This window comes from Chelatococcus albus (assembly GCF_030067675.1).
GTDB classification, from domain to species: domain Bacteria; phylum Pseudomonadota; class Alphaproteobacteria; order Rhizobiales; family Beijerinckiaceae; genus Chelatococcus_A; species Chelatococcus_A albus.
The window spans coordinates 56940-111482 of the sequence record NZ_JASJEV010000007.1; the positions used below are offsets into that span (position 1 = coordinate 56940).

Consider the following 54543-nt stretch of genomic DNA (forward strand, 5'->3'; position numbering starts at 1 on the left):
GATACATCTTATAGGCAGCAGAGGGAAAAGCAATATCCCCAGTGCATCTTTTCGAGCCGAGCGATGCGCCTCACCGTCCAGTCCGACTATGCCCTGCGCGTGCTGATGTATGCGGCCTCCTGCCCGGACCGGCTCGTCACCATCGACGAGATCGCCCGCGGCTACGGCATTTCCGAGAACCACCTGATGAAGGTGGTGCAGAAGCTCGCCCATGCCGGCTTCCTCGTGACCGTCCGCGGCCGCGGCGGCGGCCTGCGCCTCGCCCGACCGGCGGCGGAGATCACGGTGGGCGCGGTCATCCGCGCGACCGAGGAGGATTTCGCCCTCGTCGAGTGCTTCGGCTCGGGCAACCGCTGCCGGCTGACGCCGATCTGTCGGCTGAAGCCGGTGCTCGGCGAGGCGATCGCCGCCTATCTCTCCGTGCTCGACCGCTCCCGCCTGTCGGATCTCGTGGCCCTGCCGCGGCGCCTCGACGCCTTCCTGGCGCCGGTGGCGGAATAGGCCGTTCAGACGGCCGCGGCCTCGGGCAGCACGTCACCGAGGAAGAGGTCGACGGCGCCGGTCAGCTCCGCGATCACCATGGCGACGGCGCGGGAGGCCTCGTCCACCTCGAAGGCGGCGCCCGCCGTCTGCTCGGCGGCCTTCAGCACCTCGCCGATGGCGCCGACCACGATCTCGCTGCGCTCGGCGAGCACGGAGGAATTGCGGCCGATGTCGGCGGTCGACACCTCCTGCTCGGCAATCGAGGAGGCGATGACGGAGGCCGAGCGGTCCACCTCGCCATTGATCTGCTCGATGGTGTCCATGGCGGCGACGGCCTCCTGGGCCGCGGCGCGAATGGCCGCGACGAGCCCGGAAATGGCGCCCGTCGCCTGGCTCGTCTGGGCGGAGAGGGCCTTCACCTCGCTCGCCACGACGGCGAAGCCGCGTCCGGCCTCACCCGCCTTCGCGGCCTCGATGGTGGCGTTGAGCGCCAGGAGATTCGTCTGGCGGGCCACCGTCTCGATGAGCTTGACCACGTTCTCGATCTGCTGGGCGCTCTCGGCGAGGCGCAGGACGCGCGTGTTGGTCTCGCGCGCCGTTTCCGCCGCCCGGCGGGTGATGATGGTGGTCTCGTGCATCTTGCCGCTGATCTGGGCCACCGAATGCGTCAGGGCCTCGGCGGCACGCTCCATCTCGCGCACGCTCGTCGCGGTCTTGCCAGCCGCCTCCTCCGCCGCGCCCACCTCCTGCACGGTGCCGTCCGCCACGCCCGAGAGCTGCGCGGCCGTGTGCTGCATGCGCTCGACCTGGTGGCCAACGTCGGCGGCGAGCGTGGCGAGGCCCGCACGCAGCTCCCCGGCCCGCTGCTCGAAGCGCTCGCGCCAGCGCTTGTCGACCGCGCCGCGCGCCTCGGCTGAGTGTCGCAGGCGGTCGGCCTCCTCATGGGCGATGCGCGCGGCGTCGAGCGCCTCCTCCGTGGCGCGCATGGCGGCGCGGACACGGTCCATGACCCAGACGAGGACGACCACCTCGACGGTGAGGATGAGGCCGTGCAGGAGCACGCGCTCGATGCCGCCGCCGTCCGGGAAGACCCCTAGCGGCAGGACATAGGCGAGCACGAGATGATGCAGCGTCGTGAAACCGGCGAAGGCGATGACGGCGCGGCGGTCGAGCCAGCCGACACAGGCCGCCATGCACGCGAAGAAATACATGTGCATGTCGATCTGCAGCGCCGGGCCGCGCCCTGTCGGCATGAAGATGCCGACGAGGAGCGCCACCAGCGCCGCAAGGCCGAGGCTGCCGATGACGGCGGCGCCCTTGGCGCCGCGCAATGCCCAGACGAGGGTCGGCACGCCGGCGAAGACCACGCCCGCCCCGAGCACGAGACCGACGGGCAGTGTCTCCCGCCACCAGGCGGCAAGGACGCCGAGCAGCACGTTGAGCCAGAGGAAGCCTACGAAGGCGCGACCGAAGCCCTGCTGGATCTCGCTGATGCGATCCTCGCTGCGACTCATGAGATGTCACCGTCCGTCGAGCCGAAGAGCCTGCCGCAGCCCTCGACCGCCTGCACTCTGACCACGAGCCAGGCGCCCGCGGCGTAGAGCCGGCGGGCGAAGCCGGGATCGTCGGAGCGCGCCAGCACCGTCCCCGGCCGCCCCCCGCCGCGGATGATCGCGCCATCCGCCTCGGCCACGAGCCTCACGGCATCCTTGCCTCCGGCGAACGGCGACGCGACGACGAGGACGGGCTCGCGGGACGCCGGCGCCAGCGCGAGCGCGAGCGGCGTCAGCAGCGCGACGGTGCCGAAGCCGAGGGCGAGGAAGCGGGACATGCGGGGGCGGCGATCTCGAACGACCCGACCGTGATTAGGGCGCCGCCGCTTAGCATTGCGTTAAATCGGCCGGAGCGACGCCAGGCCGCGGCCGGCATCGGCATTCCGGTACCGGAATCAGCCGTTTTCCGCGAGAAACGCCTCAACCTCGGCGCGCGTCGGCGCCCCCTGCCGCCCCCCGAATCGCGTCGCCTTGATCGCCGCGGCGGCGCTCGCGAAGCGCACCGCCTCGCGTCCGCGCCGGCCCTCGCCCAGCGCGAGCGCGAGTGCCCCGTGCCAGACGTCGCCGGCGCCGAGCGTGTCGACCGCCTTCACGGCGAAGGCCGGCTCGTGACGGACGGTCCCGTCCTCGAGGAAATAGACCCCCTCCACCCCGACCGTCACGGCGAGCCAGTTTGCGGCGCCCGCGGCGAGGCTCTCGAGGCCCCGGCGCGGATCGTCGAGGCCGGTCAGCTCGCGCAGGCCCTGGGCGCTGAAGGCGACATGGCTCGCGAGCGCGAGCATCTGGTGGTGGCGCGGGGCGCGGTCGGCGTCGAAGACGGCGGGGATGCCGGCATGGCGCGCGAGGGCGAAGACATGCGCCGCCCCCTCCTCCCAGCGCGTGTCGCCGAGGACAGCCTCGGTGCCTGCGGGCAGTTCCCGCGGCAACCAGTCGGTGTCCGCGGGATAGGAGCGGTCGGCGTAGCTGACGACGAGACGTTCGCCCCTGGCGTCGACGAGGATCGCAGACACGGGCGAGCGCCGGCCGGGCAGGCGCCGGCAGAGGCGGCAGTCCACCCCCTCCGCCTCGAGCTCGGCCACGATCTCCTGCGCGGTGAAGTCGTCGCCGAGCCGGGTCGCGAGCATCGCCTGCCCGCCGAGCCGCGAGACGGCGACGGCGGCATTGGCGGCGATGCCGCCGCCGACGACGACAAGGTCGCTCGCCCGGTGCTTCTCCGGCCGGGTGGGGATCTCATCCATGCGGTAGACGTAGTCGAGCGTGGCGATGCCGACGCAGAAGACGCGGGTCATGGCGGGCCGCCGGTCACATGCCGAGGAAGCGGTATTCGGTGACCTGCCGGTAGACCTCGCCGGGCCGCAGCAGCGTCGTCGGAAAATGCGCCCGGTTGGGACTGTCGGGAAAATGCTGCGCCTCAAGGCAGATGCCGGCATTGGCGCCGTACCGTGCGCCGCCGAGCCCCGGCACGGGGATGGCGACCTTGCCGCCGTCGTAGACCTGCAGGCCCGGCTCGGTCGTCCAGGTCTCCATGGCAAGGTTGCTGCGGGTGGAGGCGAGCGTGGCGGCATGGGCGAGCGCCGGCCCGCCGCCGGCCGCAGGCTCGGTGCGGTCACGCCGCAGGACGAAGTTCACGTCGTAGCGCACCGGCGCGCCGGTCTCGGCGTCGGGGAAGCGGACGGTGCGGTTGGCGCGGAAATCATAGGGAGTGCCCTCCACCGCGCGGATCTCGCCGGTGGGGATGAGGTCGGCGTCCGTCGGCGTGTAGAAGTCCGCCGCCACCGTCAGCCGGTGATCGAGGATCGAGGGCGTGCCGTCGAGGTTGAAATAGGAGTGATGGCAGAGATTGACCGGCGTCGGTGCGTCGGTCACGGCCGCGAGCTCGATGCGCAGCGTCGCCGGCTCGCAGAGGCGGTACAGGCAGGTGACGGTCAGGGTGCCGGGAAAGCCGGCGTCGCCGTCCGGCGAGACGAGGGTGAGCGCCACGCTCGCCCCGTCGTGATGGGACACCTGCCAGGGGCGCTTGCCGAAGCCGCGGCCGCCGCCGTGCAGGGCGTGCCGCCCGTCCTGGTTGCGCGGAACGTCGTAGCCGCGCCCGTCCACCGTGAAACGGCCGCCGGCGATGCGGTTGGCGACGCGGCCGGCGATGGCGCCCATGTGCGGCGAGTGGGCGACATAGTCCTCCAGGCGCTCGAGGCCGAGGACGACGCGCTGCGGCTCGCCTGTCGCAAGCGGCACGACCAGGTCGCGCAGCACGGCGCCCCAACCGATGACCCGCGCCTCCGCTCCGGCCGCGGAGCGGATCGTCACTTCCTCGACGGTGCGCCCGTCGACCTCGCCGAACGGCCTGATCGCCATGAATTCCCCTTCCCCTTCGGCGCCGGCCGCAGCCGGCGCGTTAACGCCCTCGTCACCATAACCTCAGATCGCGCCCCGCACGCCCTTGTCCCGACGCAGGTGCGGCGCACCTTGCCGCAGGGACGATTCGGGGAACGTCGCGGACGCAAACCGCCGCGACGTCGAGGAAGGGGCCATGCGCATCATCGTTGTTGCGATCGCCGCCGTGCTGGCGCTGAGCGCCTGCTCGTCGCGCCCGGACCGCATGCGGACGGGCAGCATCCGCAGCCATGCCAAGCCGCATCCGGACATCGGCAAGCCGCCGGTGGAATATGCCGCCCCGCGGACCGAGCCTCTCATCGAGCCGGACCACGACCCCTTCGCCGCCGACTAGACCGGCCGGCGGCCGCTCACCACGTGCCCGTGTTCGGCATGGAGGCCCAGGGCTCCTGCGGCGGCTTCGCCTCGCCCTTCTGCAGGAGCTCGATGGAGATGCCGTCCGGCGAGCGGACGAAGGCCATGTAGCCGTCGCGCGGCGGGCGGTTGATGGTGATGCCGGCGCGCATGAGCCTGTCGCAGAGGGCGTAGATGTCGTCGACCCGATAGGCGAGATGGCCGAAGTTGCGCCCGCCGGTGTAGACCTCGGGATCCCAGTTGTAGGTGAGCTCGACGAGCGGTGCCTTCGTCTCCCTCGCCTTCTCCACGTCGCCGGGGGCGGCCAGGAAGACGAGCGTGTAGCGGCCCTTCTCGTTGTCCATGCGGCGCACTTCGACGAGGCCGAGCTTGTCGCAGTAGAAGTCCAGCGACCGGGCGAGGTCGCTCACGCGCACCATCGTGTGCAGATATTCCACGGGCATCCCCTTCTTCCCGATGCGGCGGGAGCGCACTATCCGGCGCCCCGGCCCGCGACGCAACGCGCAAGATGCGATATGCCGGACATGGAAGGAATGCACCGGACGCAGCCACGAGGCACGCCCGAAGAGGCGCCGCGCCCTGCGAAGATCGCCACATGCGATCCTTCACGGGTTCGAATTGTTTCAACAACAATCTGGCCGGCGCAATCCCGCGCCCGGCGCTAGACAGGCGCCGGGAGGGCAAAGACGAACGCCAATCATTTGCAAATACTACAATCTTCTTGCCGGCGGCCGGCGCGATGGCTATGTGCCCTCTCGCCCTGCCCGCGGCGGGCCGGGCGTCGCGCCAGATCCCGCGGAGAGGGCTGCCGGAGAGCCGGAACCGATGACGTCACCCGCCACCACCGCAGCCGAGACGCGCAGGGATGCCGAGCGGCGCAAGGAGCGCGTGGCGCTCGTGTCCATCTTCGTCAGCGTGGCGCTGACCGCCGCCAAGGGGGTGGCCGGCGTCGCCACCGGGTCGCTCGCCCTCCTCACGGACGCGGCCAACAGCCTGCTCGACGTCGCCGCCACGACCATGACATGGCTCGCCGTGCGCACGGCGCACAAGCCGGCGGACGAGGAGCACCAGTACGGCCACGGCAAATTCGAGTCGCTGTCGGCGCTGGTCGAGACCGCATTCCTCTTCCTGCTCTCGGGCGTGGTCGCGGTCGAGGGCCTCCGCCGGCTGGCGACCGGGCGGACGGAGATCGAACCGAGCTGGTTCGCGGTCGGCGTGCTCGTCGCCGCCATCCTCCTCGACGGCTGGCGCTGGTGGACCCTGCGGCGGGTGGCGAAGGAGACGAACAGCGAGGCGCTGGCGGCGGATGCGCTGCATTTCTCCTCCGACCTCGTCAATTCCGTCTTCGTCCTCGCGGCCTTCGGCGCGGCCGCCCTCGGCTATCCGCAGGCGGATGCCCTCATCGCCATCGGCGTGTCGTTCTTCATCGCCTTTGCCGGCTTCCGGCTGGCACGACGCACCATCGATGCCCTGCTCGACCGTGCGCCGCGGGGCCTCGCCGAGCGGGTGACGGCGATTGCCGAGGGCGTCGCCGGCGTCGTCGGGGTCGACCGCGTGCGCGTGCGCCCGGTGGGCGCACGCGTGCTCGGCGAGATCAACCTCAAGGTGTCGCGCACGCTGCCGCTCGACCGCGTCGCCGCCATCAAGGAGCGGGCGGGCGGGGCGCTCGCCGCGGCCCTGCCGGAGGCCGAGTTCACCATCACGACGACGCCGGTGCAGCTCGACGACGAGACCATCCTCGAGCGTGTCATGCTCATCGCCGCGCGCCAGCGCGTGCCGGTGCATCATGTCACGGTGCAGAACCTGGAGCGGCGCCTGTCGGTGAGCTTCGACGTGGAGGTCGACTCGCGCCTGTCGCTCGGGACAGCCCACGAGGTGGCGAGCCGCATCGAGGCGGCCATCCAGGAGGAGCTCGGGCCGCAGGTGGAAGTGGAGAGCCACATCGAGCCGCTCGTCGTGCCCCATCTCGAAGGGCGCGAGGCCGACGCGGCGCTCGTGTCCCGGATCGCCGGCACCCTCGCCGAGGCGACGCGCGACGATCGCGGCCTTTCCGGCGTGCACAGCGTGCGCGTGCGCAAGACGCCGGCCGGCCTCGTCGTCAACTACCATTGCCGCGCCGACCCGGCGCTCGACGTGGCCAGCGTGCACGACATGGTCGACGCGCTCGACCGGCGCGTGCGCGCCCTGCATCCCGAAATCGCCCGCATCGTCGGCCACGCCGAACCGCAGCGGTGAAGGGGCGACAGGTCCGCGCGAAGCTTTCCTGATCGCCCCCTGACGCGTCTTGGGGAGCCCCCCTCAGCCCCGCCGCCCCTTGCCGCGCGCGGGCCGGGCCGGGTTGTCGGTGGGCATGAGGCGGGCGCAGGCTTCGCGCACCTTGGCGCGCGTGTCGTCGAGGTGGCGGGCCAGCACCTTGCCGTCGGGCAGGCCGATGGCGCCGGCGATGCGGCGCAGGACGGCGGGGGCGACGGCCGCCGGGTCGAAGCGGCCCTCGACGGTGAGCCGCTGCCAGTGGAACACGTCGGAGATCTGCTGGTAGGCCTGACGCAGCGTCTCTCCGTCCCCCGGTGCGATGAGGCCGAGCTCGACGGCGCGGGCGAGCACGCGGCCGGTGCCGGTGACGGCGATCTCAGGGTGTTTCGCCGCATGCGCCAGCACCAGGAACTGGGCCAGGAACTCGAGATCGACGAGGCCGCCCGCGACCAGCTTCAGGTCCCAGGGGTCGCTGTCGCCCTTCTCCGCGGCGATGAGGGCGCGCATGTCGCGGATGTCCCTGGCGAGCCGGCCCGGATCGCGCTCCCGCCCGACGACGGCGGCGATCGCCGCCCGCGCCTCCTCGGCGAAGGCGGCGTCGCCCGCCACCACCCGGGCGCGGGTGAGCGCCATGTGCTCCCAGGTCTCCGCCTCCTCGCTCTGATAGGCGAGGAAGCCGCGGAACTGCGTGGCGACCGGCCCCTTGCGGCCCGATGGCCTGAGCCGCATGTCCACCTCGTAGAGACGCCCGCGGCGCGTCGGCACGGTGAGGGCGCTGACGAGGCGCTGGGTGAGCCGCGTGTAGTAGACCACGGCGTCGAGCGGGCGCGGCCCGTCGCTCTCGCTCCGCTCGGGGTCGAAATCGTAGAGCACCACGAGGTCGAGGTCTGAAGCCGCTGTCATCTCGCGCGCGCCGAGGCGGCCGAGGCCGAGCACGACCGCCCGTGCGCCGGGCACCCGCCCGTGCTCGGCCGCGAAGGCCTGCAACACGGCATCGAAGGAGGCACGGATGACGGCCTCCGCCACCGCCGCATAGGCTTCGCCCGCCTGCCCGGGCGTGAGCACGCCCGAGAGGAGCCGTGCGCCGGTCAGGAAGGTCTCCTGGCGCGCCGCCTCGCGGATGCGGTCGAGAAAGTCCTCGAAGGAGGCGGGCTCGCCCACGAGGCCGCGCACGCGCGCCTCGATCTCGGCCGGCTGCGTCGTCGGGTCGAGGAAGGTCGGGTCGATGACCGCATCGAGCACGTGCGGGCTCGAGGCGACGATCTCGGCAAGGCGCGGGGCGCCGCCGAGGAGATCGGCGAAGAGGCGCAGGAGCTCGTCGTTGGAACGCAGGATGGAGAGGAGCTCCACCGCCGCCGGCATGCGGCCGAAGGCCTCGTCGAGCGCCGAAAGCGCCCCGTCGGGGTCGGCCGTGCGGCCGAGCGCGGCGAGCAGGCCGGGGGTCAGCTCCGTCAGCACCTCGCGGGCGCGGGCGCTCGTCACCGCCGGACGACGTCCGAAATGCCAGCCGCGCACGGTCTCGGTGGTGCGCTCGGGACGGGTGAACCCCATGCGCCTGAGCGTCTCCACGGTTTCCGGATCGTCCGCCGTGCCGGTGAAGACGAGATTGCCGGCCTCCGCCGCCAGCTCCGGCCCCTCCTCGAAGAGGAGCGCGTAGTGGCGCTGCACGGCGCGGGCGTGTTTCGTCAGCGCCGTGCCGAAGGCCCTGGCGGTGCGGAAACCGCAGAAGCGGGCGAAGCGTTCGAGCGCCTCCTCCTCGGCCGGCAGGCGCTGCGTCTGCTCGTCCGCGACCATCTGCAGGCGGTGCTCGACCGTGCGCAGGAAGCGATAGGCGGCCGCGAGCTCGTCGCGCGCCTTGTCGGTGATCCAGCCTTCGACGCAAAGCCGCTCCAGCATGTCGAGGGTGCGCCGGCCGCGCAGGTCCGGCCGGCGGCCACCGAAGACGAGCTGCTGCGTCTGCACGAAGAACTCGATCTCGCGGATGCCGCCGCGCCCGAGCTTGATGTCGTGGCCGGCCACCGCGATCGCCTCGTGGCCGCGCACGGCATGGATCTGGCGCTTCATGGCGTGGATGTCGGCGATCGCCGCGAAGTCGAAATATTTGCGCCAGATGAAGGGCCTGAGATCCGCGAGGAAGCGCTCGGCGAGCGGGATGTCGCCGGCGATGGGCCGCGCCTTGATCAGCGCCGCGCGCTCCCAGTTCTGGCCTACCGTCTCGTAATAGGTGAAGGCGGCCGGCAGCGAGACGGCGACCGAGGTGGAGCCCGGATCGGGCCGGAGCCTCAGGTCGGTGCGGAAGACGTAGCCGTCGGCGTTGCGCTCCTGCAGGATCTTCGCCATGCCCTGGGTCAGGCGCACGAAGAAGGTCGAGGCCTCGAGATGCTCGGCCACCGGCGCAGCGGGGTCGTAGAAGACGACGAGGTCGATGTCGCTCGAATAGTTGAGCTCGCCCGCCCCGTGCTTGCCGAGGGCGAGGACGACGAGGCCCGAGCCCTGCTCCGGGTCGTCCGCGTCCGGCGGCGAAAAGCGCCCGGCGGCGGCCGCCTCCTTGAGCAGGAAGCGCACGGCGGAGCCGACCGAGGCGTCGGCGAAGGCCGAGAGCGCCTCCGTCACCGGCTCGACGCCCCATGCGCCGCCGCAGTCCGCGAGGGCCACGAGGAGCGCCTGTTCGGCCCGCAGGCGGCGCAGGGCGCGCATGAGCTGCGGCGTGTCGTCGGCGCTGCGCCAGGCGTCGCGCGCCGTCGCCACGATGCGCGCGAGGCTCTCCTCCGGCGAGGTCGTGAGCAGGCGTTCGAGCCGGCCCACGTCGTTGTGGGCGATGCGCCAGAGGAAGGGCGACTGGTCGGCGAGCCCGAGCAGGAGCGCGCGCGCGGGCGTCGCCTCGGCGAGGAGGCCGGTGAGGCTTCCGGCGCCTTCGCCCTTCGCCTCGGCGAGGAGATCGGCGAGGCGGCGCCTCGCCTCTCGCGGGTCGGCCGGCAGGGGCGCCGCCGTGATGCGGGCGGCAAGGCTCGTGCCAGCGGGCGTGGCGGTCTCCCGCACCGCGTTCTTCGCTGCCGCGCTCATGCCGCGGCCCCCGCCTTGAGCGGCAGGGAGAGCACGGCGCGCAGGCCCGGTGCATTGTCCTCGAGCCGCAGCTCGCCGCCGTGCAGGCGGGCGACGGCGGCGGCGAGGCTCAGCCCCAGGCCGAAGCCCGGCTTGGAGCGCGCCCCTTCGAGCCGCGCGAAACGCTCGAGCACGCGGCCGCGCTCGCCCTCCGGAATGCCCGGCCCCCGATCCGTCACGGCGATCTCCACCCTGTTCGCGTTGCGCCCGGCGACGACGGCGACCGGCGTCGGCTCGTTCATGCCGTCCTCGGCGGCGCCGTATTTGAGCGCATTGTCGAGGAGGTTGGCGAGAGCCTGGCCGATGAGCTCGCGGCTGCCGTGCACAGGCAAATCGTCGGCCACCTCGACAGCGAGCGGCGTACCCGCCTCTTCGGCCAGCGCCTCGTAGAGCTCGGCGACGCCGCGCGCCACCTCCGCGGCGTCGAAGTCCTCCATGGGCTGGGCGGCGTTGCCGGCTTCGAGCCGCGCGATCATGAGGAGGGCGTTGAAGATGCGGATGAGATTGTCCGATTCCTCGATCGTGCTTTCGAGGGCCCGCGCATAGTCCTCCGGGGTCTTGGCCGTGCGCAGGGCCTCCTCGGCGCGGTTGCGCAGGCGCGTCAGCGGCGTCTTGAGGTCGTGGGCGATGTTGTCGGAGACCTCCTTCATGCCCGCCATCAGCTCGCCGATGCGGTCGAGCATGGCGTTGAGGTTCTGGGCGAGGCGGTCGAGCTCGTCGCCCGTGCCGGCGATGGCGAGGCGACCGTCGAGGTCGCCGGCCATGATGGTGCGCGTCGTGTCCGTCATGGCGTCGACGCGCTTGAGCACCCGGCGTGTCACGAACCAGCCGCCGAGGCAGGCGAGCACCGTGACGAGGCCGAGGGAGAGGCCGAGCGCGCGGCGGATGACCTGGCCGAGGCGCTCGCGCTCCTCCACGTCGCGCCCCACGAGCAGGCGGAAGCCCCCCTGCAGCACGAAGACGCGCACGAGCGCGCGACGTGGCACAGGATCCGTCTCGTCGTTGCGGCGGTAGTCGGTCTCGCGGATGCCGGGGTCGTCGAGCACGCCCGCGGGCAGGGCGCCGACGTTGCCGGCGAGCCGCTCGCCCGAGAAGGTGGTGACGAGATAGAGCGAGGCGCTCGGCTCGCGCGTGCGCCGGTCGATGACGCCGACGAGGCGGCGGATGCCGCCGATGCGGTACTGCTCGGCGAGCCCCGTGATCTCCGCCTCCACGGTGCCCATGATCTGGTCGTCGAGCACGCGCCGGGCGTTCCAGGCGACATAGCCCAGGATGAAGCCGGCGAAGAGCACGAAGACGACGAGATAGGCGACAGAGAGCTTGAACGCCGTCGTGCGGAGGAGCTTACCGAGCGCCGTCACGAACCATGTACCCCGCACCGCGCACCGTGTGGATCAGGGGGCGCTCGTGCCCCTTGTCGATCTTCGAGCGCAGGCGCGACACGTGCACGTCGATGACGTTCGTCTGCGGGTCGAAGTGGTAGTCCCACACGTTCTCGAGCAGCATGGTGCGCGTCACCACCTGTCCCGCGTGCTTCATGAGATATTCGAGCAGGCGGAACTCGCGCGGCTGCAGCACGATCTCGCTGTCGCCGCGCACGACGCGGTGCGACAGCCGGTCGAGCTCGAGGTCGCCGACGCGATAGGTCGTCGGCTCGCCGGCGGGCGCCGAGCGGCGGCGCGCGAGCACCTCGACGCGCGCGAGCAGCTCCGAGAAGGCATAGGGCTTGGGCAGATAGTCGTCGCCGCCGGCGCGCAGGCCCTTGACGCGGTCGTCCACCTGGCCGAGGGCGGAGAGAATGAGCACCGGCGTGTCGACGCCCTGCTCGCGCAGCGAGCGGATGACGGACAGGCCGTCGAGCTTCGGCAGCATGCGGTCGACGACGAGCACGTCGTACTGCCCCTCACGCGCGAGCGCATAGCCTTCCAGCCCGTCCGGCGCGTGGTCGGCCACGTGGCCGGCCTCGCGGAACGCCTTGACGAGGTAGGCGGCCGCCTCCTGATCGTCTTCGATGACGAGAATCTTCATGCGCATGAGCGTAGCAACTCATGAGACGGAGCGGCAGGCCGGACGACGGGAGAAGTCCGGCCTGCCGCCGTCACGGATGCCGCCCGGAGCGGGGGGCGACAGGGAGTGCCCCGGCCGGCGTCCGATCATCACGCCACGGGCAAGGCGACGAAGCGGGCGCCGTTGCCGCTCTCGACGCGGAACAGCACCGCCTTGCGGCCCTCCTTCTTCACTTCCGCCACGGCCTTGCGCACGTCGGCCGGCGTCTCGACCTTGCGGCCCGAGACCTCGACGATGACGTCGCCGGACCTGAGGCCGCGGTCCTCGGCGGGGCTGCCGGGCTCGACGCCGACGATGACGACGCCCTCCCGGCCCGCGCCGCCGACGCTCGTGGCCGGCGCCAGTTCGAGGCCGAGCCTGACGCCGCCCTCCGTATCCTTCTGGTCGAGGGCCGCCGTCCGGTCGCCGGGCATGGTCGCGAGCCTGACGCTCACGTCGCGCGCCTTGCCGTCGCGCCAGACCTTCAGCGCCACCTCTCTGCCGGGCTCGAAGCCGGCGATCTGCCGCGACAGCTCGCGCGCATCCTTCACGCCCTTGCCGTCCACGGCCAGGATGGCGTCGCCGGTCTTCAGGCCCGCCTTCGCGGCCGGACTTGCGTCCTCGACGCGGGCGACGATGGCGCCTTCCTCCTTGTCGAGGCCGAGACTCGCGGCGATGTCCTTCGTCACGGGCTGGATCTGCACGCCGAGGAAGCCGCGGCGCACCGAGCCGTGATCCCTGATCTCGGCGACGACCTTCTGCACCGTCTCGGCGGGAATGGCGAAGGCGATGCCGACATTGCCGCCCGAGGGCGAGGCGATGGCCGTGTTCACGCCCACGACCTCGCCGGCGAGGTTGAAGGTCGGGCCGCCGGAATTGCCCCGGTTCACCGCCGCGTCGATCTGCAGGAAGTCGTCGTAAGGCCCCGCGCCGATGTCGCGGCCGCGGGCCGAGACGATGCCCGCCGTCACCGTGCCGCCGAGGCCGAAGGGATTGCCGACGGCGAGCACCCAGTCGCCGACGCGCGGCGTCTTCGGCGCCAGCGACACGTAGGGGAAGGGCCCGCCCTCGTCCACCTTGAGGAGCGCGAGGTCGGTCTTCGGGTCGGTGCCGACCACCTTGGCCTTCAGGCTGCGCCCGTCGTCCGTCTTCACCTCGACCTCCATGCCCTTCTCGACGACATGGTTATTGGTGACGACATAGCCGTCCTTCGAGATGAAGAAGCCCGAGCCCTGCGCCTCGCCGAAGCGGCGCGGCTGCGGACGGGGACCGCGCGGTCCCTCCTCGCCGAAGCGGCGGAAGAAGCGCTCGATACCGGGCGGCAGGCCGAAGTCCTCGAGGTTCTGGCCCCCGTCGGACACGCCCTCGGCCGCGACCTTGACGCGCACGGAGACGACCGCCGGCTTCACCCGGTCCACGACATCGGCAAAGGACGCCTGGCCGGGAACGGTGACGGTCATCGGCTGGTTGGACAGGTTCTGGGCATAGGCCGGCGAGGGGGAAGCGCCGGCGAACCCCTGCAGCGCGCCGGCCGTGGCGAGGGCCGCCAGCGCCGCGGCCCCGAGCAGCAGGGCCTTGCGCCGCCTCGCGGTGCGCATCGCATGGTCGGAGGCCGGACGGGAATCGGCGGCGCGAGCGGAGGTCGCGGCCTCGGCCTTCTGGCCCTCCGGCGGAAGAATGATCGTCATGGAGCCATCTCTCCTTCATGTCAGGCGTCATCCGCCCGTGTCGGAAGGCAAGATGGGGGTGGGCGCCTTACGGTGCCCTCACGACCGGATGAAAGTTTCGTAAGGTCTCCCAGGGGGAGTGGCGTGCCCCCCAGCCGCGCCGGCAGCAGGAGGCTCGCGCCGGAACCATCCGCGGTCATCCCGGGCCTCGCGCAGCGAGGAGCTCGGAACCCGAAACCGAATGCGGGTCATCCAGAAACCGCGCCGGCCACCCCTCACGCCACCCGGCGCAGTTCCTGCGTGGGGAGGTGGACGAGGACGATGGTGCCGGTGCCGACGCTCGACTTGATGCGCAGGGAGCCGCCGTGCAGCTCGGCGAGCGACCGGGCGATGGCCAGGCCGAGGCCCGAGCCCTTGTAGGTCTTGGCGAACTCTCCCTCCACCTGCTCGAAGGGACGGCCGAGCTTCTTCAGGGCCTCGCCCGGGATGCCGATGCCGTTGTCCTCGACGTAGATGTTGACCGCGTCGGCGACGACGCGGGCGCGCACCGCGATGCGGCCGCCGTCGGGCGTGAACTTCACGGCGTTGCGCAGGAGATTGGCGAGGATCTGCTGCACGGCACGCGGGTCGGCGTGCACGGTGGCGCCCGGCGGCAGGGTCTCGACGGTGACCGAGAGCGACTTCGCCTCCGCATCCGCCTCGATGCCGCGCACGGCCTCGCCCACCATGCGGTCGACCGCCACCGTCGTCTTCTCGAGGCGCACGCGCCCGGCCTCGATGCGCGACATGTCCAGGATGTCGTTGATGACACCGAGCAGATATTGCCCGCTGTTGCGGATGTCCTTGCAGTACTCGGCGTATTTCGGGTTGCCGAGCGTGCCGAAGATGCCGCCTTCCATGATCTCGGAGAAGCCGATGATGGCGTTGAGCGGCGTGCGCAGCTCGTGGCTCATGTTGGCGAGGAACTCGGACTTGGCGCGGTTCGCCGTCTCGGCCTCGGCCTTCTGCTCGAGGTAGCGCTCGGCAAGGTCGGCGAGCTGCTGGGCCTGGATCTCGAGCTTCTGGCGGGAGCGCCGCAGGTCCGCCACGGTGGCGATGAGGCGGCGCTCGGAATCGAGCAGACGCTCCTCCTGGCGCTTCAGCGCCGTGATGTCGGTGCCGACCGAGACGTAGCCGCCGTCCTTGGTGCGGCGCTCGTTGATCTGCAGCCAGCGGCCGTCGGCGAGCTGGGCCTCGAAGCTGCGGGCGCCGACGTCCTGGCGCTCGTCGACGAGCTGCTGCGTCTTGACGAGCGGCGGCACGCCCGCCTCCATCACGTCCGCGTAGGTGCGGCCGGCCACCGCCGCCTCGCTCGACAGGCCGTGCAGCCTCTGGAACTTCGAATTGCACAGCACGAGGCGGTTCTGCGCGTCCCAGAGCACGAAGGCCTCCGAGATCGTCTCGATGGCGTCGCGCAGGCGGGCGTCGGCGGCGGCGGTGCGCTCGGCGAGACGGCGCTGCTCGGTGATGTCGACGGCGATGCCGACGAGATGCGGGCCGCCCTCCGCCTCGTCGTCGACGAGCTCGGCGCGGGCCTTGATCCACACCCATTCGCCGGCGGCGTTGCGGATGCGGAAGTCATGGTCGATCGCCCGCGTCTGCGAGGAGGCGAGCATGTCGGCGAGACCGTAGAGGTCCGTGTCGTCGGGATGGACGAGGGCGTTCACCTCGCCGAAGGAGAGGAACTCGTCGCGGCGCTCGTGGCCGAGGAGCGCGTACATGGAATCCGACCAGTAGATGCGGCCGCGGGCGAGGTCCCAGTCCCACATGCCGCAGCGGCCGCGGTTGAGCGCGGCGTCGACGCGCGCCTTCACCCGCTCGCACACCTCGTCGGCGGCGCGGGCGCGGCTCGCCTGCAGGAAGTAGGCGGCGCCGATGGCGATGAGCACGAGGCCCGCCGCGGCGAGCAGCGTCGCCTGGCCGTAGATCTTGGTCTGCCAGGCTGCGAGCGCACCCGAGATCGGCTGCACGACGGCCACCTGCCCGTAGGGCGCCGGCAGGTTGCGCACGGTGGCGAAGGCCTCCCCGCCGCCAGGCAGCGCGATGCGCATGACGCCGGCGCGGTCGGCGAAGGTGGTGAGCGGCTGGGCGCTGCCGAGAAGGTCGACGAGCGTGCGGACGGCACCGGTCCCGGTGCTCGCGCCGGTATTCGCGCCCGCGGCGAAATTCACGCTCTTGGGAAAGTGCGCGCTCCTGGGCAGATGTGCCGTCACCCCGCCCTCGGCGTCCGTCACCGCGACGATGCGGCCGGCGCCGAGCGCGTGCGCCGGCACGATGCGCTCCAGCATGGCGGCCGGCCCGAGCTCGGCCGTCTCCTCGTCGGAGAGCTGGCGCGTCATCTCGCTCATGACGAGGGCGGCGACGAGGTCGATGTCGGAGGCGGCGTCCGCCATGGTCTCGTTGCGCGTGTCGAGCGCCTGGATGACGGCGCCCGAGACGAGCGTGGTCAGGAAGACGGCGAGGAGCGCCGGAACGGCGAGGCGCAGCCAGGGCTCCGCAGCGACCAGGCGCCGGTAGGCCGGATGGGCAATCGATCGTGCTATTCCCAGAATCGTGCCCGCGCGAGCGGGCACGCACGTCGCTGCCTGGACGCGCGCCATGCGTTGCCCCTTCGGATTCCATTCGTCTCGTTCGGAAGACGTGCCGCATCTATCCGAATCAGCTCCATAAGAATCGCAGGCGGCTGATTTGTCCAGAGTGTTGATGAAAGGTTGACGCGATCGTTAAAAGTTTAAGCCCGCCGCGATACGACTGGTCGCGGCGGGCTCAATACTGTTGAACTATATGTAGTGGCTCAGGCGAGGGAGCGGCCCGAGATGTCGCTGACGTCCGGCGACAGGCCGGGCGTTCCGGCGACGCGCTTCAGCGCCGCCTCGGCCTTGGCGCGCCTTCCCGGCTCCAGCATGCGCCAGGTGCGGAAGGCTGTGAGCAGGCGCGCGGCCACCTGCGGGTTCTTCGGGTCGAGGGCGATGACGACATCGGCCAGGAAGTCGTAGCCCGCGCCGTCGGCCCGGTTGAACTGCGTGGCATTGCCCATGGCGAAGCTGCCGACGAGCGAGCGCACGCGGTTCGGATTGCCCATGGAGAAGGCCGGGTGCCGGGTGAGCTCCCTGACGCGGTCGAGCGTGCCGGCCTCCGGGATCGTCGCCTGCAGCGCGAACCACTTGTCGAGCACGAGCGGATCGTCGTGGAAGCGCCCGGCGAAGTCGGCGAGCGCCGTTTCGCGCGCCGCGCCGGGCAGATGGGCGAGGACGGCAAGGGCACCGAAGCGGTCCGTCATGTTGTCGGCGGCGGCGAACTGCGCCACGGCGAGCTCCGTGCCGCGGGCCGCGTCCCCGGCCGCCAGGAGGTCGAGGGCGGCGTGGCGCAGGGCGCGGCGGCCCGCACTCGCCGCATCGGGGCTGTAGGCGCCGCGCGAGGCGAGCCGGCCGTAGAGAGCCGCTAGCCGGTCGGCGAGCGCCGCGCCGAGCGCGCGCTTGACCGCCAGGCGCCCGGTGAAGACGGCGTCCGGATCGACGTCGCCGCCGATCTCGCGGGCCATGTCGGCCTCCGTCGGCAGGGCGAGCACCTGCGCCGCGAAGGCGTGGTCGGCCTCGGCGCGGCTGTCGAGGAAATGGGCGAGCGCCTCGCCGAGGCGGGCGTCGACGGAGATGGCCTGGCCGGCGCGCGCGGCCCGCGTCGCCTCCAGGATGACGCGGGTCGCGACCGTCTGCGCCGCCTGCCACTGGTTGAACGGATCGCGATCGTGCCGGAAGAGGACGAAGAGGTCCTCGTCCGCGAGGTCCATCTCGAGGCGCACGGGTGCCGAGAAGCCGCGCAGGAGCGAGGGCACCGGCCGCTCCGGCACGTCCGTGAAGGTGACCGAGAGCGCCGGGCCGTCAAGCGTCAGCACGCCGTTCGCGAGCGGCACCTCGTTGCCGGCCTTCAGGGGGAGTTCCCGGCCGCTCTCGCCCACAAGGCCGAGCGCCACGGGGATGACGACGGGCCGCTTCTCGGCCTGGCCGGGGGTGGGCGGCGTGCGCTGGGCGAGATCGAGCCGGTAGGTTCTCGCCGCCGGATCGTAATGGCTGCTCGCCGTCACCGTCGGCGTACCCGCCTGCTCGTACCAGGTGAAGAACTGCGAAAGGTCGCGCCCGCTCGCCTCGGCGAAACAGGCGATGAAGTCCTCCACCGTCGCCGCCGTGCCGTCGCAGCGCTCGAAATAAAGGTCCATGCCGCGCCGGAAGGCTTCCGCCCCGATCAGCGTCTTGAGCATGCGGATGACCTCGGCGCCCTTCTCGTAGACGGTCGCCGTGTAGAAGTTGTTGATCTCGCGGTACTGCGCCGGCCGCACGGGATGGGCGAGGGGCCCCGCGTCCTCGGCGAACTGCTGGGCGCGGAGCGTGCGCACGTCGGCGATGCGCTTGACCGGCCGCGAGCGCTCGTCGGAGGAGAACTCCTGGTCGCGGAAGACGGTGAGCCCCTCCTTCAGGCAGAGCTGGAACCAGTCGCGGCAGGTGATGCGGTTGCCCGTCCAGTTGTGGAAATATTCGTGGGCGATGATCGCCTCGATATTGGCGTAGTCGGCGTCCGTCGCCTTCTCGGCGCTCGCGAGCACGTACTTGTCGTTGAAGATGTTGAGGCCCTTGTTCTCCATGGCCCCCATGTTGAAGTCGGACACGGCGACGACGTTGAAGACGTCGAGGTCGTACTCGCGGCCGAAAACCTTCTCGTCCCAGCGCATGGAGCGGGCCAGCGCGTCGAGCGCGTAGGTGGCGCGCTCGCCCTTGCCGGCCTCCACGTGGATGGCGATCTCGACCGCACGGCCCGAGCCCGTCACATAGGTCTGCGACACCTTGTCGAGCCGCCCGCCGACCAGGGCGAAGAGGTAGCAGGGCTTGGGGAAGGGGTCGTGCCAGAGGGCGTAGTGCCGGCCCGTACCGGGAACCTCGCCGCGCTCGACGGGGTTGCCGTTGCCGAGGAGGAGCGGCGCCTCCTCCCGGTCGGCTTCGATGCGCGTCGTATAGACGGAGAGCACGTCCGGCCGGTCGAGGAAATAGGTGATGCGGCGGAAGCCCTCGGCCTCGCACTGCGTGCAGTAGATGCCGCTCGAGCGGTAGAGGCCCATGAGCTTGGTGTTGGCGCTCGGGTCGAGTTCCGTTTCGAGCGTCAGCGTGAAGGGCCGCTGCGGCGGGGCGTGCAGCACGAGGGAGGAAGGCGTCACCGCGTAGGCGGCGGCGCCCAGGGCCACGCCGTCGAGGCGCGCCGAGACGAGCCTCAGCTCGTCGCCGTCGAGGGTCAGCGCGGCGCCTGGGGTGCCCTTCGGATTGGGGCGCAGCGCAAGCTCCGCCGTGACGCGCGTCGCCGTCGGATGGAGACGCACATCGAGCTTCACCGTATCGATCAGATAGTCGGTCGGCCGGTAGTCCTCGAGACGGACGACGGGGGCGTTCTCGGTGCGCATCTCGGTCTCCGCATGGCGGGCAAATCGTTACCCGCCGTTATGGGGGACGCGGGCGGGCCCGACAACCCGTGCGCGAGGCGTGCCGGCAGGTGCCAACGCCCCGGCTTCGTCCGGCAGCCCCCTCGTCCCCGCCTCCCGCATGACCGCTCCGCGGGCTCGCGGAACGGCGAGAGGATGGGCGGGCAAGGCCCCTGCCCTGCCCGGCGCGCTCTCAGCTCACGATGCGCCAGCTGCCGTCCGGCTGCTGGCAGGCGGTGCCGTAGCCGCGCTGGGGCCGGCCGCCGACGTAGATCGTGTGGGTGTATTCGCGGCAGTAGCCGTCCGGGCTGTCGTAGGCCGGGCCGGGATCGATGTAGCCGTAGGCGCCGCTGTCGCTGCGCCACTCGGTGCGACGGCCGTAGGAGACGGCGTCGTACTGGGCGGTGTAGGCGCGCTGCCGGGCCGCGTCGTCGAGCGAAGAGCCGATGGCACCGCCGAGCAGGCCGCCGATCGCAGCGCCCGCCACGATGGCCGCCGCCTTGCCGGCGCCCCCGCCGAAGGCCGAGCCGATGAGGCCGCCGGCGACCGCGCCGCCGATGACGCCCACCGTCTGGTTCGTCGTGGGCGGCCGGCCGTAGGGGTCGCTCGTGCAAGCGGCCGTCGAGAAGGCCACGACGGCGATCATGCCCGCCGAGAGAATGGATTTCACGGTCATCACTGTCCCTGCCGGTCGTTGTTCGTGTCGATTCGCCCGGAGCTTCTTCCGGCGCCGGGCCATACGAGGCATGGAATTCGGCGAAACCGAGGTCAAGCCCGCCCCCGCCCCGCAGCTCCCAGGGTGACGGGGAGGTTCGCGCGGGAACCCTCCACCGTCGTCCCGGGGCCGGGCGTGAGCCGCGAGCCCGGACCTAGGACCGATGCCGGTGAACCAGGAGACGCAGCGGCCGCCACGCCCTCCTTTCGGCCGGCATCCTTTGCGGGTCCCGGACAGCAGCTCGCCCTTCGCTCACACCCCGGGCAGGCGCAGTACGGCGCGCAGACCCCCGAGCGGCGAATCGTCGAGCACCAATGTGCCGCCGTACAGGTCGGCGAGGTCGGCGGCGATGGCGAGGCCGAGGCCGGAGCCGGGCTTCGTCTCGTCGAGCCGCTTGCCGCGCCGCATGACCTCGCTGCGCGCCTCGGGCGGCAGGCCCGGGCCGTCGTCGTCGACGACGATCTGGAGCGTCGAGCGTTCTCCGTCGGGAAAAACGTCGACCGCGACGGCCACACGGGCCTGCGCCCATTTGCAGGCATTGTCCGCGAGGTTGCCGACCATGTCCTCGAAGTCCTGCCGCTCGCCGCGGAAGCGGGTGCCTTCCGGCACCGCGACCTCCACCGCGAGGTCCCGGTCCCGGTAGATGCGGCCGAGGGCGCGCTTGAGGCCGACGAGCACGGGCGCGACCTCCGTCACGGTGCCGAGCGTGCCGGCGAGGGCCGCCGCGCGGGCGCGGTCGAGGTAGTAGTTGATCTGGTCGCGCATCACGGCCGCCTGCTCGCGCACCTTGTCTGCGAAGGGGCCGGGCATGCCGTCGGCCTCGTTGACGATGACGCTGAGTGGCGTCTTCAGCGCGTGGGCGAGATTGCCGACATGGGTGCGGGCGCGCCCGAGGATCTCGCGGTTGGCGTCGATCATCAGGTTGAGTTCCCCCGCCAGCGGCGCGATGTCGTGCGGGTACTTGCCCTCGATGTGCTCGGCGTCGCCGCGGCGCACGTCCGCCACCGCCTTGCGCAGGCGGATGAGCGGCAGGAGGCCGTAGCGCACCTGGGCGAGCGTGGTGAGGCCGAGCGCCACGCCGAGGGCCGCGAAGGTGAGGCCGAGCGCCCAGCCGAAGCTGCGGATGTCGTTCTCGATCTCCTCGTCCGGCGCGGCGACGGCGACGTGGAAGCGCCCGTCCTCGCCGAGGTCGATGACGCGCTCGAGGATGCGCAGGTTGCGCTCGTCGGGCCCCGTGGCGTAGCCCTTGCGCAGGCCCCCCTCCCCGGCCGGCACGCCGAGGTCGGCGAGCTTCGGCAACTGCCCGCCGAAGAGCGATTTCGAGGTGCGGAGGTCGCGCGGGCCGCCGTTGAGGCGCGTCACCTGCCAGTACCAGCCCGAGAGCGGCAGCTCGAAGCGCGGCTCGCCGATGGTGCCGAGCTCCTTGCGCTCGAGCTCGCCGGGGGTGGCGAGGTCGGAGACGAGGTCGGTCAGGTAGACGTCGAGCCGCTCGTCGAAGGCGCGCTCGGTCGTGCGCCGGTAGATCGTCGACAGGATGAGCCCCGCGACGAGCAGGATGAGCAGGCTCCAGGCGATGGCCGACACGAAGAGGCGGGTCGCGATCGAATGGCGGCGGAAGCCGAATGCCATGCCGGCGCGCCCCGCTCAGTCGCCCGGCGGCGGCTCGGCCACGTAGCCGAGACCACGCACCGTCTGGATGATGTCGACGCCGAGCTTCTTGCGCAGGCGGCCGATGAACACCTCGATGGTGTTCGAATCGCGGTCGAAATCCTGGTCGTAGAGATGCTCGACCAGCTCGCTGCGGGAGATGACGCGCCCCGCGTGGTGCATGAGATAGGCGATGAGCCTGTACTCGTGCGAGGTGAGCTTGACGGGGTTGCCGTCGACCACGACGCGCCCGGCGCGCGTGTCGAGGCGCACGGGCCCGCAGACGAGCTCGTTCGTCGCGTGCCCCGCCGCACGACGCAGGAGGGCGCGCAGGCGGGCAAGAAGCTCCTCCATGTGGAAGGGCTTGGTCACGTAGTCGTCGGCGCCGGCGTCGAAGCCCTGCACCTTGTCGCTCCAGCGGTCGCGCGCCGTCAGGATGAGCACGGGCATGGTGCGCCCGGCGGCGCGCCAGGCGGCGAGCACGGCCGCGCCGTCGATCTTGGGCAGGCCCATGTCAAGGACCACGGCGTCGTAGGGCTCCGTCTCGCCGAGGAACTGCCCCTCCTCGCCGTCGAACGCCTTGTCCACGGCGTAGCCCGCATGTTCGAGCGCCGTGACGAGCTGGCGGTTGATGTCCCTGTCGTCCTCGACGACCAGAAGTCGCAATTGACCACCCTCACCGAACCGAGGCGACCGTGCCGGTGCCGCCGTCGACGCGGACGCGTACCACACGTCCATCGCGGCGCAAGGCCGTGATGAAATACATGTAGACGCCGTCGCGCCGGCACAGCCGCGCGCGCAGGACCTTCGCCCCGCCGCTGGCGGCCGCGCGCGCCGCATCCACCGCGGTCACGGGCGGCACCACCTCGCTGCGGGCAACGGCCTCGCGCGTCTCCGCCGCGGACAGGCAGCCCTGCGGAGCGCGAATGTCCTCGGCCGCCCACGCGCCGGTCGCACAAGTCGCGACGAGAAGGGTCAAAATGTGGCCACGCATGGGCGCAATCTGGTCGACAGGTGCTGAACGGCGGGTGAACGAGGTATCATGATGGACAGCCGCGGCACCCGCCGGCCGTCCTTCAGCCGCACCGCGGGGTGCTGCCGGGCGCCGCGCCGCCCATCCCCGCGCGCTCGCGCCGGAGCATGACGACCTCGCTCTCCTTGTAGGTCGTGCGGGCGATCTCGCGATATCCGCATTTCTGCGCCACGCGCAGCGAGGCGCGGTTCGCAGGCGCGACGATGCAGGCGGTGGCCGGCGCGGCGAGATGCCGCTCGCTCCATCCGAGCGCCCCTTGCACCGCCTCCGTCGCGTAGCCCCTGCCATGCACGGCGGGGGCGAGCACCCAGCCGATCTCCGGCGTGCCTTCGAGCGAGGGCGTGATGGCCCGCTTGAAGTCCGCGAAGCCGACATCGCCGACGAAGCGGCCCGTGCCCTTCTCCTCCACGGCCCAGTAGCCGTAGCCCAGGAGACGCCAGAGCCCGGCATAGCGCAGCATGCGCGCCCAGCTCTCCTCCCGCGTCGACGGCTTGCCGCCGATGTGCGCGACCACGGCGGGGTTGCCCCACAGGGCCGTGACCGCCTCGAAGTCGCGGGCCTCGTGTCCGCGCAGCACGAGGCGCTCCGTTTCGATCCGGGGCGCCTCCCCCGCCGGTCCCGTCGCTGCAGCCATGACCGTTCTCCCGTGGGCGGCCAGGACTATCGCGCGGCGGTGCTGGCGTACAGGGCCGGTGCGGCCCAACCGGCGTCGCTGCCGCTCCCGGAGCACTTCCCGATTCAACTGAATCGGGAAGTGCTCCGTCTTTTTGAGAATAGAGCATTTACTTCGCCAAACCGGCGTCCACTTCGGCGGAAAATGCGCTAACGCGCCAGGCGCTTGGTGGCGGTGAGGCGGAAGACGGTGGAGAGGATGAAGCTCGCCCCGGCGACGACCTGCAGCGCCGCCTCGGCGAGGGCGCCGCTGTCGAGGCCCGACGTGTCGAAGCCGAGGAACGACAGGGTGATGGCCACGAGGCCGAAGAGGTTCGCCCATACCGTGCGGCTCGCGAGGAAGGATTTCGTCTCGATCATCGTGCTGCTCCTTTGCTGCCGGGAAGGGGAAAAGGAAGAGGAAGAGGAAGAGGAAGAGGCCACGGCAGTGGCGAGCGCGAGCGCCTCGCGCTCCACCCTGCGCACACGCCGCGTCCAGCCGCGGCCGAAGGTGGCGAAGACGGAAAGCCGCGCGAGGAAGCTCAGGCGCGCGGCGGCGAGCGCCCGCACGAGGCCCTGCGGGTCGGCGCGGGCGACGGCAGCGAGCGTGACGGGCCCGGGCAAGCCGTCCGCCGGCACCGCGAGCACCCGCTGCAGCAGGCGCACGGCGGCCTTCGGTCCGGAATGCACGGCGCAGTCGAACAGGGCGAGGTCGACGCCCGCCGGCAGCTCGTCGGCGCGGATGGTCCGCCAGTAGAAGCGGTGGTAGATCGCCTCGGCCTCGGCGCGCGTCAGCGCCATCACCTCGGCGACGGCGACCGGCCTCCCCCGAGCGCGGGCGAGGGTCGCGCGGGTGATGCCCATGTTGGTCGTCCCGCCCGGGTCGAGAGGGTGGTTCACGAAGCCGCCCTCCAGGGCGAAGACGAGCGCCATGGCGCGTTCGAAGCTCGCTGCCGCCATCAGGGTCTCCATCGTGCTGCGGGCCGCCCTGGCGCGCCGCCGGGGCAGAAGGGGCTCACTCGAACTCCCAGATCCAGACGGCGCCGTCCGCCCCGCGTCCCCCCGGCTGGCCCGTGGCGCTGTTCGCCACGCAGCCGCCGGAGCCGCCGTCGCCGCGGGCGACGCCCGGCCCGCCCGGCGCGTTGCCCACCTGGCCGCGCGCCCCGCCGCCAAGGAAGGAGGGCGCGCCATTGCCGGAGACGCCGTTGCCGGCGTCGAGGCGCAGGCCGGGCGCGCCCGCCCCGCCCTCGGCATTGAGGTCGCCGCCGCCCGCCGTGCCGCCAAGGCCGCCCGGCACCGCCCGGGCGAAACCACCCGCCGCCTGGCCGCGCCCGCCCTGCCCGCCGCCGGCGACGGCATGGGGGCCGAAGCGCGTCTCGCCGCCCGCCCCGCCGTCGCCGCCCGTGGTCGCGCCGCCGGCGCCGCCGGCACCGACCGCCACCGGCACGCTCGCGAGCGTCGTCACGTCGAGGAGGCGGAGGGACAGGCCGCCTGCGCCGCCGCCCCCGCCGCAGGCGCCCGCCTCGGCCGCACCGGCGGCGCCCCCGCCGCCTCCGCCGGCGCCGAGGGCGAAGACGAGGGCGAAGCGCACGCCCGCCGGCCGCTCCCAGGTGCCGGAGACGGTGATCCAGCGGCAGGCGGTGAGGCGCCCGCCGCCTGTGAGGCCGCCGGGCAGGAGCGCGAGCCGGCCGGTGGCGGCCGAGAGGCGCAGGGCCTCGTGCCAGGTCGCGCCGTCCGGCGAAACCTTGAAGGAAAGGTCGTCGTCGCCGATCAGCCCGATCTCGGCACGCGCGCCGTAGCCCGACTGGAAGAGGAGCGAGAGCACCTGCCCCGGCCCCTCCTTGTTGAGCTTGCAACGCAGGTCGCCCGTGCCGCCCTCGCCCGTGCCGCGCGCCGTCACGAGGAGGTCGTTGAGCTTGGCGCTGAAGGGATTGGCGGCATCCGCCGCCGTGCCGAGACCGAGGCGATCGAGGTTCTGCAGCGCCCGGCCCGTGAGCGGCACCCAGGCCACGCCATCGAAGACGAGGAGGACCGCCTCGTCGCGCACGAAGGCGCGCCAGCCCTTCTCGGGGGTGTGGAAGCGCCAGGCGCCGTCGCGGCGCACGGCGATCTCGCCGCGACGCCCGCTCCAGGGGCCGGAGGCGCCCTCCGCCACGATCCAGCGCCCGCCCTCCGCCGCTTCCGGCGGCGGGGCGGGGAGGTCGCGGTCCTCGACGGAGAGGTGCACGAGGTCGTCGAGCGCGACGAGGGCCTCGTTGTGCGTGACGTGCTTCTGCGCCTGGGCCGCCGCAAGAAGCGGCAGCCCGAGGTTTCGCGTCTCGGTCATGGCGGGGCTCCGGGGATGCAGGCCGGGGGAGGCCGGTCAGGGAGCGCGAACGGCGACGGTGACGATGCGCACAGCGCCCCGGCCGACAGTGGCGCTCACCTGCGCGAGGCCGAGCGTCAGGCGCGCCTGGGGCATGCCGAAGTCGGCGAGCTCGTCGGCCGCCGCGTAGCGCAGCAGAGGCGCATCGGCGGCGAGGCGGCGCAGGACAGTGCCGCCCGAGAGGATGTCGGCCTCGTAGCGCTCGATGCTCTCGCCGAGCGGGATCTCCACCGGCTCCCAGGCATCGCCGCCGGTGCGGCTGCGGCGGACGAAGGCGATGTCGATTCCCGCCGGCCCGCGCCGCGCAGTTACGTGCACGGGCGGCAGCGGCGCGAGCGCGGCAGCGCCCGGCGTCGCCTCGAAGGCGAGGAATGAGGGGTCCGCGTGGTCGCGCTCGGCCGGGCCCACCCGGTAGCAGAAGGTTCGTCCCACCTCGTCGAGGCGCGTGGCGAGGGGCACGAGCGCGCGGTCGAGCACGACGGCGGGCGCGCCGGGGGCGAGCCGGCGCGCCGCCGCCGCCTCCGAGCCGCCGAGGCCGCGCAGGAGCCGCGCAAGGCGGAACGTGCCTTCGCCCACGAGCTCGGCGCGCGCCGCGGTCAGGATCTCCCAGGTGCCGTCCGGCCCGCGCAGCGCCAGCGTGTTGGCGCCGGCGAGCGCCCGCCCGTCATCGACGGAGGTGAGCGCCCCGCCCCTGAGCCTCACCGTCACCGTCGCGCCCTCGTCCCAGCGCCACAGCGGCCCGGGCCCGAGGGGTGACAGGGTCTCACCAAGGATCGCCGGCAGCTCTGCCACCGCATGGAGGTCGTAGGCCGCGCCGTCGCCCGAGCGCCAGACGGCGAGGCGCCCCGGCCAGGGATCGGCGAAGACGGCGAGATGCTGCAGCGGCGCCGGGCTCCCGAGGGCGAGCGGCAAGTCGAGCACCAGTGCGTGAGGCCGCCCCGGCAGGAGCGGCGGGGGCTTCGGCGCGCGCGTGAGGCGCGGGGCCGGCAGGTCGTAGACCGCAGGCTCGACGGCGCGGGCGGTGACGCGCCGTTCCGCCGCATCGGCGATGCGCGTGATGCGGAAGAGGCGCGGCGCGCTGCCCGTGGGCAGCGCCACCACGTCGCCGACCTCGAGGTCGACGCGGCGCGGGCTCAGGCCGAACTCGGCCGTCTCGCGCCCGGTCCAGAGGTCCTGCAGCCAGATGTCGGCGAGGCGCTGGGCCTCGGCCGGACGCAGCACCGCCGCCACCTCGCCGCCGATCTCGCGGCGGCTGCCGCAGGCGAGGCGGCGCGAGGCCACGGCGGCGCGGCGATAGTCGCGCTCGCCGTCGACGAAGCCGAGGCGGATCTCGCGCGGCAGCTCCGTCTCCTGCATGCGGCGCAGGCTGAAGGCCGCGTCCTCGCGGCCGGGCACGAGCTCATCGGCCGTGAGCGTCGCGACCGCCCGGCCGTTGCGGCCGACGAGGCGCAGGCCCGCCGCCCCCGCCACCGCGTCGAAGCCGAAGGCGCGCGCGAGCGGCTCCAGCGCCTCGCGGGCCGACATCGGCCGGTCGACGACATAGCCGTCGACGAAGCCGTCGAGGGCGATCTCGGCCGCCGGCGGCAGGCCGTGGTCCGCGAGGATCGCCGCCGCGAGCCGGTCGAGCGCAACCCCTTCGAGGCGGCCGGTGAGCCAGTGGCCGGTCTCCCAATTGGCGCCGTCGGCCCAGACCACGGAGAGGTCCGGGAAGGCCGGGAAGGGCCGCGCGTCCCAGGCCCAGGCGAAGATCCGCCCGGGGTCGACCATCGGCCCGCCGTAGACGGGCGAGATGGGGTTCGCCCCCGCCCGATGTCCCGGCTGCGCGGGATCGAAATGGGTCAGGACGGCCTCGAGGCCCCTCGTCTGCACGAGGTCGTCGCGGCGCCCGTCGGAGAAGGGCGGCAGGCCGCCCTCGGCCGATTTGGCGTCGGGGAAGACGTTCGGCGCATTGGCGCCCTTGTCCACGGCGGGCAGGCCGACCTCGGTGAGCCAGATGGGCTTCGCCCGCGGCGCCCAGGCGGTTGCGGCCGTCTCGACGCCGGCGACGCGCTCGACATGGGCGTTGCCCCACCAGCCGGCGAGATCCTTGACGCGGAACACCCAGGGCTTGCCGTAGGCGCCATCCGTGATCGGCTTGCGCGCCTGCGCCGCGCGCGCGGCGGCATCAGCATAGAACCAGTCGAAGCCCTCGCCCCCCGCGACCTGCGACCTCAGATAGGCCGGGTCGCAGGCCGAGCGTGCCGCGGCGCGGTCATGATGGCCCGTGCCGTCGCGCCAGTCGGCGAGCGGCGGGTAGAAGTCGATGCCCACGGCATCGATCGCCGGCGAGGCCCAGAGCGGATCGAGCGGGAAGCGCACCTCCGCGCCGCCGTCGCGCACGTGGGCGCCGTACTCCGTCCAGTCCGCGGCGTAGGTGAGGCGCGTGCCGGCGCCGAGCACCGCGCGCAGGTCGGCGGCGAGCCGCACCAGTTCCTCGACCGCCGGGTAGACGCCGGGAGCGGAGCGCACGCGCGTGAGCCCCACGAGCTCGGAGCCGAGGACGAAACCCTCGACCCCGCCCGCGGCGCGGGCAAGATGGGCATAGTGCAGCGCCTGCCGCCTGAGGCTCCATTCCTCCGGGCCGCGGTAGACGACGCTTTCGCCCTCGACGGCGAATTCCCCCGGCGCCGCCCGGCCGAAGAAGGCCGAGACCTCGGCCGCGGCGGCGGGCGTCGCGTCGGGGCTGCCGGGCCGGCCCGGCGCGGGATCGCAGGTGATGCGCCCCCGCCAGGGATAGGCCGGCTGGCGCGCGGCGCCCGTCCACGGGTCCGGCCGGACGTTGTCCGCCGGCACGTCCATCATGACGAAGGGATAGAGCACGACCTCGAGGCCGCGCGCCCTGAGTTCGCGCAGGAGACGCAGGATGGAGGCGTCCGAGGGCGTGCCGCCGTAGGCCGGCCGGCCGTCGACACGGCTCACCACCTGGGCGGTGGCGCGCGTCAGGCCGGCAACCGACCATTGTGCTTCGAGCGTCGCCTTCGCATCGGTCTCGACGCGCGGCGCGATGCGGCAGCGGCCGGCACGCAGATCGTCGCCGAACCAGCTCACGACGAGCGACACGCGCCGCAGGTTCGGGCACAGGCCCTGCAGCGCATCGAGCGAGGCCATGACGTCGCTCGCCCGCTGGAGCTGGTGGCGGTTCTCGGGCCGTGTCACGCCGGGATCGAGCGCGCGGCTGACCGCAAGCGTGTCGTAGGCGAACTCGCTCGCGCCCGGGATGAGGTTGACGGCACGGAGCATGGAGCCGAGGCCTGGCACGGGCCGCACGACCTCGAAGGACAGCTGCGGAATGCGGTTGCCGAAGGGTTCGAGCGGCAGGCGCTCGAGGACGACATAGGCGAGGCCGCGGTAGGCGGGGGCGTTCTCCGCCCCCTCCTTGGCGACGATGAGCGGGTCCGGCTCCTGGTCCTCGCCGCCGCGATGCAGGCGCATGGCGAGATGGGCAAGGTCGATCTCCCTGCCGTCGGCCCAGACACGGCGCAGGAAGGCAACCGGCCCCTCGCACAGGCCGACGGCGATATTGGCGTAATAGGCATAGGTCGTCGTCACCGTGCGGGGACCGCGCGGCGCGCCCTTGCCGCCGGCGCGCGGGGCGCGGGTCACGGTGGTCGTCGCCACCTCCTCGAAGCGCGTCGCCCAGATCAGCGCGCCGCCGATGCGGGCGCGGCCGTAGACGCGCGGGATGGGCGCGCCTTCGGTCGAGGTCAGCCCCTCCATGGTCTTCAACCGCGGCCCCTCGACGTAGCGCGTGCTGCCGTCGGCGAAGAGGGCCCCGTCGACGGCCGCCCCGGCCATGGCGCCGAGCGCGCGGCCCACCACGGCCCCGACCGGTCCGCCGACGAGGCCGCCGACGGCGGCGCCTGCCACCTGCAGAACGAGTGTCGCCATGGACGGGAAGCCTTTCGATGAAGAAAGTTGAGGAACGGCGCCGTCGCTTCGCGCGGGAAGCACTTGCATGCCCCCTCACCCCGCCTCCACGCCGGGGAAGCGGAAGGCGAAGGCGAGGTGGCGGCGCCACCAGGGCGTGAGCGCCACTTCCGCCACCGCCGCGCCGTCGTGGGCGTGGATCATGGCGTGCGGACCGCTCGCGATGCCGGCGTGCTTCGCGGGCAGATGGTCGCGCCAGCGGAAGAGGAGCACGTCGCCCGCGCCGAAGGCCGCCGGATCGACGGCGACGAGATGGCGGGCCGCTGCCTCGGCCAGCGCCTCACCGCCGGCGGCCTCCGCCCAGTCGGACGCATAGGGCGGCGGGAGCTCCGGCTCCGGCCCGACGACGGCGCGCCAGACGCCGCGCACGAGGCCGAGGCAGTCGCAGCCGACTCCCTTCAGGCTCGCCTGATGGCGGTAGGGCGTGCCGATCCAGGCGCGCGCCTCGGCCACCAGCGCTGTGCGGGTGATGCCGCCAGCGGCGGCGCTCATCGGAACAGGCTCCCGCCGTCGAGCCCCGCCTCGCCCTCGCGCGGCAGGCGCAGGATGAAATCGTCGCCCGGCATGTGCGGGAAGCCGCGGAAGTTCACACCGTTGCCGAACTTGTCCCGGCAGGTGGCGAAGCGCTTGTCGCAGCCCGCCGTGATGCGGAAGCTGTCGCCCACGGCGATCGGCCGCGGCATGGGCTGCCACAGCACGATCTCGGGCGCAGGCGGCGCATGGCGGTGGAGCTTCACCTCGACGCTGCCCCCGGCATTCGCCCCGCTCGTCCAGGTGACGAGGCCGCCGGTGAACCAGCCATCCGCGTGCGCCGTGAGCCCCACGGCGGCGAAGCCGAGGCGCCCGTCCGTCGCCGTCACCCGCGCCTCGGCGGCGAAACGCGGATCGGCGAGGGCCACGCGGCAGCGGGCGTCGCCCAGGTCGGCCGAGCAGGTCGGCCGGTAGAGGCGGCCCTGCTCCTCGTCGAGGCGGTGCATGGCGCCGCGCAGCTCGGCGACGAAGGCCCGCTCGCTGCGCCGGATCTCGCCGATCGTACCGACATCGAGGAGCAGACGTTCATCGACGTCCGACCAGTCGACGAGCCAGGTCTCGACGGCCGCTCCATCGTAGAGGCCCGATGCAAGCTCGTACTCCGTGATCCCGGCGGCGACAAGGGCGCCTGCCACCTCACCGCCGCCCACCGCGAAGCCGAGCTCGGCGGTCGCCTCCGCCGCCTCGAGGCCCGTGCGGGCGAGGAAGGCGACGCCGGCGAAGGCAAGGTCGCGGTCGTGGTCGGTGAAGCCGAGCCGCGCGCCGTCGCGGCGCGTGAGAAGCCAGCAGCGACACAGCGTCGTGGCGCCGCCCCCGAGGCGGGCGGCCAGGCCCGCGGGCAGGTTGCGCATGCGGGATCTCCTCGGAAGGTGCCTTCCGCGCAATGCGGCGAGCCGGCAGTTGGCGCGGGCCCGCCGATGGTCATCCCGGGGCGGCCGCAGGCCGCCCCGGGATGACGGGCGGAGGAGGTTGGACAGCCGCACAGCGGCTTCCGGGGTGACGGTGTGTGGTTCGCGGCGACGAGCTGCACCGGTTCACGGCAGGATCTCGACGAGCGGAATGCGCGGGATCTCGCCGGCGGCGAAGGCGGCGAGGTCAATCTCGAGCGCGTCCGTGTCGAAGCGCACCGGCACGTCGAAGGCAAAGCCCGCCGTCACGGCCGCACCCGGCGGCGGCACCTCGCCGTCGCGGAAGGTGACGAGGCCGGTCGTCACGTCGCAGTCGAAATGCAGCCCCTCGACCTTCTCCGTGCCCGCGACCGCTACCCGCACGGAGCCGGCGACGGGCTTGGCGATGGGCCGCAGATAAGGCGCGTGGGCGCCGCCGTAGGTCTTGACGAGCTGGAAGCTCGCCCGTGCCCCGTCGCCCGTGCCGAGCGCCTGGTCCTTCGGCGTCGGCGGGCGCGAGGGCGGGCCGGAGCGGAAGTCGACCCGGTCGTGCCAGCGGAAGCCGTAGAGCCGCCCGCGCCGCTCCTCGAAGAAGGCGAGGACGGCATGGAGCGCATCGAGCGTCTTGACGCCGTAGCCGGCGTCGTAGCGGCGGCGCGAATGGGCCCAGCGCGCGTTGCGATGCTCGCGGCCGGAGCCCAGCGTGACGATGTCCGTGCGCCGCTCCGGCCCGCCGCGGCTCGCGAGCGCCACGTCGAGGGGAAAGCGCAGCTCGTGGAAATCGGCGGGCATGGGCGCACCTCCCTCGCGTCACAGCGCCCGCCGGCCGCGGGCCACGGCGCGGGCGACGGCGGCGGCGACCTGCGCCTCCGAGCGGCGGAAGCTCTCGACGTCGCTCGCCGCGACATTGACGGTGACGGCAAGCGGCCGCTCGCGCCCGGCGGCCGCGCGCACGCCGAGCCGCCCGTCCGGCCCGCGGGCGAGCGGCATGATGGCCTCCGCCCCGAGCTCGCCCATGAGCCCGAGCCCGCGCGCCAGGGGAAAATAGGTCGGCGCCGCGACGACGCCGCCCTCGGCGAAGGGCTGCACGAGGCCGCGCGCCACAACGTTGCCGCGGGCGTTGGGAACCACGAGGGGCGAGCCGAGCTGCTTGCCGACCTCCGACAGATCTGGTCCTATCGGCAGGATATTCTTGAAGAGTCCTTCCGATAACGTCTTCAGCGCCTGGGTCAGGCCGAGCTCGAGCGGCTTGAAGGCGAGGCGCGCAGCGAATTCCGAGAACTTCCTGCCCATGCCCTTGAGAACGTCATCGAATTTCCTGCCTTCGACGAGCCCCTTCGCAAAAGCATTGGAGAGAGATCGGCCGAGATCGTCGCTGAGCTTCTTGACGCTCCTGAGCTGTTCGTTGAGAGCGTCTATTCTTTCGGGTCTGTCATCCCTGTATTCATGGTTGTCCATCTGCATTTCCTTCCCCCACCGTCACCGGCCTGGGCATCCGTTACGGTTCCTGCTCATGATCTTGGCAGCATCTCTGGCAGCCGGGTGCGTCCGCACGGCTCCCAGGCACGACGTCTACACCTTCAGGCGGATGCCCGACGCCAAGGACCCTTTTCAGAGCGCAAGGGTCTCCTGCGATTACGAATCGCAGAAATTCGCGGTCACTGCGCCGCCGGAGCGCGGCGCATCGATCATCAATCTGCAAAGGGAACAGCTCTATCTTGCCTGCATGAAATCGAAGGGATTCCTGATGACCAAGCATTGGGAGGAATGATGCGCGGCGGCCCGCCCCATCTCTTCGCTGGCTTGCAGCCCATTCCGTCGTTCGCCCTGTCGGCCGCCTGCGCTCGCCGGCCGACAGGTTTCACCGACGAATTCCGGGAAACCGCCGGTCGAGGCCACCCGCATGGCTGCCGCCGCTGCGCCTTCCCGATCACCCGCATCGGTTCTGGTTCCCGGGCTCGGCCTGCGGCCGTCCCGGGATGACCGGCAACGGTTCTCGCGCGAGCCTCGCTTCCGGCAGCGGCCGCCCCCGCCCGCTACCCGTCGGGGAAGGCGCGCATCAGCGCCGCAAGCTCCGCCCGGCCGGGCGGCGCGGGTGCGGCAGCCGGCCCGGCGAACCCTTCGACGGCGGCGGCGAGCTCGCGCGGCGTCAGGCGCCAGAAGGCGTCGGGGCCGAGCCGCAGGACGCCGAGGCCGAAGGCCATGACCTCGCGCCAGGGGAAGGGGCGCGGCGCCCCGCCCTCCCCGCGCCCTGCGGCGATCAAGGGTTTGCCGCGTCCTCCCCGCCGCCGAAGGTCGCGGCGAGAAGCGCCACGGCGGCGCGCATGCAGGCTTCGAGCTCGCCCGCGGCCGGCAGGGCCGCCACCTCGGCGTCGGTCAGGGCGGTGCCGCCGCCGCGGATGCCGGCGGCGAGGATGCGGATGAGGTCGCGCGTCGAGGGGGCGCCCTCCGCGAGGCGGGCGCAGAGCGCCGGCAGATTGTCGGCCGCGAAGGCGGCCTCCAGCTCGGCGAGGGCGCCGAGCGTGAGGCAGAGGGTGAAGCGGCGGCCGCCGAGGACGGCCTCGACCTCGCCGCGATGCCGGTTGGCCATCGGCGCCTCCTCAGATGGCGGTGAAGGTGAGCTGGCCGGCGGATTCGAGGGCGAGCTCGAAGGTCACCTCGCCGGCGTGGTCGCCGCGATATTCGAGCGTCGTGACCTGGAACGGCCCCTCGACGACGCCGAAGGCCGGCACCACCACCTGCCAGCGGCGGATCTCGCCGTCGAAGAAGATCTCGCGCACGAAGGCGTCCGACGCCTCGTCCTTGAAGATGCCCGCGCCGGTGACGCTCGCCCGGCGCACACCCGCCCCGGCGAGAAGCTCGCGCCAGCGGCCGGCGGATTCGGCGTGCGTCACGTCCACCGTCTCGGCGTTGAAGGCGATCTGGCGCGTGCGCAGGCCGGCCACAGTGGTGAAGGCGCCGACGGCGTCGGCCACCTTGAGCAAGAGGTCCTTTCCCTTCTGAGCGCCCATCGGCTTCAGGCTCCCGTCGTTCATCGCGTTGAAAAGGGGTGGGGCGCGCTGGCGGCGGGGCTGCGGCCACAGCTCCGCCGGTCACAGCTCCTCGGTCACGGCGCGCAAGGTCAGCGCCACGCGGGCGGCGCGCGCGCGCTCGTCGCGCTTCAGCTCGCAGCGCGTGACAGCGAGGAGGACGAGGCGGTGGCCCGCGAGCGTCAGCGCCGCATCGTCGAGGAGGACGCGAATCCGCTCGGCCGCCTCGAGGGCCGCTCTGGCGCCGAGGCCCTTCGCCCAGATGACGAGCGTCACCTCCTGCTCGTGGCCGCGGTCGCTTGCCGTCGAGCGGTCGGTCAGGCGCTGGTCGCCGAAGACGATTTAGAGGCCTTCCGCGGCGCGCGGCGGCTCCTCGTGGATGCGCGGCCCGCCGAGCATGGCGGCAAGCGCCGCATCGCCGGACAGCCGCGCATGGACCGCGCGGCGCAGGGCGAGGATGGGGCTCGTCACGGCATCACCTCCTCGACGGTGAGCACGAGGCGGCGGCGGCGCCCGTCCGGATCCGCCGCGGCGAGGATGCGGTAGAGCCGCTCGCCGTCGCGCAGGCGCAGGCGGCCGTCGACGCCGGGGCGCCAGCGCAGGACGAGGCGGCGGCGCACCGCGATCTCGGGCCGGTCGGCCACATGACGCTCGCCGGCCTCGGCGGCGGGCATGGCGCTCACCGCCGCCCAGGGGCGGGCGACGGGCGTCCAGCTGCGGGCGACGCCGCCGGCGTCGTCGGGCGCCTCCACCGGCGCCTCCAGCGTCACGCGCCGGCGCAAGGCGGCGATGGTCGTCTCGCGGAGGGTCATCACAGCCTCATCCGGCGGAAGGGGGCGAGGAGCACCCGCACGCCCGGCGGCAGCGCCGCCTCGGCCGCGGCCTCCCCGTCGCCGCGATGCTCGAACCAGTGGGCGGCGAGCTCCGTGACCGCCTGGCGCAGCGGCATGGGCACGGCGGCGGGATCGGCGCCGTAGCCCGCCGCGACGTCGAGCTCGATACCGCCGCGTGCCAGCCGCGGGGGCGGCACCGGCGCGACGAGGGCGATGCGCCCCGGCTCGGCCCGCGTGTCGGTGGCGAAGGCAGCAAGCGGCAGGGGCTCGGGCGCGCCGCCGTCCCGCGCCGCAAGCCGCGCGGCGAGGAGCCCCGCAAAGGGCGTGAGCGGCACGCGCAGCACCCCCTCGGTCGGCCAGACGTCGAGCACGAGCCGCCAGGTCTGGGCGACGAGCAGGCGGCCCGATGCGGCCTCGACCATGAGGCGCGCGGCGGTGACGAGGCTCGTGACGAGGTCGTCCTCCTCGCCGGTGTCAAGGCGCAGATGGGCCTTCATCGCGGCGAGCGACACGGGCTCGACCGCAGGCCCGGAAACGAGGATCGGCGTCATGGTTCGTCCGTGTGCAAAGGGCTTGGGCTGGCGACAGGGGGCGCGCACGGTCGGCATTGGCTTGGCCCCGCGGCTTCCGGGGTGCCAGTCAGGGGTTCGCGCGGCAACCATCCCTTCCCTTCCCGCCGCGCGGCCGGTAAGCCTCGCCGGCGGAACGGGAGGTGTCGCATGGTTCGTTCGCTGCGCGTTGCGGCGACCGCGCTCGTCACGCTTGCCGCCGTGCCGGCCGGGGCCGTCGTCGGCGGGCGCGAGGGCGGGGCCTGGGAGCGCTCGGCCGTCATGGTGCTCGGCTCGCGCGGCAATGTCTGCTCGGGCGTGGTGCTGGCGGCGGACGTCGTGCTCACGGCCGCGCATTGCGTGAAGAACGCGCCCGAGCACCGCATCCATTTCCGCTCGGCGGCGGGCGAGCCCGTGCTCGTCACCACCGCGGGCATTGCCGTGCATCCGGGCTACCGCGCCGAGGCGGTCGCGAGGCGCGAGCGCTCGGTGGACATCGCCCTCGTGCGCCTCGCCGAGCCTCTGCCGGACAGCTTCGCGCCGGCACGCCTCTCCGCCGCCGCGCCGCCCGCGGCGGGAACCCGCCTTGCGCTCGGTGGCTACGGGGTGGCGCGCGAGGACGAGCCGCGGTCGAGCGGCACCTTCCGCACCGCCGACCTCGCCGCCGTCGAGCCCTATGGCCGCGGCGCCATCCTCGTCTGGCTCGCCGACCCGGCGGGGCTCGGCAAGCGTCCCGGCGCCGGGGCCTGCGAGGGTGATTCCGGCGGCCCCATCGCCGACGGGGGAAGCATCGTTGCCGTGACGAGCTGGTCGACCGGAGCGGGCAAGGCGACCTGCGGCCTCCTCACCCAGGGCATCGCCCTCGGCCCCCAGCGCGCCTGGATCGACGCAACGCTCGCCCGCTGGGGGCGGATGGCGCAGTGGGGGGAGTAGGGCGCCCGCGACGACGGGCCACGGTTCGCGCGGCAACCGCCCCCCGTCATCCCGGGGCCGGGCGCAGCGAGGAGCCCGGGATCCAGAGCCGATGCGCGTGATCGAGACGGCGCGCCGGCCGCCGCGTCCTTGCCACAACCGGGATCGTTTCCGGGCCCCGGACAGCCGCTGCCGCGGCTTCCGGGGTGACGGGAAGAGGCTCGCGCGGCGGCCTCCTCACGCCGCGAACTTCAGCAGCTTGATCGCCTCGAAGTCCTGCACGCCGCCGCCGACGCGCTTCGTCGTGTAGAAGAGCACGTAGGGCTTCGCCGAGAAGGGGTCACGCAGCACGCGCACGCCCGCCCGATCGACGACGAGATAGCCGCGGCGGAAGTCGCCGAAGGCGACCGACAGGCTGTCGGCGCCGACGTTCGGCATGTCCTCCGCCTCGACGACGGGAAAGGTCATCAGTGTCGCCTGCCCGCCGGCAGCGGCCGGCGGCTGCCAGAGGTAGTTGCCCTGCCCGTCCTTGAACTTGCGGATGAGGCTCTGCGTCTTGCGGTTCATGACGAAGACGGCGTTCTGGCGGTAGCCGCTCTTCAGCGCATAGACGAGGTCGACGAGCACGTCGGAGGGGCTCGACGCCGGGAAGGCGCCGGCCGCGCCCGTCGACACGGTGCCGAGCTTGCCCCAGCTCCAGTTGCCGTTCGCCACCGTCTCGTAGCTCAGGAAGCCCTTCGGCTTGCCGACGCCGTCGCCGGCGACGAAGGCCGCGCCCTCCTGCTCGGCGAAGGCGGTCTCCACCTCCTCGGCGAGCCACTGGTCGACGTCGACCACGGCGTCGTCGAGCAGCGTCTGGGTCGCCGCCGGCATGGCGTAGAGCTCCATCGCCGGGAAGGAGAGCTCGGCGAGCGTCGGGCTCGCGGTCTGGGCGCGCGGGGCGCTCTCGGCCACCCAGCCGACCGCCGGGGCGCCGGTGGAACGGGCCGTCTTGTAGGTGCCGGACGAGACGACGCGGACGGAGGCGACGGCACGGATGGGCGAGACCGTGGCGAGCCGGCGCAGGACCTCGCGCTCCACCTCGGCCGGTACGAGATAGCCGCCGTCCGGGCCCGCGCCGGCGGACAGCGCCTTCGCCTCCAGGTGCTTCAGCCCGGCCGCCTCCCCCGAGCGCATGTAGGCGTCGAAGGCGGCCTTGTGCTCGGCGGCGGCGGGGTCGGCCGGCACCGCGGCCGCGCCGAGGGCTGGCCGGCGGGCGTCGAGCGTCATCCGCTCGAGCCGCCGCTTCGTCTCGTCGAGGGCGGCGTCGATGCGGGCGAGCTTCTCCTCGGTGAGGACGTCGGCGGCGAGCCGCGTCTCGATCTCACCGATGCGGGCGTCGTTCGTCTCGCGGAAGGCGGCGAAGGCGCGCGAGAAATCCTCGAAGGCGGCGGCGACGTCGGCGCCGCCGGCCTTCGTCTCGGGGGCGGGATGGTCCATGGTCATGCGAAATCCTCTCTCCTCCTGCGGATGGTCACGGGGCGAGTTCATGCGCGGCGCGGCGGATGGCTTCGGCAAGGGCTGCCGACCGGTCGGTGCCCCTGCCCTTGACGCCGGTCACGCGCGCGCCGGGCAGCATGGGAAAGGTGACGAGCGAGATCTCCCACAGATCGACTTTGGCGATGTGCCTCACGCGCGTGCGCGGATCGGTGCGGGCCCGCTCGGTGCGGAAGCCGATGGACAGGCCGTCGACGGCCCCCTCGCTCAGAAGCGCGTGGATCTCCCGGGCCCGTGCCACGGCGAGGTTGAGACGGCCGCGCGCCTTGAGGCCGCGCCCGTCCTCGGCGAGCGACAGCCAGCGGCCGAGCGGCTCGGCCGGGTCGTGCTGCCAGAGCAGGCGCACGCCGCCGGCGCCGCGGCGAGCGAGGCTCTCGGCAAAGGCGCCGGGCTCGATCACGTCGCGGCCGAGGTCGGGCACGCCGAAGAGGCTGGCATAGCCCTCGAACTCGCCGTCGGGGGCGCCCGCCGCGGGCGGCGCGGGCCACAGCTTCACCTCTAGGCCTGCCGTCATCGGCGCCCTCCCGCTGCCGAGGGCTCCCGCGCCGGCGTGGTCCTGCCCGCAGCGGGCTCCAGCCGCTCCAGCACGCGCAGGAAGGTGGCGATCACCGCCCCTTCCCGCCCCGGCACAGGTTCTGCAGGCGAAACGCGCCCGGCGGCGCGCGGCGGTCGTCGTCGCGTCATTCCTCATCTCCCGAAAAGCGGCGGTTGAAGCGGGCGAGCTCGCGCACGAAGGCGTCGAAGCGCCGGTTGGCGGCGGCGAGCTCGCGCAGGGTGAGGGTGAGCAGCGCGGAAGCCCCGCTCGCCCACAGGAAGAGGGCGAGATGGGCGAGGTCGCCACGCGTCACGATGGCCTCGGTGACGGACGTCATGATTGCCGTTTCCCGCGCGAATCTCTGACCGTCATTGGCGTTCCCGCGAACACTCCCCCGTCACCCCGGAAACGATCGCGGTGCCGGCAAGGGCGCGGCGGCCGTAGCCGACGGCCTCGCGCTTCTCGTCGGCGGTGAGGAAGTCGGCCGTGGTGACGCGCCGCCACAGGGCCTCGCGCTCGGTCGAGAGCGCCTCGACGGCGTCGAGGTCGGGCGTGAGGCGGAGCCCCTGGCCGAAGGCCGGGCCGAGCCAGTGGACGAGGCTCGCCGCCGTGCGCTGCACGAGGGGGATGACGGTCTGGCGCCAGAAGGCGCGGTTCGCCTCGGCGTAGTTGGCATAGGTGTTGTCCCCGGGCAGGCCGAGGAGGAGCGGCGGCACGCCGAAGGCGAGCGCGATCTCGCGCGCCGCCGCCGCCCGCGCCTCGACGAAGTCCATGTCCTTCGGCGTCAGCGACAGCGGCTTCCAGTCGAGCCCGCCCTCGAGCAGCATGGGCCGCCCGGCGTTGGCCGCGCCCTGGTAGCTCTCCTCGAGCTCGGCCTTCAGCCGCTCGAACTGCGTCTCCGTCAGGTTGACGCCGGCCGGCCCCGCATAGACGAGCGCCCCCGAGGGCCGGGCCGCATTGTCGAGGAGCGCCTTGTTCCAGGCGCCCGCGGCATTGTGCACGTCGAGGGCGACGGCCGCCGCCTCGAGCGGCGCGAGGCCGTAGTGGTCGTCGAGCGGGTTGAAGAGCTTCAGGTGCAGGACCGGCGGCACGCCGCCGGGCTCCGCCCGCTGGGACATGCGCACGGTCTCGGCGCCCACGGCGTAGTCGTAGGCTTCCGGCCAGCCGTCGGCTCCCGGCACGACGCGCACGCGGTCGGGCCTGAGCGCATAGAGTTCGCGCGGGCGCCCGTCGACGGAAACCGCCTCGAGATAGGCATTGCCGGCGACGAGCAGGTGGCCGTAGACGGCTTCGAGCAGCACCGCGCCCGTCTCGCGCAGGTTGGGCCGGGCGAGGAGGGCGAGAAGCGGATGCTCGTCGCGCTCGCGCGCGCCCTCGTAGAGCAGGAGCGGCAGGAAGGCCGCCGCCTCCGCCACCAGACGGACGCAGCGGTGCACGACGGCGTTGCGCTTCAGCCCCTCGCGGGCGAGCGCCGCATAGTCGCGCGGCGTCCACACCGGACGCCCGGCGGCGTAGAGCGCCATGACCGGGGCGACGCGCGAGGCCTTGACGTCGGGAGCAGCCGCGCGGGTGCGCCCCGCGCCCCCGAGCGGGCGGGAAAGAAGAGAGGGCATGGTGTCGCTTTCGCAGGAAGAGACAGCCGCTGACGCAGCTCCCGGGTAACGGTGGTGGAGGAGGGTGCCCCCTTCGCTCACAGCCCCCTCACCCGCGGCTCGGCGGCGGATTGCAGGGCGAGCGCCGTGACGGCCCAGACAAGGGCGTCGAGGCGGTCGGGCGAACGGCCGGAGGAGAGGCCGCCCGGGCCGAAATCCGCCATCTCGTCCTCGAGCGCCGGAAAGGCGCCCACGTGGCGCACGCGCCCCTGCTCGTAGAGCGCGGCGACGGGCTCGGCGCGCAGAAACTTGCCGCGCGTGGCGCGCACGGTGGTGACCGGCACGGCCGGGTCCGTCTCGCGCAGCACCGCCGTCGCCATCTCGCCCCCCTGGTTGACCTCGACGACGAGCGCATCCGCCGCATGGCGGTGGAACAGGGCCGCCGCCTTCGCCGCCCATTCCGCCGGGCGGGCGCGTTCGAGGGTCGCGTCCTCGAGCACGTAGACGACGCGCTCGCGGTCGATGCCGGCGACGACGAGGCCGCAGGCGTCCGCCCGCCGGCCCGAACTCGCCGGCGGGTCCACCGCCACGACGAGACGCGCGAGCGGCGGCGCCTGCGCGACGCGCGCCGCCTCGAGCGCGGCCCGCGTCCACAGGGCATCCGCCCGCTCCTCGACGATCTCGCCGTCGAGCTCCTGGCGGCCGAGGCGCGTGCCGGCGTAGCGCCCGACCACCGCGTCGAGGAAGGACGGGGCGAGGTTCAGTGCATTGGCGCGGGTGGCGGCGCGCGTCACGGCCGTGCGGGGATCGGCCATCAGCGCCCTCAGGAGCGGGATGGGCCGCGGCGTCGTGGTCACCACCTGCCGCGGCCGCATGCCGAAGCGCAGGCCGAACTGCAGCATGTCCCACGTCTCCCGGGCGAGGCGCCATTTGCACAGCTCGTCGGCCCAGGCCGCGCCGAACTGCGGGCCGCGCAAGGCCTCCGGGTCCTCGGCCGAGAAGGCCTGCGCCACCGCGCCGTTGCGCCATTCGAGGCGGCGGCGCGAGGGCTGCCACTGCGGCCGCTCCCAGCGCGGGTGGACGGCGAGCAGGCCCGACACGCCCTCGATCATCACGTCGCGCACGTCGGCCGCCGTCTCGCCCACGAGGGCGATGCGGCCGACGGGGCGGTCGGCATGGGGCGGCAGGCCGAGTGCGGTGCCGCGCACCCATTCGGCGCCCGTGCGCGTCTTGCCGGCACCGCGGCCGCCGAGCACGAGCCAGGTGGTCCACTCGCCGCCGCCTTCCGCCGCCGCCGGCGGCATCTGGTCCGGCCGGGCGAAGAACGGCCAATGGGTGGCGATTGCCTGCAGGAGGCGCCGGTCACAGGTGGCGAGCAGGCGCGCAAGCTCATTCCTCCGCGCGCAGGCGATCAAGGCGTTCCGCAAGCTCTCGTCGGAAATCGTCGAGGTCACGCGGTCCGGTGTCGTCGTCTCCATCATCCATCTTTCGCGCGTCGCGGGCGTCGAACGCCGTGAGCTCCCGCATGGTCCTGACGACCACGGCGAGCGCGCGGGCGTCGCGCTCGCGCGTCGCCGCCCCCTCCCCGCCGGCTTCGAGCCGCCCGGCGATGTCGCGCACCTGCAGCGCGGCCGCGCGCCAGATGCGGTCGACCAGGGCGGCGCGGTGCTTCGGCCCCCAGTGCGACGTCCGCGGGTGACAGCGGCGCAGCGGCAGCGGCTCGGCCACCAGCTCGCCCCCGGCACCGTACCCCGCGAGCCAGCGGTAGAGCCGGCTGCCGCCGACCTTCAGGTCGGCCCGGATGCGCGCCACGGGCACGCCCTCGGCATAGAGCCGGCGCGCGTATGCGGCGGCCTCGCCATCGTCCTCGACCATGCGATGCCTCATCCTCGGAAGGGGCGATCCCGCCCGGGGCCGGTGCAGGTCCGCAAGGCCCGCGGCCTCGGCCGGCGATGCGCCCCGGACGCAATTGTGGAGCATGGCCGAACACTATCCCGGCACCGCGCAGGTGTCAAGGACTATTTTCCTCATAATGCCATGCATGATGAATGCAGTCCTTGCGAAACGCCGGATGCGGCATGGCCCCCCCTGTCGCCATGGCGTCCCTTCGGGGTGGCGCGGAGCATCAGCCCCCTCGTCGCGGCTCGCGCCCGTGCCGGCATGACGGAGCCGGCGGTATCCCGGAACCGGCATGCGTTGCCCGCTCGCCACACCGGCGATGAAAATGGCGCGGCCGCATGCTGCGGCAGGGGCCAGCACCGCCGCAGCGCGATTCATCCGTCATGAATTCGCCCCAACGGCACGCCACTGGCGCCCCTCCCGACAATCAGCACGAGGTGGCAGGAATGCAGACGATGAGCCGGCGCATGTTCGTTCTCGCAGGCACGGCAGGGCTCGCGGGCTGCGCCATGCGGCCGCCGCTGCCGCCGGCGCCGATGGGGCGTCCGATGCCGGCGATCGATCCCGCCTTCTTCGACATGTACGGCCCGATCGACGACGACCGCTTCCCGGTGCCGGAGGTCGACATCGGCCAGATCGACCCCACCTATCTGCGCCGCGTCGTGCGCTACGACCGCCCGGAACTCGCCGGCACGGTGGTGGTCGACCCCGCCAACCGCTTCCTCTACCTCGTGCAGGACGGCGGCCGGGCGATCCGCTACGGCGTCGGGGTCGGCCGCGAGGGCTTCGCCTGGGCCGGCAACGCCACCATCCGCCGCAAGGCGGAATGGCCGACCTGGACGCCCCCCTCGCAGATGATCCGCCGCCAGCCGGAGCTCGCCGAATGGGCGGCGGGCATGCCCGGCGGCCTCGACAACCCGCTCGGCGCCCGCGCCCTCTACCTCTACCAGGGCGACCGCGACACGCTCTACCGCATCCACGGCACCAACGAGCCCTGGTCCATCGGCAGCGCCGTCTCCTCGGGCTGCATCCGCCTCATCAACCAGGACATCATCGATCTCTACCGCCGGGTGCCCACCGGCACGCGCGTCGTCGTCCTGCGCGCCTGAGGCGCGCATCGCCTCCCGGAGACGGGCGGGGGTGTCCTGCGCGCCGCGCCCTGCGCCGTCGTGCCGGAAACGCCGGCCGGCCGCGTGCGCGCGGCCTTCGGCACGCGGCCGGGCCAGGTGACGATGTGGTCGACGAGGTCCTCGAGCGGGATCTCGTCCTCGCTCGCCGCGACGCGTCCTTTCACCGACACGCCGGCGACGTGCACCGTGTCGGGATCGCCGGAGACGAGCGGATGCCACCAGTAGAGGTCGTGGCCCTCGCGCACCAGGCGGTAGGCGCAGGTCGGCGGCAGCCAGGTCAGGCGGCGCACCTCGGCCGGCGTCAGGCGCACGCAGTCGGGTACCCGCGCCTGCCTGTGCGCATAGTCGCGGCAGCGGCAGGTCTCGCCGTCGAGCAGGGTGCAGCCCACGTCGGTGAGGTGGATGCGGCCGGTATCCTCGTCCTCGAGCTTGACAAGGCAGCAACGCCCGCATCCGTCGCAGAGCGATTCCCACTCCGCCGGCGTCATCTCCTCGAGCGTCCTGGCCTGCCAGAAGGGCGGGGCGCCGTTTCGTCCGTCGTCCATGCGCGATCCGTTGTCCGTCCTGCGGTCTCCGCCCGTCACGTCTGCGCGAGGAGTCTCGCCGCAATTCGGCTGGCCCTCTCCTTCGCAGGCGGTTGCCCTGTCCCGACGAACGCGGCACACCATATCGCGTCGGACGCGGCGGGACATTGCGACGTGGCGCCTCGTCCGTGGGCGCGAAGGTTGATATTCTGATCCGCCGGACGGAAGGGCGGGGCGGCGGGAGGCCTCGGGGTGCAGTTCTTCGGCGAAACCTCGCTGTGGACGCGGGTGAAGCGCGCAGCCCTCGCCTTCGATTCGTGGCTCGACGCGAGCCTCTACGAGGCGGGCCGCCGCGGCGCCGATGCCTGGGAGCGCTTTTCCTCGTGGGCCGACAGGCTGTCGGTCTCCGGCGGCTGGCGCCTGGTCACCGAGCTCGCCGACGAGGCCCTGACCCTGGGCGCGGGCGGCAGCGTCGTCCTGCTCGCGCTCGCCGTGCCCGCCTTCCGCGAGACGAGCGACGACTGGCTGAAGCAGCAGGAGCTCGCCGTCATCTTCCTCGACCGCTACGGCAACGAGATCGGCAAGCGCGGCATCCGCCACGACGATTCGCTGAAGCTCGAGGAGTTCCCCGACCATCTCATCAAGGCCGTGCTCGCCACCGAGGACCGGCGCTTCTATGAGCATTTCGGCATCGACATTGTCGGCACCATGCGCGCCCTCTCCGCCAATGCGCGCGCTTCCGGCGTGGTGCAGGGCGGCTCCTCCATCACCCAGCAGCTCGCCAAGAACCTCTTCCTCACCAACGAGCGCTCCATCGAGCGCAAGATCAAGGAAGCCTTCCTCGCCCTCTGGCTCGAGTCGCGGCTGACCAAGAACGAGATCCTGAAGCTCTATCTCGACCGCGCCTACATGGGCGGCGGCGCCTTCGGCGCGGCGGCCTCGGCCGAGTTCTACTTCGGCAAGTCGGTGAAGGACGTCACGCTCGCGGAAGCCGCGATGCTCGCCGGCCTCTTCAAGGCTCCCACCAGGTTCGCGCCGCACGTCAACCTGCCGGCGGCGCGCGCCCGCGCCAACGTGGTGCTCAGCAACATGGTGGAGGCGGGCTTCCTCACCGAGGGCCAGATCCAGACGGCGCGGCGCCACCCGGCGACGCCGATCGACCGCAAGCGCGAGACGAGCCCCGACTACTACCTCGACTTCGCCTTCAACGAGGTCAAGCGCATGGCGGACGAGGGCAAGCTCGGGCAGGAGCGGGTCGTCACAGTCAAGACGGCGCTCGACGCCTCCATCCAGGCGAGGGCCGAGGCCGCGCTCGAAAACAGCCTGCGCCAGCACGGCAAGGAATACGGCGCCAGACAGGGCGCCATCGTCGTCATGCTGCCGGACGGCGCCGTGCGCGCCATGGTCGGCGGCCGCGACTACGGCATGAGCCAGTTCAACCGCGCCACCGACGCGCTGCGCCAGCCGGGCTCGGCCTTCAAGCCCTTCGTCTATGCCACGGCGCTCGCCGCCGGCCTCTACAAGCCGACGAGCATCGTCGTCGACCGCCCGGTGTGCATCGGCAACTGGTGCCCCAACAACTACAGCCGCTCCTATGCGGGCTCCATGCCGCTCACGGTGGCCCTGGCGAAGTCGATCAACACCATCCCCGTGCAGATGTCGCTCGCCCTCGGCAAGGGCAATGCCAAGGTCGGGCGGGCGCGCATCATCGAGACGGCGCGCGCCATGGGCCTGACGACCGACCTCAAGGATACGACCTCGCTCCCCATCGGCGCGGCGGAGGTGACCGTGATCGACATGGCGGCGGGCTACGCCGTCTTCGCCAATGCCGGGCGGCGGGCCGCTCCCTACGCCGCCCTCGAGATCCGCAACGCGCGCGGCGAGACGATCTGGCGGCACGACCGCGACGCCCCGCAGCCGAAGCAGGTGCTGCCCCTCTCGGTGGTGGCGGACATGAACATGATGCTCAACCAGGTGGTGGAGGCGGGCACCGGCCGGCGCGCCATCATCGAGGGCGTGCAGGTGGCGGGCAAGACCGGCACCACCAATGCCTATCGCGATGCCTGGTTCGTGGGCTACTCGGGCAATCTCGTGGCCAGCGTCTGGCTCGGCAACGACGACTACAGCTCGACGCACAACATGACCGGCGGCACCCTGCCGGCCATGACCTGGCACGAGGTGATGGCACCGGCGCACCAGGGCATCGAGCTGAAGCCGCTGCCCGGCATCGGTGGCACGCCGGCCGTGGCGAAGGCACCGGCGGCGGAGGGCGAGAGCCTCGCCTCAGCCCGGGCCCCCTCGGCCCTGTCGCGGCGCTCCTTCGAAGTGCTCGGCAGCATCGGCGACCTCTTCCGCTCGGTCGAGCCCGGACGGCGCGAGGCGAGCATCACGGCGCCGGCGGCCCTGTCCGCCGGCGGCTTCCCGGGCGGCGCGCGCGCCGCCGGCGGACGGATCGGCGTGCCGTGAGGCGGACGGTGAGGCAACCTCATCCGATGGCCGCCGGCGAGCGCCCTGCCCGCATGCCGTGGCGGGCGCTGGCGGCGCATGCGACGCAGGGCAGCCTGCGGCCGATCCTCCTCATCCTCTTCGCCCTCACGGTCGCCACCCTGTCGGGCCTCGGCTCGGCCTATCTCGCCGTGCGCGACGTGCCGCCCTTCGGCGCCGCGGTGAGCGGGCCGTGGACCGCCTGGCCGCGGCTCGGCGCGCGCGACATCGACCCCTATGCCCGGGCGGTGCTGGCACGCACGGCCGACCTGCCGCTCGGGCCGGGCGAAGGGCTCACCTTCTCGGCGCGCACGGACGATGCCGGCCGGCCGCTCGAAGCCGGCTGCGCCTACAGGCTCGCCGGCCCGGTGCCGGCGGCGCGGGCCTGGACGCTGACGCTCTACGACGAGGCGGGCCGGCTCGTCGACAACCCGGCGCGGCGGCACGGCTTCACCTCGGCGGAGGTGCTGCGCGACGGCGCCGGCACGGCGACGCTCGTGCTGTCGCGCAGCGTGCAGAGCGGCAACTGGCTGCCGCTGCCGCAGCAGGGGCGCTTCACGCTGGTGCTGCGCCTCTACGACACGCCCGCCTCGGCGAGCGCGGCGGCGCTCGACGCGCGCGCCATGCCGTCGATCGAGAGGACGGCCTGCGAATGAAGGGCGCGCTGCAATTCGCCTTCGCCGGAGTGGTCGGGCTCGTGCTCGGCGCCATCGTGCATCTTGCCGCCGTCTTCGGCATTCCCGAGCTCGGCGACCGCGACGCCTACAGCCGTTTCTCGCCCCTGTCGCGGGAGAGCGCGGCCCACCTGCTCACCGACGCCGACCGCGCAGGCGCGGCGCCCGCGCTGCGCGACCCGGCGGTCGCCACCTCGGTCTGCGCGTTCGATCTCGCCGAGGGGCCGGTGCATGTCGGCGTCAGCGTGCCGGGGGGCTTTGCCTCGGTGTCGGTCCATCGGCCGGGCGGCGGCGTGATCTATGCGGTGACCGACCGTGCGGCGCAGCGCGGGGCGATCGACATCACGCTCATGACCCAGGACCAGCTCGACGAGATTCTCGCCGAGGACGAGACCGGCGAGCCGACGCAGGACCTCAGGGTCGTCTCGCCCGTGACGCGCGGCCTCGTCGTCGTGCGGGCGCTGGCCGCCCTGCCGAGCCTGAGGGAACGCGCCGAAGGCATCGCCTCGACGGCCACCTGCAAGCCGCTGCGCGCAGTGGACGGGGGGTAGGCGAGGGCTGCGGGCGAAGGGCGGGAGGCCGCCGTGGCGTCGCGCCCGCAAGCGCGGGCGACGGGCGCTGCCTTTCCGGGGTCAGGACCCGTCGCGCAGCAGCTCGTCGAGGGCGGCCTTCTCGCGGGCATCAAGGGGGGCTGCCGCCTCGGGTTCCACCGCCCGACGGCGGCGCGCCAGGATGGCGAGCGCCACGACGCCGGCGAGAAGGACGGCGAAGGGCCCGGCCCACAGGAGCAGCGTGTGCGGCCCGAAGGGGGGCTTGAGCAGGACGAACTCGCCGTAGCGGCTGACCACGAAGTCGCGCACAGCGGCATCGCTGTCGCCGGCCTTCAGGCGCTCGCGCACGAGGATGCGCAGGTCGCGGGCGAGCGGCGCGTCGGAATCGTCGATCGACTGGTTCTGGCAGACGAGGCAGCGCAGCCCCGCCGAGATCGCCCGCGCGCGCGCCTCGAGCTTCGCGTCCGGCAGCACCTCGTCGGGCTGCACGGCGCGCACCGGGGCGACGGGCAGCGCCGCGAGGCCGGCGGCAACGCCGGCGATGGCGAGAAGGCGCGCGAACCGCCGCACGGCGCTCACTCCGCCGGCGTCGCCGCCGGCAGGGCGGCGGCGCGGGCCCGGGCCGGCGCGCCGACGCGCAGGCGCCGGTCGGTGAGCGACAGGGCGCCGCCCGCGGCCATGAAAAGGGCGCCGCCCCAGATCAGGAGGACATAGGGCTTCCAGTAGAAGCGCACCCCGAGGCCGCCGCCCGGCTGCGGCTCGCCGAGACTCACGTAGAGCTGGCTCGGGCCGCGCGTCATGATGCCGGCCTCGGTCGTCGGCATGCCGCGCGTGACGTAGAGGCGCTTCATGGCCTCGACCGTGCCGACCGTCTCGCCGTGCCGCATGACGGAAAAGCGCGCCACGTCCTCGCGGTAGTTGGGGCCGGTACGTGGCAGCACGGCGTCGAGGCGGAGCTGGTAGGGGCCGGCGGCCGCGACCTCGCCCGGCTTCATCACCGCGAGCGTCTCGGTGCTCCAGGCCTGGGCGGCGATGCCGATGGCGACGAGGCCGACGGCGGCGTGGGCAACCGCCATGCCCCAGGCCGAACGCGGCAGGCCCCGGGCGCGGCGCCACGCGGTCGCGAGCGGCATGCCGCGCGTCCAGGACCGGTTGACGATGTCGGCGAGGGAGCCGGCGACCAGGAAGAAGCCGAGGGCGAGGCCGAGCACGGCGACGACCGGCCCTCCCTCGGCAAAGGCGACGGCGGCCAGTGTCGCGGCGAGCGCCAGGGCGAAGGCGGCGAACAGCCGCTCGGCCGTGCCGAGGAGGTCGCCGCGCTTCCAGGCGAGCGACTGGCCGAGCGGCAGCACGGCAAGCAGCGGCACGACGATGGGCAGGAAGGTGGCGTTGAAGAAGGGCTCGCCGACGGAGATCTTGTCACCCGTCAGGGCTTCCAGCGCCAGGGGATAGAGCGTGCCGATGAAGACGGTGGCGCAGGCGGAGGCGAGCAGCAGGTTGTTGAGGACGAGCGCGCCCTCGCGCGACACGGGGGCGAAGAGGCCGCCGGGCTTGAGCATTGGCGCCCGCCAGGCGAACAGCGCGAGGCTGCCGCCGATGAAGGCGACGAGGATGGCGAGGATGAAGACGCCGCGCGCCGGGTCGGTGGCGAAGGCGTGCACCGAGGTGAGCACGCCCGACCGCACGAGGAAGGTGCCGAGCAGCGACAGCGAGAAGGTGAGGATGGCGAGGAGCACCGTCCACACCTTGAGCGCGTCGCGCTTCTCCATGACGATGGTGGAGTGCAGGAGCGCCGTGCCCGCGAGCCAGGGCATGAGCGAGGCGTTCTCCACCGGATCCCAGAACCACCAGCCGCCCCAGCCGAGCTCGTAGTAGGCCCAGTAGGAGCCCATGGCGATGCCGAGGGTGAGGAACAGCCAGGCGGTCAGCGTCCAGGGCCGCACGGCGCGCGCCCACACCGCGTCGATGCGCCCCTCGATCAGTGCCGCCGCGGCGAAGGCGAAGGAGATCGAGAAGCCGACATAGCCGAGGTAGAGGAGCGGCGGGTGGATGGCGAGGCCCAGGTCCTGCAGGATGGGGTTGAGATCCTGCCCCTCGAACGGCGCGGGCGTGACGCGCGCGAAGGGATTCGAGGTGACCAGGATGAAGGCGAGGAAGGCGATGGCGATGGCGCCCTGCGCCGCAAGCGCGTTGGCGCGCAGGCGCTCCGGCAGCGAGCGCCGGGACAGCGCGACGAGCGCGCCGAACAGCGTGAGGATGAGCACCCACAGCAGCATCGAGCCCTCGTGGTTGCCCCACACGCTGGTGAACCTGTAGAGGAGCGGCTGCGTCGAGTGGGAGTTCTCGACGACGTTCAGCACCGAGAAGTCGGACTGCACGTAGGCGAGCGTCAGCGCCGCGAAGGCGACGGCGACGCACAGGAAGGCGCCGAGGGCGGCGGGCGTGGCGATGCCCATGAGGGCCGGGTCGCGCATGCGTGCGCCCCACAGCGGCAGGGCGCACTGCACCAGCGACAGTCCGAGGGCGAGCGCAAGGGCGAAGTGGCCGATCTCGACGATCATCGGCGGGATCCCTCCCCCTGCCACACACCCTGCTTCTTCAGGGTGTCGGCCACCTCGCGCGGCATGTAGGTCTCGTCGTGCTTGGCGAGGACGCTGTCGGCGCGGAAGTCGCCCGACGGCTCCAGCACCCCCTCGGCCACAACGCCCTGCCCCTCGCGGAACAGGTCGGGCAGCAGCCCCGTGTAGCGCACGAGGACACTGCGGTTCGTGTCCGTCACCTCGAAGCGCACGCTCTGGCCCTCGCCGCGCACCACCGAGCCCTCCTTGACGAGGCCGCCGAGACGGAAGCGCGTGCCGGGGCGGACCCCCTTCTCGGCGATGTCCGTCGGTCCGTGGAAGAAGACGATCGTGTCGCGCATGGCGAAGAGCACGAGGCCGAGCGCCAGCGCGATGACCGAGAGCGCTGCACCGATGAGGGTGAGACGGCGCTGCTTGCGGGTCACCGGGACACCTCCTTGCCGGAATCGCTGGTGATGTCGAGATCGAGGTCGCGCGCCGCGGCGGTGAGCCGCCGCTCGGCCTCGGCGTCGCCGGCGAGGCGCTCCGCGGCGCGGGCAAGCGCCGCCCGCGCCTTGCCGCGCTCGCCGAGCACGGCGTAGGAGCGAACGAGCCCCAGCCAGCCGTCGACGCTGCCGCCTTCGGCCGTCAGGCGCGCCTCGAGGCTAGCGACCATGCCGCGGATGGCCGCGTCGCGCTCGGCCGGCGGCAGGGCGGCGACGGCGGCGGCCCCGCTCTCGCCGCCGAGGCGGGCCATGCGCTCGCGCACGACGGGCTGCCAGGGCGCGTCGGCCGGGCCCGAGCGGGCGAGGTCGGCGAGGAGCGCCAGCGCATCCTGCCGGCGGCCGTCCTGCTCGGCGGCGACGGCGAGGTAGAATTTCGGCTTGGGCGCGGTCCCGTCGAGCGCGAGCGCGCGTTCGAAGGCGGTCCGCGCGTCGGCGGTCACCGTGCCACCGGCGGCGACGACCATGGCCTCGCCGTAATCGGCGTAGCGCTGCGGGGCGTCGCCGAGCAGGCGCAGCGCCGCCGCATAGGCCTTCACCGCGTCCTCGGCGCGGCCGCTCTTCAGGTAGACCGGCGCCAGCACCTCCCAGCCGCGCCCGTCCTCGGGCGTCCTGGCGAGATGCGCCTCGATGCGCGCCACGGCCGCGGCGAGGTCGAGGCCGCGCGGGTCGCCCGCCAGGCGCTCCGCATGGGGCACGGAGGGCAGTTGCGGCGAGCCCAGCGCCCCGTAGAGCGCCAGCGCCACCAGCGGAATGGTGGACAGCGTCACGGCTGACGCGGCGCGGCGGCGGCGCAGGGCCGGCTCGCCCTCCTGGTCGGCGGCGGCGTGCTCGGCGGCGGCGGCGGCGCGCAGGAGCCGCCGGCCGGCCTCGGCCTTCGCCGCCTCGGCCTCCGCGGCCGTGAGGGCGCCGCGCGCCGCATCCCGCTCGATCTCGGCGATCTGCTGGCGATAGAAGGCCGCGTCATCGCCCGTGCCGTCGTCGGCGGCGGCCGTCCGCTGCCGCGACAGCGGCCACAGGACCGCGAGGACGGCAGCGCCCGTCATCAGCGCAAAGATCACCCAAATCGCCATGCGCAACCTTTAGCGCGCCGGCGGCACGATCACGATGGCCCGCCGCGGCGACATACCGTCGCTCGGGACGACGCCGCCGGCCACCGCCGCGCGCCATCCCGCGTCCGGCGCGGCAATGCCGGCAGGCCCGGACTTCCGGCGCGGCCTTGAAGGCGGGCTCGCCGCTGCCACCCGCGCCTTACTTCGTGTAGCGCGGCCTTGCGGGCGGGGCGGGTTCGGGAACGGGGGCGCAGGCGAGCGGGGTCGGCGGCAGGCGGTAGATCTCGGTCGGCCCGTCGCCGATGAGGGAGCGCACCTCGAGCGCGTCGAGCGCCCTCGCCTCCTGCTCGAGCAGGCCGAGGCTGCGCTCGGCCATGATGGCCTCGGTCTGCGGCCCGGCGACGACGAGATGGTCGAGGGCGTAGCGGTAGCGGCAGATGCGCAGCGCGACCTCCTCGCGCACCCACAGGATGAGACCGATGTTCTCGGCGAGGCGCGAGCGGGCGTCCTGCAGCTCCTCGCCCGAGAGCGGCAGCGCATCCATGGAGCGGCGGCGCACCCGGTCGGCGCTGACGACGCGGCCGGCGACGGCCCGGAAGGGGACGAGGAGCTTGCGGTCGGCCGTGACGTCGTCCGCCAGGCGGTTGTAGCGCGAGGAGGGCGAGCGGTAGGGCTCGCCGACGAGGGCGTTGTAATAGGTGGCCGGATCGGCCGTGAGGCTCTGGCCCGGCAGGGACTGGTTCCTCGCGAACCTGGCGAGCTGGTCGTCAAAGAGACTGCGGTCGTAGGCCGGCATCAGGAAGCGCCAGGCGCGGCTGCGCAGCTCCTGCTCGTCGTTGGTCGGGACGAAGCGCGAGGGCGGCTGCCCGCGCGCGCCGGCGGCGTGGGAATTGACCGAGGGCTCGATGGCGTTGCTCCAGGCCGTCTGCGTCGGGCGGCCGAAGTCGCCGGTCTCGGCGCAGGCCGCGACGAGGATGGTGGCGGCGAGAACGGGCGCGGCGGCGCAGAGCCTCCCGGCACAGCGCAGGGCGAGGCGTAGGTGGTGCCGGCGCAGCGCCGAAGGATCGCGCCAGCCGCGATGCTCTCCCTTCAGGGCCTTGATCGCGTCCTTCGATTGAAGGACGTCAGAAATCCCCAGAACGGCCGCGGCCCCTGACCCATCTGCAAGCAAGACGTGCTCCCGAACCTCAGCCGCGCCGGCGGGGGCGAGCCGGCGGGCGCTGCGCAGGGCGGCCGCCCTGCCGCGCCGCGGGACGGCGCAGGGGCGCCTCGTCGCCGTGGCGCTCGTAGCGGATGCCGGTGAACAGGAGGATCTCGCCGCAGGGCTCGCCCGCTGCCGGGCGCGCCCGCCGCGGCCGCGCCGCCGCCTCGGGAAATGCGACGACGACGCCCCGCGTCCCCTCGGATCTCATCACCATGACGGCCTCCAGCTTCGGGCCCGGCCGGCCCCGCGGCACCTCAACCCTCCGACCATCTCCCCTGGCGCCATTCATCCTTCGGCAGGGTTAACAGTCCGCTAACGAAGCGCCGCTAATGTCCCGGGCACAGGATTGAGCCCGCCGATCATCCATGCACGACACGCCCGTTCCGGATCTCTCCGGCCTCGCCGCCCTTGCCCGCGCCGGCGACATCGACATCAGGCCAGTGCTCCTGCGCGTGCAGACGGATCTCTTCCTCGCGGCGAAGGCCCGCCCGCCCGAGGCGGTCGCCGCCTTCCGGGCGCTGGCGACGGGCCTCATCCCGGTGGTGGACGCGGGCACCCTCGCGGTGGTGGCGCAGAAGCTCGCGCCGCATCCGGATACGCCCGAGGCCGTCATCGAGGCGCTGGCGCGCGCGGGCGGCCGCGCCGAGGAGATCGTGCTCGCGCTCACCCCGAACCTGCCGGAGGAAGGGCTGACCGCCATCGCGGCGACGGGGCCCGTACGGCTCGCCGTGGCGGTGGCGCGCCGCCGCGATCTCGCCCCGCAGACGCTCGACGCGCTCGTCGCGCGCCGGCATGTCGCGCTCGACGAAGCGCTCGCCGGCAATCCGTCGCCCCTGCCGGCGGACGTGCTCGCCACGCTCGTCGCCCGCGCCCGACAGTCGGCGCACTTGCGCGCCGCGCTTGCCGCCCTGCTCCTTGAGCGCGCCGACCTCCCGGTGATCGACGCGGCTGCGCTCTACGGCGAGGCCGAGCCGGCGCGGCGCGCCGCGATCCTCGCCGAGATGGGCCGGGCCGCGGCGCTCGACGGCCGCCGCCGCGCCCTGCCGCTCGTCGATGCGACACGGCGGGAGGCGCTCGTCCGGGCGGCCGCCCGGGGCGACAGGCCGGCCTTTTCGGTGCGCCTCGCCGACGCCTTCGGCACGTCCATCCGCGAGGCGCAGCGCCTCCTCGCCGACCCGAGCGGCGACCTCCTGGCGCTGGCGCTCCACGCCGTCGGCTTCGAGGAGGAGGAGGCCGTGCGCGTCTTCCTGACGCTCGACCCGGCGCTGGCGCAGTCGACGCAGCGCGTCTTCGCGCTCGCCGGGCGCATTCGCGCCGTGCCGCGCGAGGTCGCCGCCCGCGTCGTCTTCGCCGTTCTCGGGCGCGACACCGGCGAGGTGCGCCCGCGCGCCGCCCATGTCCCCGCCATGGCGCCGGGCGGCACGACGAGCCGGCCGGCCCTGCCCGGCCTGCGCCGCCCCGCGCCGCCCGAGCGCCCCCCCGAGACCGGGCGCGACCGTTCCGCCGGCTGAGGGCCGGGCGGGCACCACGCCCGGTCGTCCCGGGGTCGGGCGGAGCAAGGAGCCCGGGATCCGGAACCGATGCGGGGGAACCGGAAAGGCGCGGCGCCGGTCGCGCCCCTGTCCGCACCGCCATCGCTTCCGGGGCGGCGGCCCCTCGGCCCTGCCGGGGCTAGTCCGCCGCGACCTCCAGGAAATGCCGTCCCACGCGGTCCTCCACCTCGACCACCCAGACGTCCGGGTCGAAGGAGATCTCGCGGCGCAGGCGCTCCTCGGCGGCGAGGGGCGTCGCCTCGGCGCCGAGATCGACGGCGACGAAGCGGCGCTCCTCGGCGC

The 54543-nt window shown here is 73.1% G+C and carries 54 protein-coding genes (1 of these 54 cut by a window edge); 10 read left to right on the top strand and 44 right to left on the bottom strand.

Annotated features, from left to right (window positions below; translation table 11 throughout):
- The first annotated feature begins 63 nt into the window (after positions 1-63).
- On the top strand, positions 64-501 hold the full coding sequence (locus tag QNA08_RS12200) for an RrF2 family transcriptional regulator (RefSeq protein WP_283740996.1): 438 nt from the start codon (positions 64-66) through the stop codon (positions 499-501).
- A gap of 5 nt (positions 502-506) precedes the next feature.
- Here QNA08_RS12200 and QNA08_RS12205 read toward each other — a convergent pair whose 3' ends face one another.
- The 4 genes from QNA08_RS12205 to QNA08_RS12220 all read right to left on the bottom strand — a co-directional run bounded on the left by QNA08_RS12205 (position 507) and on the right by QNA08_RS12220 (position 4388).
- Positions 507-1997, bottom strand: a complete 1491-nt coding sequence (locus tag QNA08_RS12205) for a methyl-accepting chemotaxis protein (RefSeq protein WP_283740997.1) — start codon at positions 1995-1997, stop codon at positions 507-509.
- Positions 1994-2314 carry a hypothetical protein gene (locus QNA08_RS12210; RefSeq protein ID WP_283740998.1) on the bottom strand — a complete coding sequence of 107 codons (321 nt, stop codon included), beginning with the start codon at positions 2312-2314 and terminating at the stop codon, positions 1994-1996. Before QNA08_RS12210 ends, QNA08_RS12205 begins: the two co-directional genes overlap by 4 nt.
- A 117-nt stretch (positions 2315-2431) precedes the next feature.
- A complete protein-coding gene (locus tag QNA08_RS12215; RefSeq protein WP_283740999.1) occupies positions 2432-3325 on the bottom strand; it encodes a PfkB family carbohydrate kinase in 894 nt (297 codons plus the stop codon).
- Positions 3326-3338: 13 nt separating this feature from the next.
- Positions 3339-4388: an aldose epimerase family protein gene (locus tag QNA08_RS12220; protein ID WP_283741000.1), complete on the bottom strand. Its 1050-nt coding sequence runs from the start codon at positions 4386-4388 to the stop codon at positions 3339-3341.
- Positions 4389-4563: 175 nt separating this feature from the next.
- On the opposite strand from QNA08_RS12220, the gene QNA08_RS12225 reads away from it, so the two are divergent.
- Complete coding sequence (locus tag QNA08_RS12225) at positions 4564-4761, top strand: hypothetical protein (RefSeq protein ID WP_283741001.1); 198 nt, start codon at positions 4564-4566, stop codon at positions 4759-4761.
- Positions 4762-4777: 16 nt separating this feature from the next.
- On the opposite strand, the gene QNA08_RS12230 is transcribed toward QNA08_RS12225, so the two are convergent.
- Positions 4778-5218, bottom strand: coding sequence for a VOC family protein (locus tag QNA08_RS12230; protein WP_283741199.1), 441 nt, complete (start codon positions 5216-5218; stop codon positions 4778-4780).
- A gap of 388 nt (positions 5219-5606) precedes the next feature.
- Between QNA08_RS12230 and QNA08_RS12235 the strand changes: the two genes are divergently transcribed.
- On the top strand, positions 5607-7016 hold the full coding sequence (locus tag QNA08_RS12235; RefSeq protein ID WP_283741002.1) for a cation diffusion facilitator family transporter: 1410 nt from the start codon (positions 5607-5609) through the stop codon (positions 7014-7016).
- 63 nt (positions 7017-7079) lie between these two features.
- Here QNA08_RS12235 and QNA08_RS12240 read toward each other — a convergent pair whose 3' ends face one another.
- The 18 genes from QNA08_RS12240 to QNA08_RS12325 form a co-directional block, all read right to left on the bottom strand.
- Positions 7080-10097 carry a bifunctional [glutamine synthetase] adenylyltransferase/[glutamine synthetase]-adenylyl-L-tyrosine phosphorylase gene (locus tag QNA08_RS12240; protein ID WP_283741003.1) on the bottom strand — a complete coding sequence of 1006 codons (3018 nt, stop codon included), beginning with the start codon at positions 10095-10097 and terminating at the stop codon, positions 7080-7082.
- Entirely contained in the window at positions 10094-11497 is a 1404-nt protein-coding gene (locus tag QNA08_RS12245) for a HAMP domain-containing sensor histidine kinase (protein WP_283741004.1), read from the bottom strand. Before QNA08_RS12245 ends, QNA08_RS12240 begins: the two co-directional genes overlap by 4 nt.
- Positions 11481-12164: a response regulator transcription factor gene (locus QNA08_RS12250; protein WP_283741200.1), complete on the bottom strand. Its 684-nt coding sequence runs from the start codon at positions 12162-12164 to the stop codon at positions 11481-11483. The genes QNA08_RS12245 and QNA08_RS12250 overlap by 17 nt, the downstream gene beginning before the upstream one ends.
- Before the next feature lie 128 nt (positions 12165-12292).
- Positions 12293-13780 carry a Do family serine endopeptidase gene (locus tag QNA08_RS12255; RefSeq protein WP_283741201.1) on the bottom strand — a complete coding sequence of 496 codons (1488 nt, stop codon included), beginning with the start codon at positions 13778-13780 and terminating at the stop codon, positions 12293-12295.
- A 344-nt stretch (positions 13781-14124) separates the two neighbouring features.
- On the bottom strand, positions 14125-16488 hold the full coding sequence (locus QNA08_RS12260) for a sensor histidine kinase (protein WP_283741005.1): 2364 nt from the start codon (positions 16486-16488) through the stop codon (positions 14125-14127).
- Positions 16489-16682: 194 nt separating this feature from the next.
- Positions 16683-19331, bottom strand: a complete 2649-nt coding sequence (gene pepN, locus QNA08_RS12265; protein WP_283741006.1) for an aminopeptidase N — start codon at positions 19329-19331, stop codon at positions 16683-16685.
- Between the two features lie 211 nt (positions 19332-19542).
- Positions 19543-20025, bottom strand: coding sequence for a hypothetical protein (locus QNA08_RS12270; protein ID WP_283741007.1), 483 nt, complete (start codon positions 20023-20025; stop codon positions 19543-19545).
- A 291-nt stretch (positions 20026-20316) separates the two neighbouring features.
- A complete protein-coding gene (locus tag QNA08_RS12275; RefSeq protein ID WP_283741008.1) occupies positions 20317-21693 on the bottom strand; it encodes a sensor histidine kinase in 1377 nt (458 codons plus the stop codon).
- Between the two features lie 15 nt (positions 21694-21708).
- Positions 21709-22377, bottom strand: coding sequence for a response regulator transcription factor (locus QNA08_RS12280; RefSeq protein ID WP_283741009.1), 669 nt, complete (start codon positions 22375-22377; stop codon positions 21709-21711).
- 10 nt (positions 22378-22387) lie between these two features.
- Complete coding sequence (locus tag QNA08_RS12285; RefSeq protein ID WP_283741010.1) at positions 22388-22705, bottom strand: hypothetical protein; 318 nt, start codon at positions 22703-22705, stop codon at positions 22388-22390.
- Positions 22706-22787: 82 nt separating this feature from the next.
- The gene (locus QNA08_RS12290; protein ID WP_283741011.1) at positions 22788-23378 is read right to left on the bottom strand and encodes a GNAT family N-acetyltransferase; all 591 of its coding nucleotides are present in this window, start codon (positions 23376-23378) and stop codon (positions 22788-22790) included.
- 188 nt (positions 23379-23566) lie between these two features.
- Entirely contained in the window at positions 23567-24355 is a 789-nt protein-coding gene (locus tag QNA08_RS12295) for a glycoside hydrolase family 108 protein (protein WP_283741012.1), read from the bottom strand.
- A gap of 55 nt (positions 24356-24410) precedes the next feature.
- On the bottom strand, positions 24411-25721 hold the full coding sequence (locus QNA08_RS12300) for a DUF2793 domain-containing protein (RefSeq protein ID WP_283741013.1): 1311 nt from the start codon (positions 25719-25721) through the stop codon (positions 24411-24413).
- Positions 25722-25757: 36 nt separating this feature from the next.
- A complete protein-coding gene (locus tag QNA08_RS12305) occupies positions 25758-29687 on the bottom strand; it encodes a baseplate multidomain protein megatron (RefSeq protein WP_283741014.1) in 3930 nt (1309 codons plus the stop codon).
- Positions 29688-29762: 75 nt separating this feature from the next.
- Positions 29763-30218 (bottom strand): NlpC/P60 family protein, encoded by a 456-nt coding sequence (locus QNA08_RS12310; protein ID WP_283741015.1) that lies wholly within the window; start codon positions 30216-30218, stop codon positions 29763-29765.
- On the bottom strand, positions 30215-31108 hold the full coding sequence (locus QNA08_RS12315; RefSeq protein ID WP_283741016.1) for a DUF2163 domain-containing protein: 894 nt from the start codon (positions 31106-31108) through the stop codon (positions 30215-30217). The genes QNA08_RS12310 and QNA08_RS12315 overlap by 4 nt, the downstream gene beginning before the upstream one ends.
- 183 nt (positions 31109-31291) lie before the next feature.
- Entirely contained in the window at positions 31292-31936 is a 645-nt protein-coding gene (locus tag QNA08_RS12320) for a DUF2460 domain-containing protein (RefSeq protein ID WP_283741017.1), read from the bottom strand.
- Positions 31937-31954: 18 nt separating this feature from the next.
- Positions 31955-32602, bottom strand: coding sequence for a phage tail tape measure protein (locus tag QNA08_RS12325; protein ID WP_283741018.1), 648 nt, complete (start codon positions 32600-32602; stop codon positions 31955-31957).
- 55 nt (positions 32603-32657) lie between these two features.
- Here QNA08_RS12325 and QNA08_RS12330 point away from each other — a divergent pair, with 55 nt between their 5' ends.
- The gene (locus tag QNA08_RS12330; protein WP_283741019.1) at positions 32658-32915 is read left to right on the top strand and encodes a hypothetical protein; all 258 of its coding nucleotides are present in this window, start codon (positions 32658-32660) and stop codon (positions 32913-32915) included.
- Between the two features lie 265 nt (positions 32916-33180).
- On the opposite strand, the gene QNA08_RS12335 is transcribed toward QNA08_RS12330, so the two are convergent.
- The 7 genes from QNA08_RS12335 to QNA08_RS12365 all read right to left on the bottom strand — a co-directional run bounded on the left by QNA08_RS12335 (position 33181) and on the right by QNA08_RS12365 (position 35557).
- Positions 33181-33408 (bottom strand): rcc01693 family protein, encoded by a 228-nt coding sequence (locus QNA08_RS12335; protein ID WP_283741020.1) that lies wholly within the window; start codon positions 33406-33408, stop codon positions 33181-33183.
- Positions 33405-33734 (bottom strand): gene transfer agent family protein, encoded by a 330-nt coding sequence (locus tag QNA08_RS12340; protein ID WP_283741021.1) that lies wholly within the window; start codon positions 33732-33734, stop codon positions 33405-33407. The genes QNA08_RS12335 and QNA08_RS12340 overlap by 4 nt, the downstream gene beginning before the upstream one ends.
- Positions 33735-33744: 10 nt before the next feature.
- Entirely contained in the window at positions 33745-34155 is a 411-nt protein-coding gene (locus tag QNA08_RS12345) for a phage major tail protein, TP901-1 family (RefSeq protein ID WP_283741022.1), read from the bottom strand.
- Positions 34156-34236: 81 nt separating this feature from the next.
- A complete protein-coding gene (gp17, locus tag QNA08_RS12350) occupies positions 34237-34515 on the bottom strand; it encodes a tail completion protein gp17 (RefSeq protein WP_283741202.1) in 279 nt (92 codons plus the stop codon).
- Positions 34516-34644 (bottom strand): hypothetical protein, encoded by a 129-nt coding sequence (locus QNA08_RS12355; protein ID WP_283741023.1) that lies wholly within the window; start codon positions 34642-34644, stop codon positions 34516-34518.
- Positions 34641-34985, bottom strand: coding sequence for a head-tail adaptor protein (locus QNA08_RS12360; protein WP_283741024.1), 345 nt, complete (start codon positions 34983-34985; stop codon positions 34641-34643). Before QNA08_RS12360 ends, QNA08_RS12355 begins: the two co-directional genes overlap by 4 nt.
- Entirely contained in the window at positions 34985-35557 is a 573-nt protein-coding gene (locus tag QNA08_RS12365) for a head-tail connector protein (RefSeq protein ID WP_283741025.1), read from the bottom strand. The genes QNA08_RS12360 and QNA08_RS12365 overlap by 1 nt, the downstream gene beginning before the upstream one ends.
- A 168-nt stretch (positions 35558-35725) precedes the next feature.
- Here QNA08_RS12365 and QNA08_RS12370 point away from each other — a divergent pair, with 168 nt between their 5' ends.
- Positions 35726-36487: a S1 family peptidase gene (locus QNA08_RS12370; RefSeq protein WP_283741026.1), complete on the top strand. Its 762-nt coding sequence runs from the start codon at positions 35726-35728 to the stop codon at positions 36485-36487.
- A gap of 216 nt (positions 36488-36703) precedes the next feature.
- On the opposite strand, the gene QNA08_RS12375 is transcribed toward QNA08_RS12370, so the two are convergent.
- The 6 genes from QNA08_RS12375 to QNA08_RS12400 all read right to left on the bottom strand — a co-directional run bounded on the left by QNA08_RS12375 (position 36704) and on the right by QNA08_RS12400 (position 42004).
- The gene (locus QNA08_RS12375) at positions 36704-37951 is read right to left on the bottom strand and encodes a phage major capsid protein (protein ID WP_422679911.1); all 1248 of its coding nucleotides are present in this window, start codon (positions 37949-37951) and stop codon (positions 36704-36706) included.
- Positions 37952-37979: 28 nt separating this feature from the next.
- Positions 37980-38516 (bottom strand): HK97 family phage prohead protease, encoded by a 537-nt coding sequence (locus QNA08_RS12380; RefSeq protein ID WP_283741027.1) that lies wholly within the window; start codon positions 38514-38516, stop codon positions 37980-37982.
- Between the two features lie 166 nt (positions 38517-38682).
- Positions 38683-38874: a hypothetical protein gene (locus QNA08_RS12385; protein ID WP_283741028.1), complete on the bottom strand. Its 192-nt coding sequence runs from the start codon at positions 38872-38874 to the stop codon at positions 38683-38685.
- A gap of 31 nt (positions 38875-38905) precedes the next feature.
- Entirely contained in the window at positions 38906-40150 is a 1245-nt protein-coding gene (locus tag QNA08_RS12390; protein WP_283741029.1) for a phage portal protein, read from the bottom strand.
- A gap of 77 nt (positions 40151-40227) precedes the next feature.
- Entirely contained in the window at positions 40228-41544 is a 1317-nt protein-coding gene (locus tag QNA08_RS12395; RefSeq protein ID WP_479688867.1) for a DNA-packaging protein, read from the bottom strand.
- Positions 41519-42004: a hypothetical protein gene (locus QNA08_RS12400; RefSeq protein WP_283741030.1), complete on the bottom strand. Its 486-nt coding sequence runs from the start codon at positions 42002-42004 to the stop codon at positions 41519-41521. Before QNA08_RS12400 ends, QNA08_RS12395 begins: the two co-directional genes overlap by 26 nt.
- Positions 42005-42495: 491 nt before the next feature.
- Between QNA08_RS12400 and QNA08_RS12405 the strand changes: the two genes are divergently transcribed.
- Positions 42496-43137 (top strand): L,D-transpeptidase, encoded by a 642-nt coding sequence (locus QNA08_RS12405; protein WP_283741031.1) that lies wholly within the window; start codon positions 42496-42498, stop codon positions 43135-43137.
- On the opposite strand, the gene QNA08_RS12410 is transcribed toward QNA08_RS12405, so the two are convergent.
- A complete protein-coding gene (locus tag QNA08_RS12410; protein WP_283741032.1) occupies positions 43089-43703 on the bottom strand; it encodes a YcgN family cysteine cluster protein in 615 nt (204 codons plus the stop codon). The genes QNA08_RS12405 and QNA08_RS12410 overlap by 49 nt on opposite strands.
- Before the next feature lie 231 nt (positions 43704-43934).
- Here QNA08_RS12410 and QNA08_RS12415 point away from each other — a divergent pair, with 231 nt between their 5' ends.
- From QNA08_RS12415 to QNA08_RS12425, 3 genes are read left to right on the top strand one after another with little or no spacing between them, the layout of a single operon-like run.
- Positions 43935-46148 (top strand): transglycosylase domain-containing protein, encoded by a 2214-nt coding sequence (locus tag QNA08_RS12415; RefSeq protein WP_283741033.1) that lies wholly within the window; start codon positions 43935-43937, stop codon positions 46146-46148.
- A gap of 8 nt (positions 46149-46156) precedes the next feature.
- Positions 46157-46822: a DUF1214 domain-containing protein gene (locus QNA08_RS12420; protein WP_283741034.1), complete on the top strand. Its 666-nt coding sequence runs from the start codon at positions 46157-46159 to the stop codon at positions 46820-46822.
- Positions 46819-47391, top strand: coding sequence for a DUF1254 domain-containing protein (locus QNA08_RS12425; protein WP_283741035.1), 573 nt, complete (start codon positions 46819-46821; stop codon positions 47389-47391). The genes QNA08_RS12420 and QNA08_RS12425 overlap by 4 nt, the downstream gene beginning before the upstream one ends.
- A gap of 81 nt (positions 47392-47472) precedes the next feature.
- On the opposite strand, the gene QNA08_RS12430 is transcribed toward QNA08_RS12425, so the two are convergent.
- From QNA08_RS12430 to QNA08_RS12455, 6 genes are all read right to left on the bottom strand, one after another.
- Positions 47473-47961 carry a cytochrome c-type biogenesis protein gene (locus QNA08_RS12430; RefSeq protein ID WP_422679912.1) on the bottom strand — a complete coding sequence of 163 codons (489 nt, stop codon included), beginning with the start codon at positions 47959-47961 and terminating at the stop codon, positions 47473-47475.
- A gap of 5 nt (positions 47962-47966) precedes the next feature.
- A complete protein-coding gene (locus tag QNA08_RS12435) occupies positions 47967-49952 on the bottom strand; it encodes a heme lyase CcmF/NrfE family subunit (RefSeq protein WP_283741036.1) in 1986 nt (661 codons plus the stop codon).
- Positions 49949-50395 carry a cytochrome c maturation protein CcmE gene (ccmE, locus tag QNA08_RS12440; RefSeq protein WP_283741037.1) on the bottom strand — a complete coding sequence of 149 codons (447 nt, stop codon included), beginning with the start codon at positions 50393-50395 and terminating at the stop codon, positions 49949-49951. The genes QNA08_RS12435 and ccmE overlap by 4 nt, the downstream gene beginning before the upstream one ends.
- Positions 50392-51525: a c-type cytochrome biogenesis protein CcmI gene (gene ccmI / locus QNA08_RS12445; RefSeq protein ID WP_283741038.1), complete on the bottom strand. Its 1134-nt coding sequence runs from the start codon at positions 51523-51525 to the stop codon at positions 50392-50394. Before ccmI ends, ccmE begins: the two co-directional genes overlap by 4 nt.
- Positions 51526-51703: 178 nt before the next feature.
- Positions 51704-52675 (bottom strand): hypothetical protein, encoded by a 972-nt coding sequence (locus QNA08_RS12450; protein ID WP_283741039.1) that lies wholly within the window; start codon positions 52673-52675, stop codon positions 51704-51706.
- A 16-nt stretch (positions 52676-52691) separates the two neighbouring features.
- Positions 52692-52922 (bottom strand): hypothetical protein, encoded by a 231-nt coding sequence (locus tag QNA08_RS12455; RefSeq protein ID WP_283741040.1) that lies wholly within the window; start codon positions 52920-52922, stop codon positions 52692-52694.
- Between the two features lie 151 nt (positions 52923-53073).
- Between QNA08_RS12455 and QNA08_RS12460 the strand changes: the two genes are divergently transcribed.
- Positions 53074-54219 (top strand): DUF2336 domain-containing protein, encoded by a 1146-nt coding sequence (locus tag QNA08_RS12460; RefSeq protein ID WP_283741041.1) that lies wholly within the window; start codon positions 53074-53076, stop codon positions 54217-54219.
- A 160-nt stretch (positions 54220-54379) separates the two neighbouring features.
- On the opposite strand, the gene QNA08_RS12465 is transcribed toward QNA08_RS12460, so the two are convergent.
- Positions 54380-54543: the 3' end of a DUF1491 family protein gene (locus QNA08_RS12465; RefSeq protein ID WP_283741206.1), read on the bottom strand. Its footprint extends 181 nt past the window's final position; 164 of the gene's 345 nt are visible here — the last part of the coding sequence; its start codon lies beyond the right edge, outside the window; it ends in the stop codon at positions 54380-54382.

What these genes read in the sequence shown, in the direction of transcription:
- QNA08_RS12200 (WP_283740996.1), top strand. Translation starts at nt 64, where the DNA reads ATGCGCCTCACCGTCCAGTCCGACTATGCCCTGCGCGTGCTGATGTAT.
- QNA08_RS12205 (WP_283740997.1), bottom strand. Translation starts at nt 1,997, where the DNA reads ATGAGTCGCAGCGAGGATCGCATCAGCGAGATCCAGCAGGGCTTCGGT.
- QNA08_RS12210 (WP_283740998.1), bottom strand. Translation starts at nt 2,314, where the DNA reads ATGTCCCGCTTCCTCGCCCTCGGCTTCGGCACCGTCGCGCTGCTGACG.
- QNA08_RS12215 (WP_283740999.1), bottom strand. Translation starts at nt 3,325, where the DNA reads ATGACCCGCGTCTTCTGCGTCGGCATCGCCACGCTCGACTACGTCTAC.
- QNA08_RS12220 (WP_283741000.1), bottom strand. Translation starts at nt 4,388, where the DNA reads ATGGCGATCAGGCCGTTCGGCGAGGTCGACGGGCGCACCGTCGAGGAA.
- QNA08_RS12225 (WP_283741001.1), top strand. Translation starts at nt 4,564, where the DNA reads ATGCGCATCATCGTTGTTGCGATCGCCGCCGTGCTGGCGCTGAGCGCC.
- QNA08_RS12235 (WP_283741002.1), top strand. Translation starts at nt 5,607, where the DNA reads ATGACGTCACCCGCCACCACCGCAGCCGAGACGCGCAGGGATGCCGAG.
- QNA08_RS12240 (WP_283741003.1), bottom strand. Translation starts at nt 10,097, where the DNA reads ATGAGCGCGGCAGCGAAGAACGCGGTGCGGGAGACCGCCACGCCCGCT.
- QNA08_RS12250 (WP_283741200.1), bottom strand. Translation starts at nt 12,164, where the DNA reads ATGAAGATTCTCGTCATCGAAGACGATCAGGAGGCGGCCGCCTACCTC.
- QNA08_RS12255 (WP_283741201.1), bottom strand. Translation starts at nt 13,780, where the DNA reads ATGCGCACCGCGAGGCGGCGCAAGGCCCTGCTGCTCGGGGCCGCGGCG.
- QNA08_RS12260 (WP_283741005.1), bottom strand. Translation starts at nt 16,488, where the DNA reads ATGGCGCGCGTCCAGGCAGCGACGTGCGTGCCCGCTCGCGCGGGCACG.
- pepN (WP_283741006.1), bottom strand. Translation starts at nt 19,331, where the DNA reads ATGCGCACCGAGAACGCCCCCGTCGTCCGTCTCGAGGACTACCGGCCG.
- QNA08_RS12270 (WP_283741007.1), bottom strand. Translation starts at nt 20,025, where the DNA reads ATGACCGTGAAATCCATTCTCTCGGCGGGCATGATCGCCGTCGTGGCC.
- QNA08_RS12275 (WP_283741008.1), bottom strand. Translation starts at nt 21,693, where the DNA reads ATGGCATTCGGCTTCCGCCGCCATTCGATCGCGACCCGCCTCTTCGTG.
- QNA08_RS12285 (WP_283741010.1), bottom strand. Translation starts at nt 22,705, where the DNA reads ATGCGTGGCCACATTTTGACCCTTCTCGTCGCGACTTGTGCGACCGGC.
- QNA08_RS12290 (WP_283741011.1), bottom strand. Translation starts at nt 23,378, where the DNA reads ATGGCTGCAGCGACGGGACCGGCGGGGGAGGCGCCCCGGATCGAAACG.
- QNA08_RS12295 (WP_283741012.1), bottom strand. Translation starts at nt 24,355, where the DNA reads ATGGCGGCAGCGAGCTTCGAACGCGCCATGGCGCTCGTCTTCGCCCTG.
- QNA08_RS12300 (WP_283741013.1), bottom strand. Translation starts at nt 25,721, where the DNA reads ATGACCGAGACGCGAAACCTCGGGCTGCCGCTTCTTGCGGCGGCCCAG.
- QNA08_RS12305 (WP_283741014.1), bottom strand. Translation starts at nt 29,687, where the DNA reads ATGGCGACACTCGTTCTGCAGGTGGCAGGCGCCGCCGTCGGCGGCCTC.
- QNA08_RS12310 (WP_283741015.1), bottom strand. Translation starts at nt 30,218, where the DNA reads ATGAGCGCCGCCGCTGGCGGCATCACCCGCACAGCGCTGGTGGCCGAG.
- QNA08_RS12315 (WP_283741016.1), bottom strand. Translation starts at nt 31,108, where the DNA reads ATGCGCAACCTGCCCGCGGGCCTGGCCGCCCGCCTCGGGGGCGGCGCC.
- QNA08_RS12320 (WP_283741017.1), bottom strand. Translation starts at nt 31,936, where the DNA reads ATGCCCGCCGATTTCCACGAGCTGCGCTTTCCCCTCGACGTGGCGCTC.
- QNA08_RS12325 (WP_283741018.1), bottom strand. Translation starts at nt 32,602, where the DNA reads ATGGACAACCATGAATACAGGGATGACAGACCCGAAAGAATAGACGCT.
- QNA08_RS12330 (WP_283741019.1), top strand. Translation starts at nt 32,658, where the DNA reads ATGATCTTGGCAGCATCTCTGGCAGCCGGGTGCGTCCGCACGGCTCCC.
- QNA08_RS12340 (WP_283741021.1), bottom strand. Translation starts at nt 33,734, where the DNA reads ATGGCCAACCGGCATCGCGGCGAGGTCGAGGCCGTCCTCGGCGGCCGC.
- QNA08_RS12345 (WP_283741022.1), bottom strand. Translation starts at nt 34,155, where the DNA reads ATGGGCGCTCAGAAGGGAAAGGACCTCTTGCTCAAGGTGGCCGACGCC.
- QNA08_RS12360 (WP_283741024.1), bottom strand. Translation starts at nt 34,985, where the DNA reads ATGACCCTCCGCGAGACGACCATCGCCGCCTTGCGCCGGCGCGTGACG.
- QNA08_RS12365 (WP_283741025.1), bottom strand. Translation starts at nt 35,557, where the DNA reads ATGACGCCGATCCTCGTTTCCGGGCCTGCGGTCGAGCCCGTGTCGCTC.
- QNA08_RS12370 (WP_283741026.1), top strand. Translation starts at nt 35,726, where the DNA reads ATGGTTCGTTCGCTGCGCGTTGCGGCGACCGCGCTCGTCACGCTTGCC.
- QNA08_RS12375 (WP_422679911.1), bottom strand. Translation starts at nt 37,951, where the DNA reads ATGACCATGGACCATCCCGCCCCCGAGACGAAGGCCGGCGGCGCCGAC.
- QNA08_RS12380 (WP_283741027.1), bottom strand. Translation starts at nt 38,516, where the DNA reads ATGACGGCAGGCCTAGAGGTGAAGCTGTGGCCCGCGCCGCCCGCGGCG.
- QNA08_RS12385 (WP_283741028.1), bottom strand. Translation starts at nt 38,874, where the DNA reads ATGACGTCCGTCACCGAGGCCATCGTGACGCGTGGCGACCTCGCCCAT.
- QNA08_RS12390 (WP_283741029.1), bottom strand. Translation starts at nt 40,150, where the DNA reads ATGCCCTCTCTTCTTTCCCGCCCGCTCGGGGGCGCGGGGCGCACCCGC.
- QNA08_RS12400 (WP_283741030.1), bottom strand. Translation starts at nt 42,004, where the DNA reads ATGGTCGAGGACGATGGCGAGGCCGCCGCATACGCGCGCCGGCTCTAT.
- QNA08_RS12405 (WP_283741031.1), top strand. Translation starts at nt 42,496, where the DNA reads ATGTTCGTTCTCGCAGGCACGGCAGGGCTCGCGGGCTGCGCCATGCGG.
- QNA08_RS12410 (WP_283741032.1), bottom strand. Translation starts at nt 43,703, where the DNA reads ATGGACGACGGACGAAACGGCGCCCCGCCCTTCTGGCAGGCCAGGACG.
- QNA08_RS12425 (WP_283741035.1), top strand. Translation starts at nt 46,819, where the DNA reads ATGAAGGGCGCGCTGCAATTCGCCTTCGCCGGAGTGGTCGGGCTCGTG.
- QNA08_RS12435 (WP_283741036.1), bottom strand. Translation starts at nt 49,952, where the DNA reads ATGATCGTCGAGATCGGCCACTTCGCCCTTGCGCTCGCCCTCGGACTG.
- ccmI (WP_283741038.1), bottom strand. Translation starts at nt 51,525, where the DNA reads ATGGCGATTTGGGTGATCTTTGCGCTGATGACGGGCGCTGCCGTCCTC.
- QNA08_RS12455 (WP_283741040.1), bottom strand. Translation starts at nt 52,922, where the DNA reads ATGGTGATGAGATCCGAGGGGACGCGGGGCGTCGTCGTCGCATTTCCC.
- QNA08_RS12460 (WP_283741041.1), top strand. Translation starts at nt 53,074, where the DNA reads ATGCACGACACGCCCGTTCCGGATCTCTCCGGCCTCGCCGCCCTTGCC.